The sequence below is a fragment of the Bartonella sp. MM73XJBT genome (assembly GCF_028618465.1).
Lineage (GTDB): Bacteria > Pseudomonadota > Alphaproteobacteria > Rhizobiales > Rhizobiaceae > Bartonella.
In genome coordinates this window covers 1-57,671 of sequence record NZ_JAQISY010000002.1, presented here as the reverse complement: position 1 = coordinate 57,671, position 57,671 = coordinate 1, and the positions used below count along the sequence as shown (strand labels likewise).

50 protein-coding genes and 4 tRNA genes (1 of these 54 running past the window's edge) are annotated in these 57,671 nt (G+C 37.3%); 22 read left to right on the top strand and 32 right to left on the bottom strand.

Annotated features, from left to right (window positions below; all coding sequences use genetic code 11):
- From PVV69_RS01005 to PVV69_RS00980, 6 genes are all read right to left on the bottom strand, one after another.
- On the bottom strand, positions 1 to 402 hold the 5' end (the start) of the coding sequence (locus PVV69_RS01005) for a phosphatidate cytidylyltransferase (protein ID WP_273756113.1). It extends 414 nt beyond the left edge of the window; only the first 402 of its 816 coding nucleotides appear in the window; the start codon lies at positions 400 to 402; its stop codon lies off the left edge, out of view.
- A 708-nt stretch (positions 403 to 1,110) separates the two neighbouring features.
- Positions 1,111 to 1,671, bottom strand: coding sequence for a ribosome recycling factor (gene frr, locus PVV69_RS01000; protein WP_273756112.1), 561 nt, complete (start codon positions 1,669 to 1,671; stop codon positions 1,111 to 1,113).
- A gap of 37 nt (positions 1,672 to 1,708) precedes the next feature.
- Complete coding sequence (gene pyrH / locus PVV69_RS00995; RefSeq protein ID WP_273756111.1) at positions 1,709 to 2,428, bottom strand: UMP kinase; 720 nt, start codon at positions 2,426 to 2,428, stop codon at positions 1,709 to 1,711.
- 149 nt (positions 2,429 to 2,577) lie between these two features.
- Positions 2,578 to 3,501 carry a translation elongation factor Ts gene (tsf, locus tag PVV69_RS00990; RefSeq protein WP_273756110.1) on the bottom strand — a complete coding sequence of 308 codons (924 nt, stop codon included), beginning with the start codon at positions 3,499 to 3,501 and terminating at the stop codon, positions 2,578 to 2,580.
- A 107-nt stretch (positions 3,502 to 3,608) separates the two neighbouring features.
- Positions 3,609 to 4,382, bottom strand: a complete 774-nt coding sequence (rpsB, locus tag PVV69_RS00985) for a 30S ribosomal protein S2 (protein ID WP_273756109.1) — start codon at positions 4,380 to 4,382, stop codon at positions 3,609 to 3,611.
- A 158-nt stretch (positions 4,383 to 4,540) separates the two neighbouring features.
- The gene (locus PVV69_RS00980; RefSeq protein WP_273720327.1) at positions 4,541 to 5,365 is read right to left on the bottom strand and encodes a cell envelope integrity EipB family protein; all 825 of its coding nucleotides are present in this window, start codon (positions 5,363 to 5,365) and stop codon (positions 4,541 to 4,543) included.
- A gap of 145 nt (positions 5,366 to 5,510) precedes the next feature.
- Here PVV69_RS00980 and PVV69_RS00975 point away from each other — a divergent pair, with 145 nt between their 5' ends.
- Together PVV69_RS00975 and PVV69_RS00970 are read left to right on the top strand one after the other, a co-directional pair.
- On the top strand, positions 5,511 to 5,972 hold the full coding sequence (locus PVV69_RS00975; RefSeq protein ID WP_273756108.1) for a RidA family protein: 462 nt from the start codon (positions 5,511 to 5,513) through the stop codon (positions 5,970 to 5,972).
- 140 nt (positions 5,973 to 6,112) lie between these two features.
- Positions 6,113 to 6,535 carry an HIT family protein gene (locus PVV69_RS00970; RefSeq protein ID WP_273756107.1) on the top strand — a complete coding sequence of 141 codons (423 nt, stop codon included), beginning with the start codon at positions 6,113 to 6,115 and terminating at the stop codon, positions 6,533 to 6,535.
- 7 nt (positions 6,536 to 6,542) lie between these two features.
- Here the strand turns inward: PVV69_RS00970 and clpA are convergent, their stop codons facing one another.
- Positions 6,543 to 8,894 carry an ATP-dependent Clp protease ATP-binding subunit ClpA gene (gene clpA / locus PVV69_RS00965; RefSeq protein WP_273756106.1) on the bottom strand — a complete coding sequence of 784 codons (2,352 nt, stop codon included), beginning with the start codon at positions 8,892 to 8,894 and terminating at the stop codon, positions 6,543 to 6,545.
- A gap of 6 nt (positions 8,895 to 8,900) precedes the next feature.
- A complete protein-coding gene (gene clpS, locus PVV69_RS00960) occupies positions 8,901 to 9,272 on the bottom strand; it encodes an ATP-dependent Clp protease adapter ClpS (RefSeq protein WP_273756105.1) in 372 nt (123 codons plus the stop codon).
- A 243-nt stretch (positions 9,273 to 9,515) separates the two neighbouring features.
- On the opposite strand from clpS, the gene PVV69_RS00955 reads away from it, so the two are divergent.
- Together PVV69_RS00955 and PVV69_RS00950 are read left to right on the top strand one after the other, a co-directional pair.
- The gene (locus PVV69_RS00955; RefSeq protein ID WP_273756104.1) at positions 9,516 to 10,862 is read left to right on the top strand and encodes a D-alanyl-D-alanine carboxypeptidase; all 1,347 of its coding nucleotides are present in this window, start codon (positions 9,516 to 9,518) and stop codon (positions 10,860 to 10,862) included.
- A gap of 32 nt (positions 10,863 to 10,894) precedes the next feature.
- Positions 10,895 to 11,176: a hypothetical protein gene (locus tag PVV69_RS00950; protein ID WP_273720316.1), complete on the top strand. Its 282-nt coding sequence runs from the start codon at positions 10,895 to 10,897 to the stop codon at positions 11,174 to 11,176.
- A gap of 892 nt (positions 11,177 to 12,068) precedes the next feature.
- Here PVV69_RS00950 and PVV69_RS00945 read toward each other — a convergent pair.
- From PVV69_RS00945 to folE, 6 genes are all read right to left on the bottom strand, one after another.
- Complete coding sequence (locus PVV69_RS00945; RefSeq protein WP_273756103.1) at positions 12,069 to 13,466, bottom strand: L-serine ammonia-lyase; 1,398 nt, start codon at positions 13,464 to 13,466, stop codon at positions 12,069 to 12,071.
- Positions 13,467 to 14,343: 877 nt separating this feature from the next.
- The gene (locus PVV69_RS00940; protein WP_273720724.1) at positions 14,344 to 15,024 is read right to left on the bottom strand and encodes a nitroreductase; all 681 of its coding nucleotides are present in this window, start codon (positions 15,022 to 15,024) and stop codon (positions 14,344 to 14,346) included.
- A 352-nt stretch (positions 15,025 to 15,376) separates the two neighbouring features.
- Entirely contained in the window at positions 15,377 to 15,895 is a 519-nt protein-coding gene (locus tag PVV69_RS00935; protein ID WP_273720723.1) for a hypothetical protein, read from the bottom strand.
- Positions 15,896 to 16,004: 109 nt separating this feature from the next.
- Entirely contained in the window at positions 16,005 to 17,216 is a 1,212-nt protein-coding gene (locus tag PVV69_RS00930) for an alpha/beta hydrolase (protein WP_273756177.1), read from the bottom strand.
- Positions 17,217 to 17,843: 627 nt separating this feature from the next.
- Positions 17,844 to 17,928, bottom strand: a tRNA-Leu gene (locus PVV69_RS00925).
- Between the two features lie 135 nt (positions 17,929 to 18,063).
- Complete coding sequence (gene folE / locus PVV69_RS00920; protein ID WP_273756102.1) at positions 18,064 to 18,687, bottom strand: GTP cyclohydrolase I FolE; 624 nt, start codon at positions 18,685 to 18,687, stop codon at positions 18,064 to 18,066.
- 125 nt (positions 18,688 to 18,812) lie between these two features.
- Here folE and PVV69_RS00915 point away from each other — a divergent pair, with 125 nt between their 5' ends.
- The 3 genes from PVV69_RS00915 (at position 18,813) to thrS (ending at position 21,690) form a co-directional block, all read left to right on the top strand.
- Positions 18,813 to 19,241, top strand: coding sequence for an iron-sulfur cluster assembly scaffold protein (locus PVV69_RS00915; protein WP_273756101.1), 429 nt, complete (start codon positions 18,813 to 18,815; stop codon positions 19,239 to 19,241).
- The gene (yidD, locus tag PVV69_RS00910) at positions 19,242 to 19,595 is read left to right on the top strand and encodes a membrane protein insertion efficiency factor YidD (RefSeq protein WP_273756100.1); all 354 of its coding nucleotides are present in this window, start codon (positions 19,242 to 19,244) and stop codon (positions 19,593 to 19,595) included. It abuts the gene before it with no gap.
- A 118-nt stretch (positions 19,596 to 19,713) separates the two neighbouring features.
- Positions 19,714 to 21,690, top strand: coding sequence for a threonine--tRNA ligase (gene thrS, locus PVV69_RS00905; RefSeq protein WP_273756099.1), 1,977 nt, complete (start codon positions 19,714 to 19,716; stop codon positions 21,688 to 21,690).
- Positions 21,691 to 21,736: 46 nt separating this feature from the next.
- Here thrS and PVV69_RS00900 read toward each other — a convergent pair whose 3' ends face one another.
- The 5 genes from PVV69_RS00900 to PVV69_RS00880 all read right to left on the bottom strand — a co-directional run bounded on the left by PVV69_RS00900 (position 21,737) and on the right by PVV69_RS00880 (position 25,624).
- Entirely contained in the window at positions 21,737 to 22,240 is a 504-nt protein-coding gene (locus PVV69_RS00900; RefSeq protein WP_273720718.1) for a MerR family transcriptional regulator, read from the bottom strand.
- Between the two features lie 206 nt (positions 22,241 to 22,446).
- Positions 22,447 to 22,767: an integration host factor subunit alpha gene (locus tag PVV69_RS00895; protein ID WP_273756098.1), complete on the bottom strand. Its 321-nt coding sequence runs from the start codon at positions 22,765 to 22,767 to the stop codon at positions 22,447 to 22,449.
- 78 nt (positions 22,768 to 22,845) lie between these two features.
- Positions 22,846 to 23,820, bottom strand: a complete 975-nt coding sequence (locus tag PVV69_RS00890; RefSeq protein ID WP_273756097.1) for a beta-ketoacyl-ACP synthase III — start codon at positions 23,818 to 23,820, stop codon at positions 22,846 to 22,848.
- A 36-nt stretch (positions 23,821 to 23,856) separates the two neighbouring features.
- Positions 23,857 to 24,939 (bottom strand): phosphate acyltransferase PlsX, encoded by a 1,083-nt coding sequence (gene plsX, locus PVV69_RS00885; RefSeq protein WP_273756096.1) that lies wholly within the window; start codon positions 24,937 to 24,939, stop codon positions 23,857 to 23,859.
- 127 nt (positions 24,940 to 25,066) lie between these two features.
- A complete protein-coding gene (locus PVV69_RS00880) occupies positions 25,067 to 25,624 on the bottom strand; it encodes a DUF177 domain-containing protein (protein ID WP_273756095.1) in 558 nt (185 codons plus the stop codon).
- Between the two features lie 218 nt (positions 25,625 to 25,842).
- On the opposite strand from PVV69_RS00880, the gene PVV69_RS00875 reads away from it, so the two are divergent.
- On the top strand, positions 25,843 to 26,322 hold the full coding sequence (locus PVV69_RS00875; RefSeq protein ID WP_273720728.1) for an outer membrane protein assembly factor BamE: 480 nt from the start codon (positions 25,843 to 25,845) through the stop codon (positions 26,320 to 26,322).
- Between the two features lie 52 nt (positions 26,323 to 26,374).
- Here PVV69_RS00875 and nusB read toward each other — a convergent pair whose 3' ends face one another.
- From nusB to glyA, 6 genes are read right to left on the bottom strand one after another with little or no spacing between them, the layout of a single operon-like run.
- Positions 26,375 to 26,845: a transcription antitermination factor NusB gene (gene nusB / locus PVV69_RS00870; RefSeq protein WP_273720713.1), complete on the bottom strand. Its 471-nt coding sequence runs from the start codon at positions 26,843 to 26,845 to the stop codon at positions 26,375 to 26,377.
- Positions 26,846 to 26,847: 2 nt separating this feature from the next.
- Positions 26,848 to 27,306 carry a 6,7-dimethyl-8-ribityllumazine synthase gene (locus PVV69_RS00865; protein WP_273756094.1) on the bottom strand — a complete coding sequence of 153 codons (459 nt, stop codon included), beginning with the start codon at positions 27,304 to 27,306 and terminating at the stop codon, positions 26,848 to 26,850.
- Positions 27,307 to 27,362: 56 nt separating this feature from the next.
- A complete protein-coding gene (locus PVV69_RS00860) occupies positions 27,363 to 27,998 on the bottom strand; it encodes a riboflavin synthase (RefSeq protein ID WP_273756093.1) in 636 nt (211 codons plus the stop codon).
- Positions 27,980 to 29,107, bottom strand: a complete 1,128-nt coding sequence (ribD, locus tag PVV69_RS00855; protein ID WP_273756092.1) for a bifunctional diaminohydroxyphosphoribosylaminopyrimidine deaminase/5-amino-6-(5-phosphoribosylamino)uracil reductase RibD — start codon at positions 29,105 to 29,107, stop codon at positions 27,980 to 27,982. The genes PVV69_RS00860 and ribD overlap by 19 nt, the downstream gene beginning before the upstream one ends.
- A complete protein-coding gene (gene nrdR / locus PVV69_RS00850; RefSeq protein WP_273720709.1) occupies positions 29,100 to 29,582 on the bottom strand; it encodes a transcriptional regulator NrdR in 483 nt (160 codons plus the stop codon). Before nrdR ends, ribD begins: the two co-directional genes overlap by 8 nt.
- A gap of 13 nt (positions 29,583 to 29,595) precedes the next feature.
- Positions 29,596 to 30,909, bottom strand: a complete 1,314-nt coding sequence (glyA, locus tag PVV69_RS00845; RefSeq protein WP_273756091.1) for a serine hydroxymethyltransferase — start codon at positions 30,907 to 30,909, stop codon at positions 29,596 to 29,598.
- Positions 30,910 to 31,228: 319 nt separating this feature from the next.
- On the opposite strand from glyA, the gene argC reads away from it, so the two are divergent.
- Positions 31,229 to 32,164 carry an N-acetyl-gamma-glutamyl-phosphate reductase gene (argC, locus tag PVV69_RS00840; RefSeq protein ID WP_273720707.1) on the top strand — a complete coding sequence of 312 codons (936 nt, stop codon included), beginning with the start codon at positions 31,229 to 31,231 and terminating at the stop codon, positions 32,162 to 32,164.
- A 20-nt stretch (positions 32,165 to 32,184) separates the two neighbouring features.
- Here argC and PVV69_RS00835 read toward each other — a convergent pair whose 3' ends face one another.
- The 4 genes from PVV69_RS00835 to hfq form a co-directional block, all read right to left on the bottom strand.
- Positions 32,185 to 33,276 carry a COX15/CtaA family protein gene (locus PVV69_RS00835; protein WP_273756090.1) on the bottom strand — a complete coding sequence of 364 codons (1,092 nt, stop codon included), beginning with the start codon at positions 33,274 to 33,276 and terminating at the stop codon, positions 32,185 to 32,187.
- Positions 33,277 to 33,395: 119 nt separating this feature from the next.
- Positions 33,396 to 35,171 (bottom strand): hypothetical protein, encoded by a 1,776-nt coding sequence (locus tag PVV69_RS00830; protein WP_273756089.1) that lies wholly within the window; start codon positions 35,169 to 35,171, stop codon positions 33,396 to 33,398.
- Between the two features lie 141 nt (positions 35,172 to 35,312).
- On the bottom strand, positions 35,313 to 36,656 hold the full coding sequence (hflX, locus tag PVV69_RS00825) for a GTPase HflX (RefSeq protein WP_273756088.1): 1,344 nt from the start codon (positions 36,654 to 36,656) through the stop codon (positions 35,313 to 35,315).
- A gap of 61 nt (positions 36,657 to 36,717) precedes the next feature.
- On the bottom strand, positions 36,718 to 36,957 hold the full coding sequence (hfq, locus tag PVV69_RS00820) for an RNA chaperone Hfq (RefSeq protein WP_040296383.1): 240 nt from the start codon (positions 36,955 to 36,957) through the stop codon (positions 36,718 to 36,720).
- 706 nt (positions 36,958 to 37,663) lie between these two features.
- Between hfq and PVV69_RS00815 the strand changes: the two genes are divergently transcribed.
- The 8 genes from PVV69_RS00815 (at position 37,664) to mazG (ending at position 51,026) form a co-directional block, all read left to right on the top strand.
- Positions 37,664 to 42,226, top strand: coding sequence for a hypothetical protein (locus tag PVV69_RS00815; protein WP_273756087.1), 4,563 nt, complete (start codon positions 37,664 to 37,666; stop codon positions 42,224 to 42,226).
- A gap of 633 nt (positions 42,227 to 42,859) precedes the next feature.
- Positions 42,860 to 45,178 (top strand): NADP-dependent malic enzyme, encoded by a 2,319-nt coding sequence (locus tag PVV69_RS00810; protein WP_273756086.1) that lies wholly within the window; start codon positions 42,860 to 42,862, stop codon positions 45,176 to 45,178.
- 202 nt (positions 45,179 to 45,380) lie between these two features.
- The gene (locus tag PVV69_RS00805) at positions 45,381 to 45,665 is read left to right on the top strand and encodes an acyl carrier protein (RefSeq protein ID WP_273720701.1); all 285 of its coding nucleotides are present in this window, start codon (positions 45,381 to 45,383) and stop codon (positions 45,663 to 45,665) included.
- 10 nt (positions 45,666 to 45,675) lie between these two features.
- The gene (locus PVV69_RS00800; RefSeq protein ID WP_273756085.1) at positions 45,676 to 46,851 is read left to right on the top strand and encodes a beta-ketoacyl-ACP synthase; all 1,176 of its coding nucleotides are present in this window, start codon (positions 45,676 to 45,678) and stop codon (positions 46,849 to 46,851) included.
- Between the two features lie 14 nt (positions 46,852 to 46,865).
- On the top strand, positions 46,866 to 48,140 hold the full coding sequence (locus PVV69_RS00795; RefSeq protein ID WP_273756084.1) for a beta-ketoacyl-ACP synthase: 1,275 nt from the start codon (positions 46,866 to 46,868) through the stop codon (positions 48,138 to 48,140).
- Between the two features lie 68 nt (positions 48,141 to 48,208).
- Positions 48,209 to 49,237: a zinc-binding dehydrogenase gene (locus PVV69_RS00790; protein ID WP_273756083.1), complete on the top strand. Its 1,029-nt coding sequence runs from the start codon at positions 48,209 to 48,211 to the stop codon at positions 49,235 to 49,237.
- Between the two features lie 6 nt (positions 49,238 to 49,243).
- The gene (locus PVV69_RS00785) at positions 49,244 to 50,173 is read left to right on the top strand and encodes a lipid A biosynthesis lauroyl acyltransferase (RefSeq protein ID WP_273756176.1); all 930 of its coding nucleotides are present in this window, start codon (positions 49,244 to 49,246) and stop codon (positions 50,171 to 50,173) included.
- 31 nt (positions 50,174 to 50,204) lie between these two features.
- Entirely contained in the window at positions 50,205 to 51,026 is an 822-nt protein-coding gene (gene mazG, locus PVV69_RS00780; RefSeq protein ID WP_273756082.1) for a nucleoside triphosphate pyrophosphohydrolase, read from the top strand.
- Positions 51,027 to 51,092: 66 nt separating this feature from the next.
- Here the strand turns inward: mazG and PVV69_RS00775 are convergent, their stop codons facing one another.
- Positions 51,093 to 51,470 (bottom strand): iron-sulfur cluster assembly accessory protein, encoded by a 378-nt coding sequence (locus tag PVV69_RS00775; RefSeq protein ID WP_273756081.1) that lies wholly within the window; start codon positions 51,468 to 51,470, stop codon positions 51,093 to 51,095.
- Between the two features lie 644 nt (positions 51,471 to 52,114).
- Here PVV69_RS00775 and PVV69_RS00770 point away from each other — a divergent pair.
- A tRNA-Pro gene (locus PVV69_RS00770) sits at positions 52,115 to 52,191 on the top strand.
- 532 nt (positions 52,192 to 52,723) lie between these two features.
- Here the strand turns inward: PVV69_RS00770 and PVV69_RS00765 are convergent.
- Positions 52,724 to 53,182, bottom strand: coding sequence for an Hsp20 family protein (locus tag PVV69_RS00765; protein ID WP_273756080.1), 459 nt, complete (start codon positions 53,180 to 53,182; stop codon positions 52,724 to 52,726).
- Between the two features lie 283 nt (positions 53,183 to 53,465).
- Here PVV69_RS00765 and PVV69_RS00760 point away from each other — a divergent pair, with 283 nt between their 5' ends.
- The 4 genes from PVV69_RS00760 (at position 53,466) to PVV69_RS00745 (ending at position 56,035) form a co-directional block, all read left to right on the top strand.
- Entirely contained in the window at positions 53,466 to 54,383 is a 918-nt protein-coding gene (locus tag PVV69_RS00760; protein WP_273756079.1) for a serine aminopeptidase domain-containing protein, read from the top strand.
- Between the two features lie 662 nt (positions 54,384 to 55,045).
- Positions 55,046 to 55,408 (top strand): cell cycle two-component system response regulator CpdR, encoded by a 363-nt coding sequence (cpdR, locus tag PVV69_RS00755; RefSeq protein ID WP_004858948.1) that lies wholly within the window; start codon positions 55,046 to 55,048, stop codon positions 55,406 to 55,408.
- Between the two features lie 97 nt (positions 55,409 to 55,505).
- Positions 55,506 to 55,580, top strand: a tRNA-Val gene (locus PVV69_RS00750).
- Positions 55,581 to 55,945: 365 nt separating this feature from the next.
- A tRNA-Ser gene (locus PVV69_RS00745) sits at positions 55,946 to 56,035 on the top strand.
- A gap of 555 nt (positions 56,036 to 56,590) precedes the next feature.
- Here the strand turns inward: PVV69_RS00745 and PVV69_RS00740 are convergent.
- A complete protein-coding gene (locus PVV69_RS00740; RefSeq protein ID WP_273756175.1) occupies positions 56,591 to 57,580 on the bottom strand; it encodes a phage late control D family protein in 990 nt (329 codons plus the stop codon).
- Positions 57,581 to 57,671: the final 91 nt, after the last annotated feature.

The following is a 57,671-nucleotide window of genomic DNA, read 5'->3' as shown; positions in this document are numbered from 1 at the left end:
AAACAAAAAGATAACAACCTGAAAACCTAACGTTTCATATCCTCGTAAAAAGGATAAAGCCACAACTGGAAAAGATGCATATAAAAAACCAAAAAAAACCCAACCACTCTTTTCTATGGGCCCAATAGCTAACACTGTTGCCAAAACTATCAAAAGACAAAAAATGAATAAAGCTGATACACCCGAAAGTAAAAAAAAGCCAAAAACCAAATAAAAAATACTTGCTAATATTTTTTGTGAGCCCCGCCATTTCTCTCTAGTGATACTAATCCATTCATAAAGAATAAAACTACCGATAACCCATACAAACAAAAAAAATAAAGTTCCTCCAAACCACGTTAAAGATAAAGCAATAATACCAAAAACAAAAGCAGTCAGAATACGATAAATAAGATTAGACAAAACAACATCCAAATAATAAAAAAGACAAATTTAAAAATTGGCATATGCAAGAAACTTTACTACACAGCATGTCTATATTCATACCTTTGCATTTTTTCTACAATTTATCATAAACGACCCAATATACCAAGATGGCACTTTAAGAGCAATAATCAGTGAAAATAGGCAAAAAAGTAAGTCTCAAGATCAATCTTTAAAATATATTTTCAAAAATGACAATCAACCTTTAGAATAAGAATCCGCTGCTATGTATGTCAATTTTAGTAGAGGTCTGCTATTTTTTTGCATAAAAGCATTTTTCTAACAAATTACACGTCATCTAAAAACAAATCGCTTAAAACAACGATTGCGCCAATACTATCGTATCTCTCATAATAAAAAGCAATAATCAACGCATTACCCTTTGTGCTACCTCTTTTCCAAAGGCTTCTATAGAAGATCTGCCACCCCAATCATGAAAACACTTTCATCAGACAATGTAATAAAAATCTTTATTACATTGTCTTATTCAAGATAAGTGTATCAGCAGAAAACTTCATGCAACGCACAAATAAAGAATTTTAAATATCTACCACTTCAAAGCAATCTTATCTTTACAGTATATAATTGCGCTTCCCTGTGCTGCTATCAACGACATACAAGCTTCTCTTTTCTTACCTATCAAAAGATATTACACGACAGTAAAGAGATAGTTTTTTTTAAGTCGCCTTAAACGTGCATAATTTCAGTTTCTTTCACAGATAAAATTTTATCAATATCAGCAATCGTCTCATCTGTAAGTTTCTGAACTTTATCAGACAAGCCATGGGCTTCATCTTGACCAATTTCACCTTCTTTTTCTAGTTTTTTTAAATTATCCATACCATCTCGGCGCACATGACGGGTAGCAACACGAGCTTGTTCTGCATATTGATGTGCAATTTTTACAAGTTCTTTACGACGCTCTTCATTTAATTCAGGTAAAGGAATACGTAAATTCGTACCGTCAGTGATGGGATTTAAACCAAGTCCAGAATCACGAATAGCACGTTCCACAGCTCCTACCATCGTTTTATCCCACACAGAGACGGAAAGCATCCGCGGTTCTGGAACAGAAATATTTGCAACTTGATTTATATGTACAACAGAACCATAAGCTTCAACTGTTAACGGCTCTAATAAACTGGTAGAGGCGCGTCCAGTCCGCAAACCACCTAATTCATGTTTAAAAGCGGAAATAGCGCCATCCATGCGGCGTTTCAGATCGTCCATAATCGATGCAACATTCATATCTCTGTCTCCTTCAATTATGCTTTGAAGCTTACTCTTATTCTGATACTATTGTAAACCGTCCCGTTCCATTTAATACCTTAGCTAAACCACCTTTTTCATGAATAGAATACACAATAATTGGTACATTATTCTCGCGTGCTAAAGTAACGGCCGTTGTATCCATAACAGATAACCCCCATTGTAGAATTTCAACATGTGTCAATTGATCAAAACGCTTAGCTGTAGGATCTATTTTGGGATCTGCAGAATAAATACCATCTACTTGTGTCCCTTTTAAAAGAACATCTGCACCAATTTCTGCAGCGCGTAAAGTCGCAGCAGAATCAGTGGTAAAAAATGGATTACCCGTACCACCAGCAAAAATAACAACCTTCCCTTGATTCATATAACCTATCGCTTTACGTTGTGAAAAACTTTCACAAATTTGCGGCATGGCAATTGCAGACAACACAACCGTTTCAATCCCTAATTTTGTCAATGATGTTCGCAATGCTAAAGAATTAATAGCAGTTGCAAGCATTCCCATGTGATCACCCGTCACACGATCCCCCCCATGTGAAGCAACAGCAACTCCACGGAAAATGTTTCCCCCACCTATAACAATAGCAACTTCTACCTCCATCGCCCGCACTTCAGCAATATCAGAGGCAATACGATCTGCAACGGAAACATCAATTCCAAAGCTCTGCCCCCCCATAAGGGCTTCACCAGAAACCTTTAAAAGGATACGCTTATATTTTGGTGTTAATATCATTGATAATCTCCCCAAAAGCACATTTATTTTGCTTTCGACATATTAAGGGCACCACATTATTCCGTGACGCCCTCTCCATAATCATATTTTTATATCAGTGTTTATAATCGATACTATAATTTAAAACCTCTAATACGCATTTTAAAGAGCTAACCCTTTGCAGCTGCTGCAACTTCTGCAGCAAAATCAGTCTCCTCTTTTTCTACCCCCTCTCCTAGTGCAAAACGAACAAAGCCTGTTATTTTTGCTGGCGCACCAATTGATTTTTCAGCATCCTTTAAAGCGGCTTCAACAGTCATATCAGGATTCATAACAAAAGCCTGATAAAGTAAAACAACCTCTTCAAAAAACTTACGCATACGTCCTTCCACCATTTTCTCAATGATATTTTCAGGTTTTCCAGATTGACGCGCTTGATCTGAAAAAATCGCTTTTTCACGCTCAATAGCGCTAGCATCAACATCTTCAGCTGTTAGCGCCAATGGATTAGTTGCAGCAATATGCATTGCAACTTGCCGACCAAAAGCTGCAGCAGCCTCCTTATTCCCTGTAGTCTCAATAGCAACCAAAACACCAAGCTTACCAAGACCATCAGCGACACTATTATGTATATAAGTAGCAACAACACCATTCTCAACAGAGAGTTTAGCAGAGCGCCGAAATGTCATATTCTCGCCAATGGTACCAATCGCATCTTTAATTGTAGTCTCCACATTCTTATCAGAACCAGGGTAAAGAGACGCAGAAACAGAATCAACACCACCCTGGACACCTAAAGCAGCGGTTGCTACATTGCGCACTATGTCTTGGAAGACATCGTTACGCGCTACAAAATCTGTTTCAGAATTAATTTCAACCAAAACTGCACTTGAATCTTTTGATGCAATTCCAATTAATCCCTCAGCAGCCGTACGACCAGCTTTTTTATCTGCTTTGGCTATCCCCTTTTTACGAAGCCAATCAACAGCAGCTTCCATATCACCATTGGTCTCTGCCAATGCTGTCTTACAGTCCATCATACCAGCGCCTGATAATTCCCGAAGTTCTTTCACTTGTGCAGCAGTAATGCTCATGTCTTCCTCTTTATTCTGTAATGATGAAAGCGCGCTAAAAGAAAATTCTACGCACGCTTATAACCTTTTCTTTAGAAAACAACCATCTCAAACGGGCGTTTTAAATACTACTCGGAAACTGGAACCTCATTCTCCAAAACGGATTCCACAGGCGTATCAGCTTGAGCTCCCAAATCAATACCCATTGCCCCTTGTTGACGTGCAATACCATCAAGAGCTGCACGAGCAAAAAGATCGCAATAAAGAGAAATTGCACGCGACGCATCATCATTACCCGGAATCGGATAGGTAACGTTATCAGGATCGCAGTTGGTATCAATAATAGCAATAACTGGGATGCCTAAACGTTTCGCTTCTTGGAGCGCGATATTCTCTTTATTCGTATCGATAACAAATATAAGATCCGGAACAGATCCCATATCCTTAATACCACCAAGTGCACGATTAAGTTTTTCACGATCTCGTTCAAGATTTAAACGTTCTTTTTTGGTAAACCCCTGTGCTTCAGAAGCGAGAATTTTATCCAGCTTACGCAAACGGTGTATCGAATGGGAAATCGTTTTCCAGTTTGTGAGCATGCCACCAAGCCAACGCGCATTAACATAATATTGTGCCGAACGATTCGCAGCATCAGCAATAATCTCAGATGCCTGTCTTTTAGTGCCAACAAAAAGAATGCGGCCACCACGCGCAACGGTATCTGAAACAAGTTTAAGTGCTTGATGCAAAAGAGGAACAGTCTGAGCAAGATCAATAATATGAATATTATTACGCTGACCGTAAATATAGGGAGTCATCTTTGGGTTCCAGCGATGTGTCTGGTGACCAAAGTGAACACCTGCTTCCAAAAGCTGGTGCATAGTAAAATCTGGTAGTGCCATAATTTATCCTTTCCGGTTTAACCTCCGCGGAAAAAGTAGGTGAACCCTACTACCGGCGGACGCTTACTCTTCTTTCTAGTAAACACCCAAACTCCGCGTGTGGAATAATGTAAACATACTAATATTTGATTCTTTTTCAAGCTATTTTCTACAACTCTTTAATTTTCACATTGATTAAAATCCTTTCCAGTCTCAAGGAATTCAAGACTGTTCAACTTAGCACGCACCGCAAAAGTCCCATAATCGATACGAAGATCATGCATAACACCATTTTCATATAAGAGAAAACTGGTACGATAGACTGGCAAACCATCTTTTTTCTCCATATCATCAAAATAAGAAATTGTAACAGGCCAAGACTCCTCTTCATCCAATTTTCCCATTTTTTTTGTTTCAGCATCAGAGTGCGGCAGCGTCTTTTCTCCAATAACAATACTTTCTTTAATCACTTTGTCTGCTTTATCTGTTCCATCAAATACAGTAACATTATAAAAATGGCGTCCTGTTTTTGCATTACGTATAATATTCTTTAGTTGCATAATTGGAAACTCAGCAACTGCAAGTTTATATTCTTTTTCCTTTGGCTTTTTTAGTTTCACCATAATGCCATCTTGAATCCGCTCAGCTACTCCTTCGGTGCGATGTACAATCTCTTGTCCGACTTGATCTGTAACATTAAAATGAAATGTACGACTATCACCCGTTTCATAACTCGTCGTTTGTTGATCCGTTAAACGCACTGGCATATCTTCCATATGGGTACGGCTGATAAAACGAAAACGTGTGGTATAGCCCTGACATGCTGAACCCGTTAGCTCGTAAACCATTCGCCCCGTCATCCCCGAAATTGTCATTTCATGAGAAACACTATCAAGCTGAAAATCATAAATCGCTCGGTGAGGTGCAATAAAAATAGACTCTTCAGCTCTCGCAGTACATAAAAAAACAACATATAAAATTATTATAAATAACGATCTGATCATTCCCAACTTCCAATTCTATCCCCGTTGCATAACATCATACAATAAGGCAAAAAAGGCTCGCTTCTTAATTAACCACACATTTCCTTAAATCAAAAAATAGTTTATGCAATGGATATATTCGTTAGAAAGCTATGGAGTTAAAATTATGACCAATGCCATTGAAATCTACCTTAACGAACGAGGAATGACTCTTCCTCAAGCAGCACAACCCATTGCCAATTACGTAACCACCTCACAAAGCGGTAACCAACTTTTTATTTCTGGACAACTCCCTCTTGTTGATGGAAAACCAATAGCAATCGGTAAAGTTGGTACAACCGTTAATGCCGAACAAGCAACAAAAGCAGCCGAAGTTTGTGCACTCAACATTCTTGCACAAATCAAGGCAGCTCTCGGTGATTTAACGAAAATAAAACGCGTGATAAAAATCACCGTTTTTGTTGCTGTAGATCCTTATTTTACTGATATTCCTCTTATCGCCAATGGAGCTTCTGATTTACTTGTCAATATTCTTGGTGAATCTGGAAAGCATGTCCGTTCTGCTATAGGTGTTGCCTCTCTTCCTATGAATGTTCCCGTAGAAGTTGAAGCTATCATAGAAGTCTAAATCTTCATTCATGTTAACGTATCTCCATAAAAGACAAACTTAAATGCAAAATTTTTCTTTTTTAATACTCTACCAGCCTTCGCTTTCTTTAGTTTTGAAATTAAAGTGCCAAATAAAAACGGGTAAAAGGAGCTATTGATATGAAACAAGCTTATGACAATAACAACATTTTTGCTAAACTGATTCGCAATGAAATCCCTTCTGTTCGTGTCTATGAAGATGAAGATGTCATTGCATTTATGGATATCATGCCACAAGCACCAGGTCATACCCTCGTTATTCCCCGAAAAGGCTCTAGAAACTTACTGGATGCGGACACTGAAACATTGTTTCCAGTTATTAAAGCCGTGCAAAAAATTGCCAATGCTGTCAAAAAAGCTTTTCAAGCAGATGGTATAACAGTCATGCAATTTAATGAAGCGGCGAGTAAACAAACTGTTTATCATCTCCATTTCCACGTTATACCACGTATGGAAGGAATAGAGCTTACCCCTCATAATAACGTTATCACGCCTACAGAAATACTTGAAGAGAACGCAAAAAAAATTCGTTCTGCTCTTTAAAGCATTCTCAAGTTGTTGAACTTTTTTTCTTCAGACGCTTTTTAGTAAAATCTGTTGTTTTATTGTTCTTTGCAGCAACAGACAGATGAGAAGAGGAAATTTGTAACTGCAACCTCTCTTTTTCGCCGTTTATTTTTTGTGTCGATACGCGAACCATGCCACCATTGCGCAACTTTCCAAATAAAATTTCGTCAGCCAATGGCTTCTTAATATGTTCTTGAATAACACGGCTCAACGGGCGTGCGCCCATCTGAGAATCGTATCCTTTATTGGCAAGCCAAATCATTGCAGAAGGACTTAACTCAAAACAAACACCCCGCTCAGCTAATTGTGCTTCAAGTTGAAAAATAAATTTTTGCACAATCTGATTGATAATAAACTGAGATAAAGGAGCAAACGGAATAATGGCATCTAGCCGGTTACGAAATTCCGGTGTAAAAAGTCGATTAATTGCTTCAATATCATCCCCATCGCGATGCACTTTTCCAAATCCGATCACTGATTTTGCCATATCTGATGCACCGGCATTGGTCGTCATAATTAAAATGATATTACGAAAATCAATTTTTTTGCCATTATGATCTGTTAATTTACCATAATCCATGACTTGCAATAAAATATTAAACAACTCTGGATGCGCTTTTTCAATTTCATCCAGCAATAAAACGGCATGAGGATTTTGATCAACAGCATCTGTAAGAAGTCCTCCTTGATCAAATCCTATATAACCTGGAGGAGCACCGATTAAACGTGCTACAGTATGCCGTTCCATATATTCTGACATATCAAAACGCAACAGCTCAACGCCTAAAGAAGATGCAAGTTGTTTTGCAACCTCAGTTTTTCCTACCCCCGTTGGTCCAGAAAACAAATAATTTCCTATTGGTTTATCTGGTTCACGTAATCCTGCCCGTGCTAATTTAATTGATGACACTAATGCGGAAATTGCTGGGTCCTGCCCATAAACAACTTGTTTAATTGCTCTTTCAAGCTTACTGAGTACCTTCTGATCATCACGAGAAAGTGCTTTTGGTGGAATCCGTGCCATAGTGGCAACAGTCGCTTCAATTTCTTTAACGCCTATACTCTTTTTTCGTTGTTTTTTTGGCAAAAGCTTTTGTGCTGCCCCGCTTTCATCAATAACATCGATTGCTTTATCAGGTAGTCGGCGCTCAATCATATAACGTGAAGATAATTCTACCGAGGCCTTCATTGCCTGATCCGTATATTTGATCTGATGAAAATCTTCGAAATAAGGCTTTAGACCTTGCAAAATCTTAATTGCATCCGCAATAGAAGGTTCGTTAACATCAATCTTCTGAAAACGGCGCTCTAAAGCACGGTCCTGCTCAAAAATTTTGCGATATTCTCTGTAAGTCGTTGAACCAATACAGCGAATAATTCCAGAAGATAATGCAGGCTTTAAAAGATTTGCCGCATCCATATTTCCGCCTAATGTAGACCCTGCTCCAACTAAGGTATGGATTTCGTCAATAAATAAAATAGCATCTGAATATTGCTCAAATTCTTTAATAACTTTCTTTAAGCGTTCTTCAAAATCGCCACGATAGCGGGTACCAGCAACAAGCCCTCCCATATCAAGGGAAAATATTGTTGTATTTAATAAAACCTCAGGAACTTGTTCATCAACAATGCGTTTTGCCAGTCCTTCAATTATAGCAGTTTTTCCAACCCCAGGATCACCAACTAAAAGGGGGTTGTTTTTTGATCTTCTACATAAAATCTGAATCATGCGTGAGATTTCCATCTCACGACCAATTAATAAATCAATTTTTCCATTACGTGCCTTACAATTAAGATCAATACAATAATTTGCCAGTGCACTTGTGACCTTTTCATCACTGTCTGAAATTTGCTGATCTAATTGCTCCTCAAGCCCTTCAAGTAACATGGATAATCCTTCATCTCGTGTGATACCATGTGAAATGAAACGCACGGCATCATAGCGTGTCATTCCCATCTCTTGAAGGAAATAAGCCGCATGGCTTTCACGTTCAGAAAAAATTGCAACAAGAACATTTGCACCCGATACTTCATCTTTTCCAGCTGATTGAGCATGAATCACGGCACGCTGAATAACGCGCTGGAAAAATGTTGTTGGCTTTGTGTCTTCATCTGCTTTAATCTGTACATCCAATTCTGACTGGATATAGTTAGTTAAGCGCTCTCGCAATTCTTCTACATCTACCTGACAGGCCTGAATGACTGAATTTGCATCGACATCATCGAGTAGAGCAAGCAGAAGATGCTCTAATGTTGCATATTCATGCCGCGCTTGCGTAGCAATTGTTAATGCGCGATGCAAAACTTCTTCAAGACTTGATGTAAAAGATGGCATAATCCCTTACCTCCATTCCATTACACATTGTAATGGGTGCTCATTTTGACGGGCACACTCCCTAACTTGTACTATCTTCATTTCAGCAACTTCATAACTATAAATTCCACATTCGCCTACCCCATTCTGATGAACATTTAACATAATACGCGTTGCTTCTTTGAAATTTTTTTGAAAAAAAAATTCTAAAATAAAAACAACAAAATTCATAGGGGTATAATCATCATTAAGTAAGAACACATGATATAACTTAGGTTTTTGGAGTTTTGTTCTCATCTTTGGCAAGATAATAGCATCCTGTCTGTTTTCGTCCCAATTCTTGCCTTTTTCATTCTGTATAATACGCGCTATAGAGTTCATTATCAGCTTTTGTGCCATTATTGTTTCCTATGGAGCATAGTTTTTTAATTTTAAGTTTTTTCATAACTATTGTAATACTTGTTTGTGTAAAGAAGCAAACTTTCCTTTGTTATTATAAGATTTAAGTCAAATATGAAAATTCCCAAAATATTTTCTGTAAATAAATTAGTAATACCATTCATCTAAATTGCATCAAAAAGCTGCAAAAAGGGGCTTTACAAATTTTTTTAGCGTAAATAATGGAGAAATAGGATACTGCAAGTGTATATTAACTGCCAAAAAGTTGCCTGGTGCTATAAAAAAATAGCAATTGCTTTTATTATTTTAGCCTTTTCTTACTCTTGGGCATTAGCTACTCCTCAAGAAGCTTATCCTGATAAATATGCTGCTATCGTTATAGATGCGAATACAGGAAAAACCTTATTTCAAGCCAATTCAACGCTAAAGCGTTACCCTGCTTCTTTAACAAAAATAATGACATTGTACATGCTTTTTGAAGCTATGCATATGCGTCGTGTGACGCCCAATACACCAATCCCCATCTCAGCTTACGCAGCAACGCGCCCACCAACAAAAATCGGCTTTAAAGCAGGTCAAACAATTTCTGCCGAAGAAGCAGCAAAAGCTCTTATTACAAAATCAGCAAATGATGTTGCCACTGCCATTGCCGAATATCTCGGTGGCAGTGAAAAAAAATTCGCTCGGATGATGACAGCTAAAGCCAAAAAACTAGGTATGACTCATACGAATTTTACAAATGCTTCAGGACTCCCAGATGTGCGCAATTATTCCACGGCACGAGATATGGCAACCCTATCACTAGCCCTACGCAAACATTTTCCACAACAGTATAAATTGTTCAAAACAAAAAGTTTTACTTTCCGTGGGCATACCATTAATAGCCACAATAGGCTCGTTAAAACAATGAAAGGTGTTGATGGAATTAAGACAGGATACACACAAATGTCAGGTTCTAATTTAGCATCTTCGATGCACCTTGAAGGGCGCTCTATCGTTGCTGTCGTTATGGGGGGTAAATCTTCTATCGCACGTGATAAACACATGGCCAGCTTATTAAACCAATATTTGCCACAAGCCAGCAAGATGAAAAATAACGGACATTTGATGGCTTCTGTACACTATAACTTGCCCTCTGGTGCTAATATTCCTATTCCCTCCATTAAAGCAGAACCAACCAATCTCGATGACGAAATTTCTACGATGTTGACTGCGTTTGCTGAACAACCTAAAAATTCCAATACGGCAATAGCCGCAGTAAACCAAGCGATTATACCAACTCCTAATCCTCAGAAAATGATATCCGTTGAGACTAAAATTATTACAGCTTCTTTATCCCAAAATGCTGGATGGGCTGTACAAATTGGTTCACTTCCAAGTCAAGAACAAGCACAAACTCTGCTTCAAAAAGCAAAAAACATAGCCTATTCCGCTCTAAAAACGACATCTTCACATATGCAACTGTTTGAAAAAAGCGGACGTCGTTATTATCGTGCACGGTTTGTAGGATTTCAATCAAAAAAAGCAGCATTCGATGCTTGTTCTACATTAAAGAAAGCAAATTTTAACTGCTACACTGTAGCTTACTAAAAGTTTTTGGATTCCGCGTTAAGGATAGTATCATGAAACATAATGCTCTTGCTTCACCCAATAAAAAAGAAAAATTATTGAAGCAATCATCCTTCCTCTCATTACGCTCTCTTCACAATGCAGTAACAAGACTCACTGCTTTAAAATATACTCCAGCAACATTAGACACACAGTCTCTTGTCAATCTTCTCATTTGCCAAACAATGCGCAACCGTCGTCTTACAATGCCTCCTGTACGTATTCATTTACGTGTTGCAAGCCAAACTGGTAATGTACCTATTAAAATTCATTTGGGTACAACAAAAACTCCATAGGTAATTTTTCAAAAATTATTTTCTTGATAATAATATCTGTGCGTTGCCTAAAAAGCCTGGAGTTTATACGCTGTTCCTACAAACTGTAAAACGTTGCGCTCACAAATTCCTGCCCAACGCTTGTACTTAGCTTTTCAATAAGATTATTTTTATAAAGCCAATAGAAAGTACCCAATACTTGATTTAATTATTCTTGATACTTTTTTATGAGAAAGAAGTTATCCTATTGGGAGCTCTGTTTTATACATTGATTAGGGTAACAACATAACAGAAAATGTTATAGAAAATCTTTTAATTTATCTCCTAAACGCATATTTTTTCAAAATACAAAATAACTGTAGAATATAACTCTTTATATGCCTCTTTACCATTTTTACCGTTATCCATAGATCGTATAACGCAAGAATAGCGCTATTCTCTCATACCTCTTCACACCTCTTGTACTCTAGCAATTTTTTATATACATGTCATATTACCTTTCGTACTACAATCAAATAAATATCTCTGACCATTAAGAATAGTGAATGAAAAATATATTTGCATATTAAGTTGTTTAATATAATAGCATGAAAGTGATAATTTAATAATGCAAAATTAGTTTATGAGTTCTTATACAATACATCTTTATAAAAATAATTTATCGTTTTATAATCTACATGGGAGCTCCGAATACAAAAACTCTCTTATTTCAAACCTATCTAGACCGAATTAATAAAAAACATTTTAGAAAAACTCATACACCTCCTTATTAACCGTCTTAATATAAAAACAGTTGGCAAACTATGGAAGCTAACAAATATAAAGGGGGTATCAACTTGTACCGTCATAAGCGAACACTCTATAAAGAGTTCACAAGACCCAATATCCCCAAGATTTAATCTCCATTGTGCACTTAACAAGATATTGCATTGACTGCAAGTCCAGCTTTACTCGTTTCCTTATAACGTTCACTCATGTCATGACCTGTCTGGCGCATTGTTTCTATACAAGCATCAAGAGAAACAAAATGTTCCCCATTACCATGTAAAGCAAGAGAAGAAGCTGTCACAGCTTTAACAGCCCCCATTGCGTTGCGCTCAATACAAGGAACCTGTACAAGACCTGCAACGGGATCACAGGTCATTCCCAAATGATGTTCAAGTGCAATTTCGGCTGCATTTTCAATTTGAGCTGGCGTTCCCCCCAATGCCGCTGTTAATCCTGCTGCTGCCATTGAAGATGCCGTACCAACTTCCCCTTGACATCCCACTTCTGCACCAGAAATAGAAGCATTATGCTTGATGACACCACCAATAGCTGCTGCAGTCAATAAAAAATTATGTATTCCTTCTCGATCTGAATCGTCATAAAATTGAAGGTAATAACGCAAAACTGCAGGGACAACACCAGCTGCCCCATTCGTCGGTGCTGTAACAACACGACCACCAGCTGCATTTTCCTCATTCACTGCTATGGCATATACCGAAAGCCAATCATTTGCCCAAAGTGGGTCATTGCGATTTTTCTTTCGATTTTCCAAAAGTGTTTCGTGCAACTTTTTAGCACGTCTTAGAACATGCAATCCACCTGGCAACTCACCTTCTTGTGAAAGACCTCTATCAATACAATTTGTCATAGCTGAAAAAATGTCATCAAGCCCACTATTAAGAGTAGAACGCTCCATCCTCGTCTCTTCGTTTATACGCTTCATTTCAGCAATTGAAAATCCTGATTTTTCTGCCATTGATAACATTTTACAGGCAGAATCAAAAGGATATGGCACTTCAGATATTTCCGATTGCATATTACCATTTAAATGGCTTAACTCGTCCTCAGTTACGACAAAACCACCACCGATAGAATAATAAATCTGCTGCAAGAGAACATTTCCATGAGCATCAAGCCCTTCAAAGGCAAGACCATTAGTATGTCCAGGGAGAACTTTTGTGCGTTCAAAAATAAGATCTTCTTGCCAATTAAACTGATAAACAGGATGCCCTTCTGGCCGCACCTCTTTTTCACGTGTAACCTTTTCTAACAGATTTTCCATAGAATCAGGATCAACAGTTGAAGCTTTTTCTCCCAAAAGCCCTAAGATAATAGCTCTATCTGTAGCATGACCAATTCCTGTAAAAGCCAAAGAACCATAAAGACAAACACGTATACGAGAAACTGCAGCATCAAATGGTCGAGAAAGACTTCGCACAAGAATCTCTTGCAAAAACATATTAGCCGCTGTCATTGGCCCCATCGTATGTGAACTGGAAGGGCCAATACCAATTTTAAAAAGCTCAAAAACAGATAAAAACACACCCCACCCCCCAAACTACATAGAGTTTAAATTATGCCTTTTATCGCATTTGTCCTATTTAAAATCAAATTGCGAGATAAACTAAAAAAATGACAGCAACAAATATGAATGTTGCTCTTCTTGCTACAACCCAACACTTACTTTCTAAAGCGTTTTCCATAGATACCCCTTAAAATAGACAATGATTTTACAACAATCATTCTCTTAATGTTTCAAGCGTAGTAAAATAAGTGTTAAGATGCAATATGAAAATTACATAAGAATGAGAACTTCCCACTAAAATATTTTTATAATGCTGAAGTTTTTTAAAATTTACGCGTACTTACATTAAAAATAATTTCTATGAAGAAAGTTATATAATAAATTGATTTATAACAATAATTCATCATTTTGTCTATTAAATAAGATGCTCGAAAATTGTACGATTCTCTCATTTCAAATCTTTTATATATTGTATCAATGAAAATCATTTGCTTGCACCTCAAAAGCAGAGTTAGCGTGTAGTAAAAAGAAATAAAACGCCCCTTATGAACGCTTTAAATGCAAGAGCTATAGGACTACATCGGAAGCTAGCAAAAAATATGGATAAGACTAGCTTACTGCTTCATAAGCGTAAAGATAATGGTGTTTAAGAGATTTACCATGATACCATTTACAAACAGCAACCATAAGATAGTCCCCGTGTACATTGAAAAAATGTCTCTTTAAAAAACGCAATGAATTTGCAACACAATGGCGTTTTGTTTTACATGAGAAACAAAAGCAGGAAGCAATACGTCATCTCCATTACCAAAAAGACATGGCTTTAGATACTTTTGAAAGCCGTAAAAAAGCTAAAAATTATTTTTCATCTTTATCACTTTATCTTCTCTTCCAACTAAACAAAACGTACAAAGTTCTCGATTGGTTCGCGTTCAGTCTCAAAATTATTTTCTGGAGCACTCGTATCACGATAGCCAAGTGCCATACCACAGATAATATGCCGCTCAGGAGGAACAGATAAAAATGTACGAATTTGTTTATGATAATCAGCAAAAGCAGCTTGAGGACAAGTATCTAATCCAAATCCACGTGCCGCTAACATAAGAGTCTGCATAAACATACCCAAATCAAGCCAGCTTCCCATTTCCATATCATGATCCATTGTAAATAAAAGTCCTACAGGTGCCCCAAAAAATGAAAAATTACGCGCTTTTTGGTGAAGCATTTTTTCCTGCTCACCTTTTTGAATTCCAAGGCTCTTATAAAGATCCAAGCCAATTTTTCGACGCCTTGAAAGATAAGGTTCACGCCATTGACGTGGATAATAGTGATATTCACGCTCTCCTTCTATCCCGGAAAGTACCAAGCGTGAAAGTTCTTCTCCTAACTTCTGTAATACTTCCCCTGTAAGAACAATGACTTGCCATGGCTGAAGATTCGTTCCAGATGGTGCACGTGCCGCCAATTTTAAAATTTCTTCAATTGTTTCCTGAAAAACTGGTTGGTTAGTAAAAGCGCGAATCGATTTCCGTGATAGAATGGATTGAAAGATATCAATAGGAGAACTATCTGTCATTGTTTTTACTTTCTCTGGAAATAGCACGCTCTTTTATTGCCACAACTTACACTGTAATGAGCATTTTAAATGTAAAGGATATCTAAATAAAAGTAAGAGAAGAAAATTTTTCAATACACTTAACGCGTTCTTTTTTGCCTATTTTTCTCATAATTGGACTCTTCTAAGCCCTTTTGAAAAAAACATTCAAGGTGCTAGCAAACGATCCAATGAATTTATGACTAAAGGAATCAGAAAATTTTATTATAAAAAATTTAGAGTAAGAATCGGCTATTTTTCTTAAAAGAGCTATGCTTTTTTGATTGGATTGTTTTCTATAAACTTAAAAACATGTTATATTGACATGTTTTGTTCAAAAAATCTTTTTTTCTGAGCTTGAATATTCTTTCTCAAAAAGATGAGGGCTTTCAACAATGAGTTTTTTTCGTGCTTTTTGTAACTGCTGAATCACTTCATCAATTTTTGATGGAGAACAAAACGATTCTTGGCTATTTAATAAATGCTGCTTTTCCTGCCCCTCATAAAAACATTGCATTTGAGATTGCAACATTCTCATCTCTTGAAAGAAAAGGCGTCCAGTTTCCTTGAAACCACTATTAAGCGCAAAAAGCTGATCAGAAATTGATAGCAAAATTTGTTTTAAAAAGCGCTCATTTTCTTGGCGTTTTCGATATTCTAAAATGAGAGCATGGCTTATCTCATCCAACTGTTTTTTTGTGGAATCAATTTGACGTAATAAATTTGGTTTTTCCCCCATATGACCTTCTCTCACCTTCAAAAGCATGGCATGAATATCTAATAACTTCACTGCGGAATGAGATAAATAATCAACGAGTGTAGGCGTATTAACATAGCGCTTTCGTGCCACCATCACCACGCACCTCATGACTAGTGTTTACATTCATCCCGCTATTCATTTTTTATTTTATAAAACCATTCTAAAGAAAGTGCTAAAAAACTTATTCGCAATTCATTTATCTTTAGCGCCTCCCCATTCTTTGCCCACCCATATGTGGAGTTAATGGAGATAATAAGCGTACAGGTGTATAAAAGATAAGATGTGTTGTTTTCTCCAATACACTACTACTATCAGCAAGAAGTGCTTGACTTGGTGACAACTCTGTACCCTGCATAATTGTTGAAGCCAAAGACCCTTCTCGAGAAAGCGCCATCAATGTCGGCGAAGACGCGAAAACATTGTGCGCTCCACCATCAACATGAGAAAAGTCAAGAACAGCTATACCATTTTTACGCAACATCTCAATATCTGAACCATCTCCTACACGATGATGACCACCAGTAAGACGCCCTGAAACAGCGAGTGCTTTATCCGCACGAGATACCAAAATAGCGGTTGGTTGAGGCAATTTTTTAATATCATTAAGCTGGCGTTCGAACACATCAATATCAATGTCTGGCGCTGCCATTAAAAAACTTGTAATACGACGAATAGGTTTATATTTTCCCTGTAATGCTAAAGTTCTAAACGCTTCCATGATAACGAAATTGCCCATAGAATGTGCAATAACAGAAATTTGATCTGCATTGGTTTCGCTAATGAGTGTTAAAAGCTCTATGAGTCCATCACGAGCAAAATTGGCGCTATCACGGTCATAGATATAAAGAGGGACTGATCCAGCAGAAGGCCACGAATAATGTACAGTGACAACATTTAAAGAATAATCATATGTAAACTGAGCAGTACGAAATGTACCATCCGCAAAATTGTTATTATAACCATGAATAAAAAGAAAAATTTCTCTTTTTCCTTTTGGCTTTTTTGCTAAAGCAGCATTTAATTGCTGTTTAAATTGTTCTTTGTTATCGTATTTTTGTAATGCCACTGCTGCAAAATACTTATCGTGTGTAGGTTTATAAGAATTTATTTCAACAAGCCCCTTCATATGTTTTTGAGGGATTCCTACGTCAACACGATTGTAGTGTACTTTATTTGACCGCTCTGATCCATAAGGTTGAGAATAGCTATTTTGCATCATACGACTTGTTGCAACATACACCGGAATAATAGCTTTGGGAGTAATTACTCTGCCTTCAACTTCTCGTTGTACTGCAACCATAGAGGGCGTTGCATGTACCCCATGCCAAAGCACAGCACGTGAATCGCTACATGCTGTTAATAAAGATATGCAAATAAAAAATGCTAAATACTTTAAAAATACTGCGTCTCTCACTAACACCACTCTGTCCTCTTTAAAAGATTTAACATTTCAAATTTTGCAGAAAAACACAAATTTTTTATCAATCTGAAATAAAACCATTACTAAGGATACACTAAAATGATACAAAAAGAAAACCCCACTACATTGCATGGTTTCACGTTGATAATACAGAGGTGCATTGATGGTTTATAAAGCTTTCCTCTATTTTAGCATAGCTTTTTGTGAAGATTATCTGTACATATTGGGTAATTTTGATGGAGAGAAGTTCTGCTTGTTCTGCTTCAACAGTCACACTGTCAAAATACACAAGAGTCCCCTTGTTAAATATTAAAAAAAAACTCACCCCCGACACAGACAACTTAAATGGTGCTATTATTATAAGTCATAGCCTAGTCCCATCAGTATTATTTGTCTTTAGGGCAAGTTTTTTACAGATAATGCAGATAATCTATCACGTGTTCTTGTTTTTTTAATTACCTTTTGAATCACCTTTCGAATTGCACTTTTGTGCGCATATCATTAGATATCAAAATCGTATAGAAAATATAAATAATGGAATAAAAAATCAATAAAAACAATTAGTTAGCAAGAAAACAAGATAAACGACGATACCTAATGATATTGTAGAAAATCTATAAGTGGTGCGGTCGAGAAGACTCGAACTTCCACGGGTTGCCCCACAGCGACCTCAACGCTGCGCGTCTACCAATTCCGCCACGACCGCACATGGTGAAGAAAAATATTTTAGTTTTCTGGCTTTAACAAATCACAAAGCAAGGTACAAGCCTATTTTCGCTTTCCCATAATTTATTTTACTCAAACAGTTTATAAGCCAATATAAATCATGAGAATGTAGGCTTTACTGTGATCTTTGCACCATCATCATAAAGTTCGCCTGTATAGCTTGATCATTTTCATAACAACCACGAAAACATGTTGTAATCGTTGTTGCCCCTTGCTTTTGAATTCCTCGCATGGCCATGCACATGTGCTCCGCCTCAATCAATACCGCAACACCATGAGGCTGCAGATGCAGCGCTAAAGCATCAGTTATTTGAGCTGTCATAGATTCTTGAGTCTGTAAACGACGAGAAAAAATATCTACAACACGCGCAATTTTTGAAAGTCCAACAACTTTTTTATCAGGAAGATAACCGATATGAGCTTTTCCAACAATTGGGATCATATGGTGCTCACAATGCGAATAAAAAGGGATGTTCTTCACGACTATTGCATCATTGTATCCTGAAACCTCTTCAAAAACGGTATCTAAAATTTCTTCAACCGATTTGCTATAACCCATAAAAAGTTCGCGATACGCTTTAGCTACACGTCTTGGAGTATCTAAAAGTCCTTCTCGATTTGGATTTTCTCCTATCCACAAGAGCAATGTACGAATCGCTTCTTCTACCTCTTCAAAGCTTGGACGCTTCTCTTCGGATAAAAATAGCTCTCTCGTACCTCTTTTAACAACATTATGCATTTAAAAACTCCAAGCTTGCCTTACACAAAACATTTGCTAACTATCTATTTCATTTTGTATAATCTCTATATAAGCGAATGAAAAGCTTAAACAATCACGACTCTCAAACATTTTGGTAATAGCGCATGATTGACAATATCTATAATGATGAAATACTTGAACATGCTGCACATATAAGTAGAATTGGGCGTCTTTACAATCCGGATGCAACGTCAAAAAAGTGTACACGCCTTTGCGGTTCAACAATCACTGTAGACTTAAAAGTAGCAAATGATATCGTTACCGATTTTGCCCACGAAGTGCATGCATGTGTGTTAGGACAAGCTTCAGCTTCGCTTTTAGCATCTCATATCATAGGACAAACAACGCAAAATCTGAAAATGTTACATCAAATTATTTGTCAGATGTTAACCCAAGATGGTCCTCCTCCACAAGCTCCCTTTGAAGCCTTTTCTTGTTTACAGCCTCTTAAAGACTATAAAGTACGTCATGCCTCAACAATGCTTCCCTTTGATGCTATTGTGGATTGTATTAAACAAATTGAAGAAAAATAAATGCTTAAATCACAGCCTCAACAAAAAAGGAAACAAAAGCGAAATTATACGGGCCCTTGGAAGAAAACACCGGGGCGATTATTGGGTATTTTCTTGATACGTTTCTATCAAATAACACTTTCCAGTCTCATAGGAAATCAGTGTCGTCACGCACCAACCTGTTCAGAATATACGTATGAAGCAATCGCACGCCATGGGCTATGGGTTGGTGCGTGGATGGGGCTTTTTCGTATTATACGTTGTGGTCCATTTGGAACCCATGGATTTGATCCAGTCCCTACCTCTCTTGAAAGTCCTTATTGTTTTTATAAACCTTGGCGTTACTGGAAAATTTATAAAAAACACAATAAATAATTCTTTTCTTTTTTTATACGTATTGATAAAAAATAGGCTATAGATTTTAATAAATGATAACTATTTTTTTACAAAACCATCCGCAATCGTTAGCGGAATTGGCTTAAAGGGGTATTTTATGTCTTGCTCTGTTTCTCTTTCTTTTCCTGATGGTTCAAAACGTAATTATCCCGCCAAAATGACAGGTCTAGAATTGGCAGAATCCATTTCTAAATCACTTGCAAAAAAAGCAGTCGCCTATAGCCTTAATGGCATCACTCGAGATCTATCGGATTCACTAGAACAAACTGGTCAAATAGAAATTATTACTCGAGAAGATCCCCGTGCTCTTGAACTCATACGTCATGATTGTGCACATGTTTTAGCTGAAGCAGTACAAGAGCTTTTTCCTGAAACACAAGTGACTATTGGTCCTGTTATTGAAAATGGTTTTTATTATGATTTTGCACGCCAACAACCTTTTACATTGGAGGATCTCACCGTTATTGAAAAGAAAATGCGTGAAATTATCCAACGGAATAAACCTTTTAGAAAAGAAATTTGGTCTCGTGAAAAAGCGCACGAGATTTTTTCTGAAAAAGGCGAACTCTATAAAGTTGAGCTTATCGATAGCATTCCCGCAAATCAAGATTTAAAAATCTATTATCAAGGTGATTGGTTTGATCTTTGCCGTGGACCACACATGCAATCTACCGGACAAATTGGCAATGCCTTCAAATTGATGAAAGTTGCAGGTGCTTATTGGCGTGGAGATGCCAATAACCCAATGCTAACAAGAATTTATGGCACGGCATTTGCCAACGAAAATGACTTAAAAGCCTACCTCCACATGCTAGAAGAAGCTGAAAAACGCGATCATCGCCGCTTGGGACGTGAAATGGACTTATTTCATTTTCAAGAAGAAGGACCAGGCATGATTTTTTGGCACAAAAAAGGCTGGAAAATGTTCCAGAATTTGATCAACTATATGCGAAGACGTCTTGATGATCATCAATATGCTGAAGTTAATGCACCACAAGTTCTCGATAGATCACTTTGGGAAATATCTGGTCATTGGGGATGGTATAAAGAAAATATGTTCAAAGTGATTCCAGCCGCTGAGGATTGGGATAATGAATATATTTACGCTCTCAAACCAATGAATTGTCCTGGTCACGTACAAATTTTTAAACATGGTTTAAAGTCTTACCGCGATTTGCCTATCAGACTGGCTGAATTTGGTGTTGTTCATCGTTATGAACCTTCTGGCTCTCTCCATGGACTTATGCGTGTACGCAGCTTTACACAAGATGATGCGCATATTTTTTGTACAGATGAGCAACTCGCTGAGGAATGCCTGAGTATTAATGATTTAATTTTATCAACTTATGCTGATTTTGGTTTTAAAGAAATCAGCCTTAAGCTTTCTACACGCCCCGAAAAACGGGTTGGTTCTGACGCATTGTGGGATCATGCGGAGAGTATCATGAAATCCGTTCTTCAAACAATTGAAACAAAATTTGCGGGACAAATCAAAACAAGCATCTTACCAGGCGAAGGTGCATTTTACGGTCCAAAATTTGAATATACATTAAAGGACGCTATCGGTCGTGAATGGCAATGTGGCACAACACAAATAGACTTTAATCTTCCTGAACGTTTTGGAGCATTTTATATTGATAAAGATTCAGAAAAGCATCAACCTGTTATGATTCATCGTGCTATTTTTGGCTCAATGGAACGTTTTCTTGGTATATTAATCGAAAATTTTGCTGGACATATACCTCTGTGGCTTGCACCTGAACAAGTCGTTGTGGCAACAATTACATCAGAAGCAAATGAATATGCACAAAAAATAACAGCAAAACTTAAAGCTGTTGGACTTTCTGCAACATCAGACCTTCGTAATGAAAAAATTAACTATAAAATACGTGAACATTCTTTACAAAAAGTTCCTGTGATTTTGGTTTGTGGAAAACGCGAATCTGAAATGAATAGCGTCAACATGCGTCGCTTAGGAAGTACAGAACAAACTCTTTTATCTATAGAAGAAGCGATGAAGCAACTCACAGATGAAGCAACACCACCAGACTTGCGCCGTTTAATAAACGCCTAAACAACACTAGAATATAGAAAAAAATTATAAAGAGAGAGAAGCGTTGTTATCGTGCTCTATCAAGCACGCGTTTGCATTCAATCAACTCAAACAGTGTTTCTTGCAATAACGCTTTATCAGTCTTATCTTTATATGCATTAACAGAACCTATCGATGCTTCGCCTTCATTCTTCATAAAACTTAAAAGCCCAAAAGCAGACTTTTTAGGCTTATTGTTGACAGTTTCAAAAGCTTGTCCCGCATGTTTTTTTTCTATTACAATACTCATAGCATCAAGATTTCCATTACCAAATGCAGTAACAAAAGCAACACCATTTTCCTTTAAAAGGCGCTGTACACCTTTTATCGTATAACCCTGATCATAGAGTAACTGTTTAATACCATTGAGCAAATCAACATCAGCTGGACGGTAATACCGCCTTCCCCCGCCACGTTTCATTGGTTTAATCTGCCTAAAACGTGTTTCCCAGAATCTTAACACATGCTGAGGAAGCTCCAACAACTCAGCCACTTCGCTAATTGTGCGAAAAGCATCGGAGCTCTTATCCATTTTGCAACACCTTATCTAAAATATTACGAATGATTTCACGAAAGACTCAATCAATTCTTAATCTCTCAACAAGATTAGTCAAAAATAGGACCACACTTGATGACATTTAAACTAAAAAACCTTTTTAAAACAAAAATGCAACACACGATTTTATACAGTTTTTTTAACAAATATTAAATATTGTAATAGCATTTAGTTATGCGATATCATTTTTTGCTTGGTTGTCTTGCGCGGTGCGAATCAAGAATTCTTTGTTTAAGTACATTTGCGGCCTTAAATGTCACCACACGTCGCGGAGAGATAGGAGCTTCAATACCAGTTTTGGGATTGCGTCCAACGCGCTCATTTTTACTGCGAACTTGAAAGGTTGCAAAAGAAGATAATTTAACTGCCTCACCTCTTACCAATGAATTGCAAATTTCATCTAGAACCAATTCAACCAAAGCTGCTGATTCAGTGTGTGACAAGCCCACCCTTCTACAAACTACGCTCGCTAAATCTGCACGCGTTACTGTCTTACTTGTCATTATAACCACCTATTTCAAATATTAAAAATTAAAAAGTGACTTATACGTTTTATTCAAATATGGTCAAGCGACTATAATCTACCAACGAATAAGAATTGCTCCCCATGTAAACCCACCTCCCATAGCTTCTAACATGATGAGATCTCCTTTTTTAATTCTTCCATCATCAACCGCTGTTTTTAAAGCCAGTGGCACCGATGCTGCGGATGTATTACCGTGTTGATCAACAGTAATCACCACTTTATCTATGGCAATTCCCAATTTTTTAGCTGATGCTTCAATAATACGCTTATTGGCTTGATGAGGTACAAACCAATCTAATTGTGAAGCATCCACACCAGCCGCCGCAAAACAGTCATCAACTACATCCGTTATCATACCAACTGCATATTTAAAAACTTCTCGTCCTTCCATGCGCAAATAACCTGTTGTTTGTGTTGTTGAAGGACCACCGTCAACATACAGCTTATCCATATACGCACCATCAGAGCGTAATCTCGTAGACAATATGCCATGATCAAAAGCACTCCCCTCCTCACATTTGTATGCTTCCAAAATAGCAGCACCTGCACCATCACCGAATAAAACACATGTCGTGCGATCTTTCCAATCTAAAATTCGAGAAAATGTGTCAGATCCGATAACTAAAATTCTTTTGGCAGCACCACAGCGTAAATAAGCATCTCCTGTTGTTAAAGCAAAAATAAAACCGGAGCAAACAGCTTGAATATCAAAAGCAAATCCATGGCGCATTCCCAAGGCATGCTGAATTTCAACAGCCGAAGCAGGAAAGGTACGATTCGGGGTTGAAGTCGCTAAAATAATACAATCAATGTCTTTTATTGTTAAACCAGCATTAAGAAGTGCTGCTTGCGCAGCTTCAACTCCTAAAGAAACAGTTGTTTCATTTTCATTGGCAAGATAACGTTGGCGTATTCCCGTACGCTGAACAATCCATGCATCTGATGTTTCAACAAATTTTGCAATCTCATCATTTGATAAGCTGTCTTGAGGCAAGGCACTTCCTACACCACGCACAATGGATCGAATCATTCGTCCCTAACCTTTTCTTGATACTTTCTAATTGTATTATAAAAGCTTATCATAATCCCCCCCATTCATTATCGCTTCATTTTCTTGATCAAAAAGTGTTTCTTTATTTTCATGGAACCATCGTAAATCAGCAGTTATTTTTTTCAACAGTTCATTATGGACCATTTCATAACCAACACGGATAGCAGATGCAAAACCGTTAGCATTAGCGCTACCATGACTTTTTATGACAACTCCATTCAAACCTAAAAGCACACCACCATTCACCCTATCAGGGTCCATTTTATTCTTCAGTGTACGAAAAGCACCCCGCGATAAAAAATAACCAAGAGATGCTAAAAGAGAACTCCGCAGTGCGGAATTTAAGATCTCTGCTATTTGTCGCGCAGTCCCCTCTGCCGTTTTCAAAGCAATATTACCAGAAAATCCTTCTGTTACAACAACATCTACTGTTCCCTTTCCAATATCATTGCCTTCAACAAATCCTTTATACTCTAACCCCTCTAATTGCACATCACGCAATATCATTCCAGCTTTTTTAATTTCATGAAGACCTTTTACCTCTTCAACCCCCACATTTAAAAGCCCAACGGTTGGTTTTTCGGTATGATATAGAGCACGAAACATACCAGCTCCCATAACTGCCAAATCAACCAACTGGCTAGCAGATGCACCAATTGTAGCACCAATATCTAAAACGATACTCTCACTACGCAGCGTTGGCCAAATACCCGCAATCCCTGGACGTTCAGCTTCCGCCATCATTTTTAAACAAAAATAAGACATTGCCATGAGTGCGCCAGTATTGCCAGCAGAAATACAAGCATCAGCTTCGCCATTTTTTACCGCTTCAATTGCATACCACATTGATGATTTACCACGTCCATTGCGAAGTGCTTGACTTGGTTTCTCATCCATACGTGTATAGCTTTCTGTAGGACAGAACTGTGACACAGAGGTTAAACAAGGGTATTTTTTTAAAACTGGCTCAACAACTTCTTCTACGCCATAAAATAGAAAATAAACATCTGGCAAATGTTTTTGCACAATTGCTGCTCCTGCAATAGTTGCTTCCGGACCATAATCACCGCCCATGACATCCACAGAAATTCTAATCACGCTTGCATATCCTACATCTCATTTACGCATTTCAAATGCCTATCACAATTTTTTACTATTGGAACAACAAAAAAACATAGCCTGCGAAAATAGCTTCGCAATAAATAACTTTTTTATATTTTTACAATCATTTCCAACTTTTCAAAACAGAAAATGGTGATAATTTTTGTTCAGATTTTTCTCCATTTTCAATTATACGCATCTTGACTCCCTCTTTGCGGGGATAATGATTAATAGACAACTCAAAAAATTCCTCCATGATAGCACCAATATCAATTTTATCGCCATAAAACACTTCTGGCGTATCTTGTCCCTCCGCATCTAAAAACAATTCCCCTGTATCTTCCAAGATTTTAGGTTTCAACAAATTTGAATCTTCCGGAACAAAAACAACCTCAATATTTTCATGGAGAATATTCTCTAGTGGCTCTAAAGTGACAACACATAATTGTATGATACGTGCCTGCAATAGACCTTTTATACGTACCCCGCGTTTTTTCCACGGAAAAATATGGAATTTTCCCTCACAAGATTTTACTTCAACGAGAGCATGATTTTTAGCTAAATGCGCACATTCTCGTTGGTTTGCACAAATATGAACCCTTATACCTTTTGCAGGTAGAGAGCGTACTGATACTGGATAAGCCAACGCAAATGTCATTTGAGGAATATTTTGCACATTCATTGACAACTCCCGAATAGGAAAAATATATTGCGCTTTTATTGAGCCAAAACACATTTCATTCATTTTTTTCTTTTCTAAAGAAACTCTGTATGGCATAATTTGCCTTATAACAGGGAAACTCAATGTAGGCTATGGCAGATGAAGCTAAAATAAGAAAAAACTTGAGGTTGCCTTCTTGTAATATGTCTAAATGTAAAAGGGAGATACCATTGTTTCAAATGCCCCAGAGAGTAGACTTGATCAAACGTAAATTATGGATTGGTCTGTCAATAGCAAGCATGGTAGCAATTGCGGGTTGTAGTATTCTTGATTCCTCAGGGACAAGCCAAATATATCAAGAAGGTTACGTTCTTGATAAAAATGCTCTTAACTCTATTGCCATTGGATCAAGCCAAGAGCAAGTTTTGCTCACGCTAGGAACACCATCACTAAAAACAAAATATGACAATGAGGTCTTTTATTATATCTCACAAACACGCTACCGTGGGATGCAATTTATGAAAACAAAAATTATTGATCGTAAAGTTTTGGCCATTTACTTCAACAAAAATAATCAGGTTACTAAGGTAGCCAATTATGGTCTAAAAGACGGTCAAGTTTTTGATTTTATTACACAAACTACACCAACAGCGACAAAAGAGCAGCCTTTTTTAATTCAAATTATAAAAGGCCCAGCAAATTTACCTGTTCATAATTAAGTTATAACAATCTGTATACAACCCTGATAAAATCAGGGTTGTAGCATATTTTTTAAGTGCGGACTTTTTTTGCCATGCTGTCAAGAACTGCATTGACAAGTTTTGGCTCATCGCCTTCAAAAAATGCCTTTGCTATATCTACATATTCGTCCATAACAACAGCAACAGGTACGTCTTGGCGATTAATCAACTCCCACAACCCCGCACGTAAAATTGCGCGTAATATAGAATCAAGACGTGAAAGTGACCACTCTGCAGAAAGCTGCTGATGAAGCATAGGGTCAAGCTGCTTTTGATTCTTTACAACACCAGTAATAATAGCCAAAAACCATTGAAAATCAGCATCAAGATACTGATCTCCATCAATATCTTTTCCTAGACGATAAGCCTCATATTCAGCAGCAGTTTCCATTACACCAGAACCGACTATATCCATTTGATAAAGTGCTTGAACGGCAGCAAGCCTTGCTGCTCCACGTTTATTCGCTAAACGGGGAGAATCTCCTCTTTTCTTCTCAGACATATTTACTGATTATCTCCAAATCTCTTTTTTAGAGCGATCATACATAAAGCAGCTTGAGCAGCAAAACCACCTTTATTTTTTTCATCCTGCCTCGCACGCGCCCATGCTTGTTCTTCATTCTCAACAGTCAAAATACCATTTCCAATAGCCAACAGTTTATGAACAGTTAAATCCATCAAAGCGCGGCAAGAATCATTAGCAACAATTTCAAAATGATATGTTTCACCCCGAATAATACAACCAAGTGCCACATAACCATCGTAAAATACCTTATTACTTTTTTCCGCAAAAGCTATTGCACTTGGTATTTCTAATGCTCCTGGAACCGTTACAATATCATAGCTTGCTTCAGCTCTTTGCAAAGCATTCACTGCACCTCTCAAAAGTGCATCAGAAATCCCCTTATAAAAACGCGCTTCAACAATTAAGAGGTGCGATTTTTTATGGAGTTCTTTTATCATAACCAAATTCTACCAGAAAAATGAATCAATGCGCATAAGATTATAAAGTCTAAAAACTATAAGTAACTTTTAGCTTGTTTATCTTTCATTTTAAAATCAGAGAATTTTGCAGCATAACGAGCAAACTGATCAATTTCTAAGTTGACCTGATCTCCAACTTTAGCTTGTCCCCAAGTGGTCATTTCAAGCGTATGACGAATAATAAGAACATCAAAAAGACAATCCTCGATACAATTAACAGTCAACGAGGTTCCATTAAGTGCAATAGATCCCTTATTTACAATAAAGGGCGTAAACCGTGTTGGAACTTTTAAGAAAAAACGAACTGCATCTCCTTCATTTTTCTGATCAATAATGAGAGCGAGTCCATCAATATGCCCCAAAACCAAATGTCCCCCCATTTCATCACCCAATTTGAGTGAACGTTCTAGATTAATACAAGTTCCTTTTGTCCATCCTGCAAGATTCGTCAAACGCAACGCTTCTTCCCATGCCTCCACAGCAAACCAACTGATATGAGCGTGTTTTGATCCTCTCTCAACAATTGTTAGACAAATTCCTGAACAAGCAATTGATGCACCAATTTTTAAGCTTTCTAGATCATAGTGTGTAGAAATCTTTAAACGCAAACCCTGCTTTAAAGATTGCACATCTTCAATACAACCGATGTCCGTTATAATCCCTGTGAACATAATGTTTTACGTCTCCATTTATAAAAACGGTCATTTCCAAACATTCTTGTCTCAACTTCATGAAACTGCGAGAGATAATTTCCAAAATGAGGCGCTTCAATACGGTTTTGTCCTAAAATAATGGGTGCATAAAAGCATATTACATGATCCACACAACCAGCATTTAAAAACTTTTCCCCTGTCTTTACCCCCCCCTCAAGTAAAACACTATGAATTCCACGCTGATACAGGAGCTGTAAAATCGCAAGGGGTTGCATGCAACCATTTTTTATTTCTACCGAATACACCAATACACCTGATTTCTCTAGTGCAGTTTTTTTGCTTTCCTTGGCAAGATTCATATCACAAATAATCCATGTAGGAATTCTTTTTGCCGTTTGCACAACTTTTGCATCAAGGGGGACAGATAAATCTGTATCCAAAATAATACGTATGGGCGAACGCATCTCCATCCCTGGCAAACGACAATTCAATTGTGGATCATCTGCTAATATAGTACCAATACCAACAAGAATAGCATTATTTTGAGCACGCAGAATATGCGTATGTGTGTGAGAAATCATTCCACTAATTTTGATTCTCCCCTGCCCTCTTTTTCCCACCCCATTATCAGCAGAAATTGCCATTTTCAGAGTAACAGCACAACGTTGCATCTTCCTTATACACCAATGTGTGCACAATGCTTCAAAAGCCTCTTCAGCCAAAACACCTTCAACAACCTCAATACCAGCCGTACGTAAAAGAGCAATACCACGACCATCAACGCGCTTATCTAAGTCAGTAAGAGCAATAACAACCCTAGAAACCCCTGAATCAATAAGCGCATTTACACATGGCGAAGTTTTTCCATAATGCGAACAAGGCTCCAAAGTAACATAAACAGTAGCTCCACGTGCTAAAGAACCTGCCATACGCAAAGCCTGCACTTCAGCATGAGGCCTTCCTTCTATAGCTGTTACACCATAACCAACAATATATGCTCCTGCATCATTATCGTTTTGCACAATCAATGTACCAACCGAAGGATTCTCACCAGTAAGACCGACATGACGCTCTGCCAAACGGATAGCTGCCGCCATAAACCGCTCATCTTGCACTTTTTTATTCATCAAAACAAAATTCTGTATCCGTTACACTCTTTGATAACTCGTCTATAACATCGTGAAAATCACTTGCATTACGAAAATCCCGATAGACAGAAGCAAAGCGGATATAGGCAATATCATCAATTCTTTTCAATGCTTCCATCACAAGATGCCCAATTTTTTCCGAAGCGATTTCTGGTTCCCCCAAACTCTCGAGTTGACGTACAATACCAGAAATCGCTCGTTCAATATGATCAGGATCAATATTCCGTTTCCGTACAGCTATATCAACTGATCGCATTAACTTATCACGATCAAATGGTTCACATCGTCCACTTTTTTTAGAAACTAAGAGCTCACGCAGCTGAACGCGTTCAAAAGTTGTAAAACGACCGCCACAAACGGAACACACACGCCGACGACGAATAACTGCGCCTTCTTCAGCTGGACGCGAATCTTTGACTTGTGTATCCTCATATTGGCAGTAAGGACAGCGCATCTGTTGTGTATCCTTAACAAGTGCTAAGATAAGAGTAAAGAGGAAATTGATTCGTTATATCTTTCACCTTTTCCCTAACAGCCATTTCAATGACACTATTATCTTCATCGCTTTTTGCTATCCCAAGACCATCAAGAACTTCTGAAATCAGGTTACCAACTTGAATAAATTCTTTTTCTGCAAAACCACGCGTTGTCGCAGCAGGTGATCCCAAACGAATTCCTGAAGTTATCGATGGTGTTTCAGGATCAAAAGGAATACCATTTTTATTACAAGTAATATGTGCTCGTCCTAAAGCCAATTCAGCACGTTTTCCTGTCACATTTTTAGAACGCAAATCAACCAATAATAAATGATTGTCCGTACCACCAGAAACAATATTAAAACCATTATTCTCTAATGTTTTTGCTAAAGTTTTAGCATTGGTAACAACATCAGCACTGTAACGCTTAAAAGAAGGCTGCAAAGCCTCCGCAAATGCAACAGCTTTAGCCGCAATCACATGCATTAAAGGACCACCTTGAAGACCAGGGAAAATCGCTGAATTAATTTTTTTGGCTAAAGCTTCATCATTTGTTAAGATCAAACCACCCCGAGGACCACGTAACGACTTATGTGTTGTCGTTGTTACAATATGTGCATAGGGAACAGGTGAAGGATGAACACCACCAGCAACCAGACCCGCAATATGTGACATATCAACGAGAAAATAAGCACCGATCTCATCTGCTATTTCACGGAACCGTTTCCAATCCCATAGACGAGGATAAGACGAACCACCTGCAATAATAAGCTTAGGCTTATGTTTTTTTGCAAGGCATTCAACTTCCTCCATATCAAGAATTTGATCTTCTTGACGCACGCCATAGGAAACAACATCAAACCATTTTCCAGACATATTGACAGATGAACCGTGTGTCAAATGACCACCAGCATTTAAATCCAATCCCATAAATGTATCACCAGGCTGGAGTAAAGCTAAAAAGACAGCTTGATTCATTTGGCTACCAGAATTAGGCTGGACATTTGCAAAAGCAGCACCAAAAAGCTGTTTTGCTCGTTCAATTGCTAAATCTTCAACAATATCAACAAACTGACATCCCCCATAATAGCGTTTTCTTGGATAACCTTCTGCATATTTATTTGTTAAAACTGACCCTTGTGCTTCAAGAACCGCCCTTGAAACAATATTCTCTGAAGCTATCAGCTCAATTTCATGTTGTTGACGCTCAAACTCCCCCCTAATTGCATCGAAGATTGCAGAATCGACAGTTTGTAAATTATCATTAAAAAAGCGCTTTTGTATGTCATTCTCTTGCTGAATCATAAAACACATTCCTAGCATTAAAAAATAAATTTACTAAACGATAACACAGCAGATTACGCAAACCAAATATTTTAAATAACTTTCACTCTAAAAGTGTGCAAACTTTATTTTATTCCTTTAATATATAAACGAAAAACATTTCCCTCACGAAAATAACACTACATGAATATTAAGCTTTTCCTCACACACACACTTACTGGTCGCATTGTTTTACAAGCAAAACGATTTATAAATTCAAGAAACGTAAGAATTTAGTTAGTAATCATTTATAATATAATACGCTAAATATGGCAGAAAAAATTCATTTCAGGCAAAGAGAATGGCAACAAAAGTTTTTATTGACGGTGAACATGGCACAACCGGATTACAAATACAAAAACGACTAGCGGAGCGTTCGGATTTTAAATTACTCTCTCTTGCGCATACAGATCGACATAATATTGATATTCGGCGTGACTGTCTTAATCAAACTGACATTGCTATTTTATGTCTTCCAGATAATACTGCACGTGAAACAGTTAACTGGCTTAAAAACAATAAAAAAATTAGAATCATTGATAGCTCAACAGCGCACCGTATTGCACCAGATTGGGTCTACGGTTTTCCTGAAATGACCGCGGGACAAAAAAAACGCATTCAAGCAGCACATTACGTGACCAATCCTGGATGTTACCCTACCGGTGCAATTAGCTTGATTCGACCACTGCGTGAAGCTGGCTTGTTAGATGCTTCTTACCCGATATCAATTAACGCAATATCCGGTTATACCGGTGGAGGAAAACAATTAATTGCACAAATGGAAAACCAATTTCAACAAAATGACGTTCGAGAAAATTATTTTATTTATGGTCTCAATCTTGAACACAAACATGTCCCTGAAATTAAACTCTATGGACAAATGAGCCAAACACCTATTTTTATACCAAGCGTTGGTCGTTTTCCGCAAGGAATGATTGTAAATATTCCACTCTACCGCCATTTACTTACAAAATCAGCCAGTTGTTCTGATCTACGAGAAATTTTTGAAAACCATTACGATGGGCAAAATGTTATAACAATCGCATCACAAGAAGAAACAGATGCTCTCACTAAACTCAATCCAGAATATTTAGCACATACAGACAAGATGAAACTGTTCGTGTTTGGCAATGAACGCGAAGGTATCTTCAATCTCTGTGCCCTCTTCGATAATTTAGGAAAAGGTGCAGCCGCAGCTGCTGTTCAAAATCTCGACTTAATGCTGTCAAGAATCTAGACTTTTCTCGATACATCGCTTTATTCAACAGTGCGATACGCTCCTTTTGTTGCACGCCAATGGGCAACTGAAAAACACAAAACTGCTAACGCAACGCTTTGATGGATAAGTCCTAAGCTTAGGGGCACTTCATGGAGCAAGGTAAGAATACCCAAAAATGCTTGAATAACAATCATAATACATACAAAAAATGCACGACGAGAATGTGTTGAATTTGGCACACTTTTCCGCAGATATAGAACATGAATAACGGCTGCAACAAATAAAAAATAAGCAAAAAAACGATGGACAAATTGAACTGTTAAGGGATTTTCGAAAAAATTGCGCCAAACAGGAGTATGTTGCAACAATCCATCAGGAATAATCTGACCATCCATAAGGGGCCACGTATTATAAACTTTTCCAGCATGGAGTCCTGCAACCAAAGCACCCAAGTAAATTTCGATCAAAATGAAAACAACAAGCCACCCCGCAAAATATTGTATCCTTTGACCTGCTGGTTTTTCTGAATATTCCACGAGCCCTCGTGATAAATAAGTAACAAAAATAATAACAAAACAAGCTGTTATAAGATGAAACGCTAAACGATATTGGCTCACGCTGGTCAAATTACTTTGGCCAATACCTGAAGCAACCATCCACCAACCAATGAATCCTTGAAATGCAATAAGAATAGGAACAATGGTAAGTTGAAGTAAGATCTTTTTTTCAATACGCTTGGTCGCCCAAAACCAAATTAAACCGAATAAAGCAACAAGGCCAACAAGACGCCCTAAAACGCGGTGTGCCCATTCCCACCAGAAAATCACCTTAAACGCATTTAACGTCATATCGCGATTAAGCAACTTATATTGTGCTATCTGTTGATATTTTAAAAACTCTTCTTGCCATTGTTCCTCACCAATGGGTGGAATGACACCGTGAATTGGCTTCCACTCAGTTATCGACAACCCTGATCCCGTTAAGCGGGTAGCTCCCCCCACTAAAACAATTGCCAAACAAAGTAATAAAATAGAATAAAGCCACAGGCGAATTTGTGTTCTATTTTTTTTCTGCAATGGTGTCAAAACGCTCTCATTCAAACTCTTTATGGTCATCTCTGATTGCCCCACGTCTCTCTCCAATTACAACTCATTAAAAAACTTAAACATAACAAATCACAACCCTTTTAAATTATGTACTACAACTTTAGTATAAAACAAGGGTAGCACGATAACATGCAATTCATATTCTATGATAGATATGAAGCAACCACACGGTAAACAGTCTTCGGAAACTGTCTCACCATTTTTCGTATCCAATCTTGTTCATTAAGAGTAATACTACAGATATAATAGTCTGTTAGCCTCGCAAATTGTTCAACTCCATATTGAGGTTCACTCTCCATCTCTAAAATAATAAAATCATAATCCTTTTTAAATTCTTGTAAGAGGTTCGGAATACCATCTAAAAAATCTTGTGCAGACACAGCACTCGTTAATCCTTGTGGAAGAATATCAATGCCCGTGTCATAATCACGATAAATCACATCCCGCAACTGAGCATTTCTTGTTAAAATATCGCTCAATCCTCTATGTGGACCAATGACTTTCTCTATTTGTTGACCAGAAATATCCACCAACAAAATGGTTTTGCGCTCTTTGATAAGATGAAGAGAAAGCTTTGCTGCTGTTCGTGCAGCTTCTGGTCCAATGATTGAAATAATCACCGAAGTGCGACGCTTCAAAAAATTTGATAATCCCTCTATTGTAACAAAAGATTCAAGTTCTTCTATTCTTTCAGATATGAAAACGCTCTCATCACTTTTAAAATCATTTTCTTTTACTTTATCTCTCCTTGTTGCAGAACATTGACGAAACAACAATGCCCCTCCCAAAAGAGTAATCAAACTTGTAAAGACACTGATAAGAACATTCTTCCCATAAAGATCCATAAAAGGAATTGTTGTTAACGTTGTTGGTACAACTACATGAATCTTTGTGTTGTGCAAAAGAGAAGAATCCTTATTCATCTCTTTGTTTTGCGCATCTACCACTGCTCTTATTTTATTTTCGAGCTCATTAAACATTTGATTCAAAGATTGGGATTGATCTTTTACAAAAAAGCTCATCCTTTTTTTTAGTTGTTTTTCGAATTCTGTTGCAAGAATCTCATCGGAGTGAAATTGGTGAACAATTTGCAAAATTTTATTTTCTAATTGCTGAGAAACCGCCTCTAATTCTGCAGTCATTGCTTTTATTTGAGGATGTGTCCAGCCTAATTGTGCAACCATATGCGCTCTTTGCGTTTCCAAAAGATCACGCTTAGCTTCCAATGCAGAAATCATTGAATTCCCTGCAATAAAGGATAAAGACAATAAAGACTGTCCATTCTCCTGCGCCATATTAATAGTAGAATTCAAACTCGTTAAATGAATACGCTTTAAAGTCGCTTCCATTAATTGCACAGAAAGATCATGAAGTTCTGTTTGTTTTATATTGTGATAAATGAAAGAATCAACAGATGAACGGAATCCATGCATTATGTCCAAAATTTTAGTCTTATCATAGTGTTGAGAAGTTTGTTGTTCTATTAACAATAATTTTTGTTGCTGTTGTATGATTGCTTTTGAAAATGCCGAAAACCAAATCTCTAATCCGTGTTGAGCAGCTTCAAGTGTTTCTGCTTCAAAAATAAGATCAAAGAAATTACCATTGCGCAACAAACGGATATTTTCACGAAAATCTTTCTTTTGAGAGCTCCCTAAAGAAAGACTCTGTAAGCGTGAATCCTTTAAAACTATGGGCTGTGACAGAAGAAAAGCGATAACATTATTTTGTTTATCAATTGGCAAAGGCTTCTCAATAGAATCCGATACTGAAAATGTTAAGGTTGCCCGATAAATCCGTGGCTGAACAAAATAATATACCCAAATCAAAGATGTACAGAGCACTGCTAATAACAAAACAACCAAAATGTTTTGCAATACTGTACGTACCAACAGTTTTCTATCGCACTTAAGAATCATCTTTCTTTCAACCAGCAAAATACTTCATGATTTTTATTTAAGAGAAAGTAGTAACTATCCTCTTAACTTGAATTCATATTATTTTGCGATAAGAAAACCATAAAATTTAAGAAAAAATATTCAAGAATATCTACAAAAACTTTAGTTCAGATTTTGTTTGATATAATCTAAGCGTTTTTTTGCTTCACAGGTAAGTACTGCTCTAATGGTAACAGAACCATCATCATGCCCTTCTTGCATAATCTCACCAGAATTTTCATAAAACCAATCAATAAGCGACATTTGATGAGGTCTTAAAAGACATTCAACCTTTTGCATTTCTCCAAAAATCCGCTTTTCAATTGCTGTCAATAATTGACCCAATCCATCGCCCATGAGCGCTGATACCATTACCGCAGGATTTAATCGTGTTTTTGCATTTGTTTGCAAGACATTTAATGCTTGTTCATCCAGGATATCAATTTTGTTCCAAACTTCTATGATACGTTCCGTATCATCAATATCAATACCAAGACTTGAAAGTACTCTCAAAACATCCTGAGCATGCACACGATGATCAAAATCAGACATATCTCTCACATGAAGAATGAGATCAGCTTCAACCACTTCTTCAAGGGTTGCTTTAAAAGCTGCAATCAAATGCGTTGGTAAGTTAGAAATAAAGCCTACCGTATCAGACAAAAGAATAGTTTGTCCATGGGGAAGAATAACTTTGCGCAAAGTGGGATCCAGCGTTGCAAACAACATATTCTTTGCCAAGACATCTGCACCACTTAAATGATTAAAAAGGGTTGATTTTCCTGTATTGGTATATCCAACTAAAGCAACAACAGGATGGGGTGTTTTTTTTCTTTTCGCTCTATGAAGCGCACGTGTTTTCATAACTGTTTCTAATTCGCGACGGATACGAACAATTTTCTCTTGCAAAAGACGCCTATCTTCTTCAATCTGCGTCTCACCAGGTCCCCCTAAAAAGCCACGGCCACCACGTTGCCTTTCCAAGTGTGTCCAACTACGCACCAGCCTGCTTTTTTGATAAGATAAATGCGCTAATTCAACTTGTAGAACACCTTCTTTTGTCCGCGCACGCTCTCCAAAAATTTCAAGAATGAGAGCCGTTCTATCAATAACTTTACAATGCCATAATTTTTCTAAATTACGCTGCTGCACGGGCGTTAAAGAATAATCTACAATCGCAAGTTCAATAGAATATTCACTTATATATTGGGCAAGCGCCTCTACTTTACCCTTTCCAAACAAAGTCGCTGGACGAAGTGTAACAATATTAACCGTCTCATGATAAACAACTTCCAACCTTATAGCACGCGCGAGCCCTAAAGCCTCCTTAAGCCGAGAAGATACTGAACATCCACTTGCGGTATTTTTACTTTCATTTTCTTGGCAAATCGGCACCAAAACAACAGCGCGGACTTGTTTTTCAATTCGCGAAGGAAATCCCCCAAATCTCTTATTTTCATTTATCATGACAATTCAAGCATTTTAGACATGGGAATGGGATAAGAGATTTCAAAGTGAAGTGACTTGTTTATTCAGGGTTTTCCCCCTCAAACATCTGCACGGATTGTCCGGGCATAATTGTAGAAATAGCATGCTTATAGACCAATTGCGCATGCCCATCTCGACGTAGAAGCACACAAAAATTATCAAACGAAGTTACAATACCCGTTAGCTTAACACCATTTACAAGAAAAATTGTAAGAGAAATTTTTTGCTTGCGTACCGTATTTAAAAATACATCTTGCAGGTGCTGTGATCGTTCTGCCATTATTCTTACACCTTTATCTCGAATTGCATCAGAATACCCATGTACGCATATCGACTGAAAAATATCGAATTGTCAACGCAGCAACTTCAAAAATTAGCAAAAGACACTTTTCCTATCAAGAAAAAACAGCCCTTTAAGGTAAGGAGCACAACAACCTATAAAAACATTAGAAAATACGCGATTTCCAAACGTTTACGTTTTTATACCGTGAAAAGATAAACTTTTAATTTTACATCTCGCAACATTACGCATACCCTATACTCTAAATTATGTGTATTTCAAAATAGTGCGTTTTTCTGATTAGAATCAACATAAATTATCAGAATGAGAGCATGACTCGTTAATTCTTATCAAAAAAAACAATAGGTACATATCACAAATGTACCTGCAACCGCAGACTTTTTTAACCATATTGTGTACAACGGTCATTATATTGCCACTAACACAAATACAACGAGTTTATAATTTTACTTATAAATTGAAAGTTGTAAACAGTATTTTATTTTTTAAAAATCAAATAATATGTTGTTTTTATTGATCTTTGTAATATTTTTGCACAAGTTAATGTACTGCGTTAACTTTAATCTTGATAAGTTTTTAAAAATTTTCTTGGAGCGTATTCCTTTCTAAATAATTAACAGCTAGTATACCGGAATATCTGAAGAAGGAAGTATCCTTTTTCGGTCTGTAAGAGTACGAGGCGAGTATGGCACGCAGAACCAAGTTACAAACATTTGAAATTGAAGTTGAAGAAGCTCTCTCAAAAGCTATGAACTTTGATTTTGCTAATGCGGAAATTGAAACAATATCATCCAATAATTCTGATAATGTCATTAATGTAGATGAGCTCATTCAAAAGATTGCGATGGCAGAAGAAGAAGTTTTCGCTGAAAATGGTACTTCGACTCTTCTCTCCAATATTCATGATAGTGCTGTTATTGATGAATCCGTTGTTGAACAGCTTTTTGCTTCCAAATCTGGATCTGAACTTTCAGGTGGAACGGTTCATAACAGATTATTATCCACACAACTTTTTCCTGCTAATGATGATATAACAACCCCTTTAAATTATGAATTATTAAAGCAGCGTTCTCCCTCTCGAATCTATTGGTGTACAACAGCACTTAGTGCTTTATGGGCAACAGGAGGTGCTGTTATTGCTCATAAGCTAGCTCCTGCTGGACTCAATTCCTTATCGAATATTACTACTTTTGTTACATCCCCAACAGGACTAGCTGTAGTAGCTGGAACAGTAATTCCTATTCTTATATCTTGGGGATTTGCTCAATTAACAAAACGCTCGAATGAATTGCATAATATTGCTCTTCTCATGACCAATGCTGCACAACGTCTCAGTGAACCACAGCATATCTCTGAAAAACAAGCTCTTGCTATAGGGCAGACCATTCGTGAAGAAGTTTCGGCTATGAACGAGGGGATTGAACGTACCCTTGGGCGTGCTGTTGAGCTTGAAGCGATCATACAAGGAGAAGTTCATAATCTGGAACAAGCTTATGCTGAAAATGAGTCGCGCATTCATACTCTCATCAAAGAATTGAGCAATGAACGCATAGCCATCTTAAATCATGCTGACCGAGTTCAGTCAACAATTAAGGGAACACAGGAGCAACTGAGTGATGAATTTGGCTTAGTTACCTCCAAGATTGTAACCAATGTTGAAAAGCTTGCGCAAACTCTTTCCCAGACTTTACAAAAACAAGGAGAAGATCTTGTTGAAAAACTTTCCTATGCCGGTGATGGGGTAACAAATCAACTCGTTGAAAAATTTAATCAAACCACAATGCAAATCCAGCAAAAAAACTCGGAGTTTTTTTACGAATTAGGGAAAAATTTTGATAGTTTCTCAGAACGTTTTGATAATAATGAAAAACAAATAGAGAAAACTTTTCATGAAACTGCTGCTAAAGCTGAAATGCATATTGCTAAAATTGCAACGCATATACAAGCAGCAACAGAGCAAACTCTCTACAGTGTTGATGAAAAATTTAAAGCACTCGATGAATCCATTATTAATCGCAATAATCAGTTTCTACAGAATTTTGATGACAAAGTTATACAGCTCGATGAGAAAGCATACAAACTCTCTGCTAAATTTGATAACGTAACTTCAGAAGCAATTGACGCTTTTGAAAATCGTTTAGCAAATGTTGATCTTTCTCTTAAAGAGCACAGCAATTCCATCATTGAATCCTTCATAGCGCGCAGTCAAGATCTAGAAGATAATGCTGAAAAACTTGGTCATTTCTTGGAATCACATGTCTTGCAAATTAATGCGAATCTTCAAGAAAGAACGGCTGATATTACTGAAGCCTTTACAAGTGGACGGGAAACTATTCTTTCTGCAATCGACAAAAGCAAAGATAAACTAAAAGAAGAAGTTCAACATATCGATAATGCTATTGTTGATATCATACAAGAGTGTTCACAAGACTTCAAATTGCAACTTTCTGATCAAAGATCTCTCATGGCAAACATGCTCGACAGTGAAAAGAATAAAATTGCCGATACATTAAGAACTCAAATTGATGCCCTAGCACAAAATACTTCAAGTCTTGAAAAGATTTTGATTGATAATGTTCAAATTGTTGATCATCAAGCAGAAAATCATGTTGCAAATATCGTCCAATGCACAGAAAAACTACAAAAAGTCATTGCTCAAAGCTGCAATACAACGAGAGATGCTTTAGAAGCACAAGCTAGAAATATTGATATACGTGCCGATGCGCTTCGTGATTCTTTGGCGATTAACAGTTTTTCTCTTAACGAAGTTCTTGCAGATCAAACACGTATACTTGAACAACGGATGGAAACCATTCATAATCTCATTGCCAAAAGTGACATACATGTTGATGCCGCATTAAAACAGCAAATAGGTCTCGTTGAAGATGCAATTGCTGCTAATAATAGAAACATTACCGAAACTGTTCAAGGACATATCAAAAATCTTGAAGGACATGCTGAAATTCTGAAGAATACTCTCTCTCAATCTAACGGAACATTCTTTGAAGCCCTTGAAACACGTATAGAAACCCTCGATGAGAGTTTGGAAAATCATACCCGCCAAATCTTTCAGCGTGCAACCAGCCTAGAAGAAGCATTTTCAGAAAAGCTTGGACAAGTATGTGAAACTATAGAGATGCAAACATCTATCCTTGAAAAGCGCTCTGATTCATTGCAAACATCTATGATCCTTAATAATGAACAAAGTCAAGCAATTCAACAAGCTCTCGAAACAAGTGTTGATAATATACGGATTACATTGGAAGATTCCGTTAACACAGTTGCAAGTAGTTTGCGTGATAAAGTTGTAGAAGCCTCCGATATTCTTTCTTCTACAAGTGAACAGATACTTTTATCTGTAGAGGACGTTACCACAAAAGCAGAAAATATTCTCTCAGAATCTGGTAACCGCATTGTATCAAACGTTAAACAAACAGTTTATGATACCAGTGAAAAAGTTTTATCCGTCCTGTCTGAGCAAACAGCTCATACGATTGAAGCCTTCACAACAGCCAGTCATAATGCGCAAGCATTGTTGAATGAAACCATTCACACTTCAACAACAGAAATTGAACAAGTCCTCAATGAGCGCTGCAATGTTCTTCATCACTCCATGCAAAATCTGAAAAATAATTTAGGATCGCAGCTTTCTGATGTAAGTGATCGTTTGGAAGACGCAAAAAATCAAACAGCTACCCAAATTTCAGAACATGTTGGAAAAATTACAGAACTAACAAGCAATTTAAATCAAGCAGCGCAAAATACAACGGAATCAATTGGTTGTTTGACACAGCATCTGAGTGAACAGCTCTCCCTTTCAACACAAGATGCTGAACAAAGGATCTATGCACACAATGAGTCTTTCGTGAATAGCTTGGCACAAACCAACACTGAAACACTTCAAACAGTAACTGCTCTGAAGGATGATCTTGTCAATAATGTCTCATCGATCGTTGCACAATTGAATCAATCAATTTACAGCTTCCACGAAAATAATAATGTTTTATTATCAGCAGTTCAAAATATTGATGGTCAATTTAATGCGGCTGCGAATCATTTTTTCCGCAATACAAACCAAGTGGCAGAGCAGTTATCAGCCTCAAATCAAGCGCTCCATAACAATGTTGAGGTTCTGCAAGGGCTTTCACAAAATACATTTGAACAGATTAGTCATATAACAAATCGTTTTGGGGAACATGCTAAAACACTTTCTGAAACGATTCATGTTCTCGAGCAGTCCGAAAATTCACTTGGTGCAACCCTTGAAGAAAAACACAACATGCTCTCTGCATTAAGCAATGCGCTTGTTGCGAAATCTAATGAAATCAATCAATTGATTGTACATTATGAAAACGTTCTCAACTTAGCATTAGAACGCACAGATAATAATGCGCGTCACTCTACCCATTCACTCCAACAATCACTCAATCAGCTTATTAATGAAGCTTCAGTACGTTTTTCAGGAGCAGCAAAAGATATACGTCGCTCCGCTGATGAAGTTCGTTTAGAACTTTCAAAAATTAATAATGATATTAATGAGAATGTTCAAAAGCTTCCAGAAAAGACAAAAGAAACAACACAAACAATTCGCACAGCTCTGAATGAACAAATTACAGCATTAAAAGATCTCGTAAACGTTATACAAAAGAATAATCAAAAAAATGCCAGTGAACAGATAATGTCGGCGCTTCCTTCATCGTCAACACTTAAGAAGAGTGAGAGTATTTCTTCTGAAGTGGTTAAAAAGATAGTGCCGCCTAAACCTGTTTTGCAACAAAACCAAAGTAAAAAGCGGCAAAATAAATGGGTATCGAATCTCTTAGAAAGAGCTTCACGTGAAGAAACTTGGTATGATGAGATGCATGATGATACCGTTTTTGCACCGGTACAAACAAAAACACGTTCTGCAAATGAGTCTCTTAATTCTTTAGCAGCCGGTATAGTACAAGCCATGAACCATAATGCTGTTGTTGAGCTATGGGATCATTATCGCCGTGGACAAAAAAACATAGTGACAGAACGCCTTTATACTTCAAATGGGAAAAAGATATTTGAAATGATTAAGAAAAAACATATGAGTGATATGGGTTTTAAACATTCAGTTAATCAATATATTATGGATTTTGAAAAGCTATTACATGATGTGTCGAGGAGTTCTGGTTCTTCCAACGCAATTCGGAAATACCTGATATCGGATACTGGAAAAGTCTATACTATGCTTGCTCATGCAAGTGGGCGCATTCAATAGCCAGCAATAGAAGTGGAAAAATGTTTTTCCACTTTTTCTTTTTCCGTTGTTGTGATTGTTCTCCGTCTTGTAACACATTTGTAACGTTGTGTACCAAAGGTTGAGTATATGATTGATATTAGATTACCTATAAATTTAAAGTAATTCCCCTATAAAAACAGCACAACACAATAGGATAAGCATAAGTCCTCCTACTTCTTTTATTACCCCTTTCATTACTTCACTTTTTTCGCAAGACAATAATCGTCTGTAAATCCTATCCTCACTTATAAAAACGTTAATAAAGCATATGTTTATGACAATCCAGCTCAATGAATAAACCACTCCCTTCTATTCTTTTCAAGCCAGCATTGCAAAAAAAATAACTGCTTGGTAATGTAACCGCACGTAATATTTTATTCGTTTTTTTAACTGACGAATTTCTGCGAATTTTGTTAAGGGGAGAAGATTTATTGTGCTGATATCAATGAAATTGTTTAATAAGCGCGAGCACAAAGAAATATCAAATTGATCGATCTGGGAAAATTTGTTCATGCATTTTTATATTCAAAAAAATTAGGATCTATCAGTGCAAGAAACTTATCGTAGATGGAACATCTCATATAAACATACACTAACTTGGATACCGCAAAAATGTCTAAAGAACGAAATAGTAACTTCAGTTCACAAAAAGCTGAACTTGACAGTGCCGCACTTTTTTATCACCAACATCCCAAACCTGGGAAATTGGAAATACAAGCAACAACACCTCTTGATAATCAGCGTGATCTAGCTCTTGCTTATTCTCCAGGGGTTGCAGCGCCATGTCTTGCAATTCATAAAGATCCCAATCTTGCTGCACAATATACTTCTCGTTCTAATTTAGTCGCTGTTATATCCAATGGAACGGCTGTTCTTGGATTGGGTAATATTGGTCCGCTCGCCTCAAAGCCCGTTATGGAAGGAAAAGCTGTTTTATTTAAAAAATTTGCCAATATTGACGTTTTTGATATTGAAATCGATGCTCCCACGATGGAACAAATGGTAGAGACAGTCTCTGCTTTAGAACCTACATTTGGTGGTATTAATCTTGAAGATATCAAAGCTCCGGAATGTTTTGAAATCGAAGAAAAGCTTCGCTCTCGAATGAATATTCCCGTTTTCCATGATGACCAACATGGAACTGCCATTATTGTTTCTGCGGCCGTATTAAATGCTTTAAATCTTTCAGGAAAAAAAATTGAAAATGCAAAAATAGTTTCTTCTGGTGCTGGTGCGGCAGCTTTAGCTTGCATTAATCTTTTGGTTCGTCTTGGAGCAAAAGTTGAAAATATTTGGCTTAGCGATTTAGAAGGAGTTGTTTATGAAGGTCGCAAGACACTCATGGATCGCTGGAAAGTCAATTATGCACAAAAAACAAATGCACGAACATTATCTGAAATAATTGATAATGCAGATATTTTTCTAGGCGTTTCAGCGGGAGGTGTTTTAAAACCTGAATATTTAAAAAAAATGGCTCCAAATCCACTCATTTTAGCACTTGCCAATCCAATACCAGAAATTATGCCAGAAGAAGCGCGTTCTATAAGGCCAGATGCAATGATCTGTACAGGGCGTTCTGATTATCCCAACCAAGTCAATAATGTTCTTTGTTTTCCCTATATTTTCCGTGGTGCATTAGATGTGAGTGCGACCGCAATTAATGAAGAAATGAAAATGGCCGCAGTTCACGCAATCGCAGCTCTTGCTCGTGAAGAGACTTCAGATATTGCAGCACGTGCATATTCAAAGAAACCACCCAGTTTTGGTCCAGACTATCTCATCCCCTCCCCCTTCGATCCGCGCTTAATACTACGCATTGCGCCTGCAGTTGCTAAAGCAGCAATGGAAACTGGCGTAGCGATTCGGCCTATTGAGAATATGGAAGCCTATTATGATACTCTCAATCGATTTGTATTTCGTTCTGGATTAACAATGAAACCTGTTTTTGCGGCAGCAAAAACAGCAAAACGTAAACGCGTCATTTATGCCAATGGTGAAGATGAGCGTGTACTTCGAGCCGCACAAATTGTGCTTGAAGAACAAACAGCAATTCCTCTTCTTATTGGCCGCCCTCGTGTTGTAGAGGCAAGATTAAAACGCTTTGGTCTAAGAATTCGCCCCGGCATAGATTTTGAACTTACAAATCCGGAAAATGACCCACGTTTTCGTGATTATGTTAATTTATTTCTTCGTTATACAGGAAGACGTGGCGTTTCACCTGAAGTTGCAAAAACAATTGTTAGAACATCAACAACAGCAATTGCAGCCCTTGCTGTAATGCGTGAAGAAGCTGATGCAATGATTTGCGGCTTAGAAGGGCGTTTTGAGCGTCATCTTGAACTCATTGAACAAGTTATTGGACTAGATGCCAATGTTCGTCATTTTTCTGCTGTGAGTTTACTTATTTCTCCACGTCGTACTCTTTTTCTAACGGATACTTACGTCAATGAAGATCCTTCTGCAGAAGAAATAGCAGAAATGACAGTATTAGCAGCACAAGAAATTGAAGCATTTGGTATAACACCAAAAGCAGCATTACTATCACACTCGAACTTTGGTTCAAAAAATACAGAAAGTGCGCACAAAATGCGTCGTGCAACCGAAATCCTTAGCAAATTATATCCCGATTTAGAAGCCGATGGAGAAATGCACGGCGACGCTGCACTTTCTAAAATTTTTCGTGATCGTGTTTTTCCTGATTCACGCCTTAAAGGAGAAGCTAATTTGCTTGTCTTTCCAACACTTGATGCCGCTAATATAACACTTAATCTTGTAAAAAATCTCACCAATGCACTTCATGTTGGCCCTATTTTGATAGGAGCCTCACGTCCTGCACATATCTTAACTCCTTCAGTAACTTCACGAGGAGTTGTCAATATGACAGCTCTTGCCGTTCTTGCTGCCAATAGAAAAAAAACGAGTGCAAGGTAAATGGAAATAACTAAACTCATAATAAAATTTAAAGTTTTTTAAACCTTGAAGTGTAAAATTTTATGCATTTGCAAATCTATTTGCCCTATGAAAAAGACAGCTATATTCTAAGATTAAGTCTTTTTTTAAAAGGGAAAAAAGGCTAGAAGAAGTGCGTTAAGTATCTTTTGAATTTATCAACTCTATAATAAGGAATTGTGCATTGTCCTCTACGTTTGACAAAGTTGCTGATATTATTGCAGAAATCAGTGAGATTGATCGCAGCATAATCACACCTGAAAGCCATACAATTGATGATTTGGGAATCGATAGCCTTGATTTTCTGGATATTGTTTTTGCTATCGATAAAGCTTTTGGAATTAAAGTCCCTCTAGAACAATGGACACAGGAAGTCAACGAAGGTGCTGTGGCAACAGAAGAATATTTTGTTCTTAAAAATCTTTGTGCAAAAATCGATGAACTCGTTGCCTTAAAAGAGACGGAGTAATGCTTTTACTATGCATCACCAAGCTGTATTTATCACCGGTATAGGACTTATAAGCTCTCTGGGTGAAGGAGTTGATCATCATTGGAAACTCTTGAATGATCCAACACACCCACCAAATCTTGATTATACAACTTTTTCTCCCTACCCTGTCCATACATTGCCTGAAATTGATTGGACTTTACAAATTCCCAAAAAAAGTGATCAACGGCAAATGGGCACATGGCAACGTCTTGGTACCTATGCGGCAGGCCTTGCTCTTGATGACGCGGGCATGAAAAATAATGAACAATTAACATCAACAATGGATATGATCGTCGCAGCAAGTGGAGGAGAGCGTGATATTGCCGTTGATACACAAATTCTCTCCCAAGCACGTACAACAGCTGATCATGCTTCTATGTTAAATTTGCTTCTTTCGACTGAACTTCGTCCAACTTTATTTTTAGCACAACTCTCAAATCTTTTGGCTGGAAATATTTCGATTGTTCATAAAGTAACGGGTTCTTCTCGTACTTTTATGGGAGAAGAAGGCAGTGGACTGTCTGCACTTCAAATCGCTGTTGCTCGTATTCGATCAGGACAAAGCACCCATGCACTGGTAGGAAGTTCTTATAATGCACAAAGTTATGATATGTTATTGGCCCATGAACTTGGAGGTCTCTTAACACAAAACGAGTGGGCACCGGTATGGGATCGTAGAAATTATCCTGGTGGCGGTGTTATAACAGGTTCTGGTGGCATCTTTCTCGTCCTTGAAAATGGTGAACAAGCAAGAAAGCGTAATGCACATGCTTATGCTGAAATTAGCCAGATCATCACGGATCAAACAGATAGAACAAAAATCTCACTTGAAGAAACAATTGTATCAATGTTAGAAACAATGGAAGCGAAATCTGCTTTCGCCATTTCCTCTGCCTCAGGATCTCATGAAGTAACCAAAGCAGAACAAAATGCTTTCGAGACTAGTGATATATTTTACCGTGGTATTACAACATTATTTGGTTATATGCGGGAAGCGCAATTGCTTTTAGCACTTGCACTTGCTGCAGTTGCTGTTGACAAAAGACGCAGTTTCCCGACATTAAGTACACATGAAAAGCCTTTTTTCAAAGAAGTACATGAAGCATTTGTTACAACCATTGGCATTAAAAGAGCTGAAGGCATAGTCCGCCTAACTGCTGCCTGAGGAGAATTTCTATAGTGAAATATAATGATTATTTTGGACGTCCACTTGTGGCAATAACTGGAGCAGGAATTATAACATCACTGGGACAAGGTAAGCAGGAAAATTGGCAAAAATTAACAAGCGGTATGAGCGGTATCCATAAAATAACACGTTTTCCTATTAAAGGATTAAATACCTATATTGCTGGAACAGTTGACTTTCTTAAAGAAAGTACGCTTGGTGCTTCAGCTCTTTCTGAAAGGCTTGCTGATCTTGCTGCAGAAGAAGCTTTAGAACAAGCAGACCTTGATAAAACAAATTTTAATGGACCATTATTTCTAGCTGCTCCCCCTGTTGAGCTTGACTGGACAGCACGCTTTGCTCTTGATCAAAAAGAGATATCTATTGAGGAACCTTCTTATGCACATCTTCTTAAAGTCTGCCGCCATAACCTCTATGAGACACTTTTCGAAGCCACACAATTTGGGGCAATTGCAGAAAAACTGCAAAAAAAATTTGGTACAAAAGGACTTCCTGTCACACTTTCTACTGCTTGCGCATCTGGTGCAACGGCAATTCAATTAGGTGTTGAAGCTATTCGAAGGGGAGAAACGAATCGTGCACTCACTATCGCTACAGATGGTTCAGTTTCAGCAGAATCCCTTATTCGTTTTTCATTATTATCTGCTCTTTCAACCCAGAATGATCCTGCAGAAAAAGCAGCAAAACCTTTCAGCCGTGACCGCGATGGTTTTGTTATGGCAGAAGGGGCAGGTGCTCTTGTTCTTGAATCTCTCGAAAGTGCACTAAATCGCAATGCGACAATTTTAGGGCTTCTAGCCGGCTGTGGAGAAACAGCCGATGATTTTCACCGTACACGTTCAAAACCCGATGCATCTCCAGCAATTGAAGCCGTTCGCAAAGCTTTAAATGATGCAAAAATAACCATCAATGAAATTGACTATATCAATGCGCATGGAACTTCAACACCCGAAAATGAAAAGATGGAATATCTTGCATTATCAACAGTCTTTGGAGATGGTTTGAAGCATATTCCAGTCTCTTCTAATAAATCAATGATTGGTCACACATTAACTGCAGCTGGCGCCATAGAGGCTATTTTTTCGCTTTTAACAATTCAATCAGGGATCCTTCCCCCTACAATCAATTATGATGATCCTGACCCTGCTATCCCTTTAGATGTTGTTCCCAATTATAGTCGTAAAGCTTGTGTCAATGCGGTTTTGTCAAACTCTTTTGGATTTGGCGGTCAAAATACCAGTCTTGTTATCACAGCCTATAAAGGATAATCTTTTCAACATTGATCAAACTTGATCATACTAATCTCATAGCCTTAATACATTAAAGAGGGATAATAATGCGTGCACTGCAACTCTTAAATGAGCGCCAGCTTGAACTCACCAATATTGCTCCACCACCACCTCCCCCTCCCGATGAAGTAACAGTCCGTATAAAAGCCGTTGCTCTTAATCATATTGATGTATGGGGCTGGCGTGGTATGGCTTTTGCTAAAAGAAAAATGCCACTCATAATTGGTGCAGAAGCTTCTGGTGAAGTGATTCAACTGGGAAGTAATGTTAAAAATTTGCAACTTGGACAGATTGTCTCAATTTATGGTGCACAAACCTGTGGAATATGCCAAGCTTGTCGTGAAGGACGTGATAATCTTTGCAGTCATGTAAAAGGCGTCTACGGTTTTCATCTTGATGGATTTGCTTGTGAACTTGTTAATTTGCCAGCACGCCTATTGGTTCCTGCTCCTGCAAAGTGTGATGCGCAGCAAGCAGCTGTTGCTCCCATTACTTTTGGCACTGTAGAACATATGCTTTTTGATAATGCAAAACTACAGGAAGGCGAAACAATTCTGATACAGGCTGGTGGTTCTGGTATTGGCTCAGCAGCCATTCAACTCGCCAAACAGAAAGGATGCACAGTTATCACGACTGTAGGTTCTGATGAAAAAATAACAAAAGCACAATCGCTTGGTGCAGATTATGTTATTAACTACCGTGAAGATCGTTTTGAAGGGGTTGTACGCAAATTAACCAAAAAACAAGGAGTTGATGTTGTTTTTGAACATGTGGGAGCCGATACATGGAGCGGTTCTCTGTTGTGTATGAAGCGAGGAGCACGCTTGGTAACTTGTGGTTCTACTTCTGGAGTTACAGCACCACTCAATCTTATGCATCTATTCCAGCAACAACTGAAAATATTCGGTTCATTTGGTTGTCGTATAGAAAATATGCAAAACGCCATGCAAAAAATGGCCCAAGGCATTGTACATCCTGTCATTGATACAATTGTTGGATTTGATGAAATTGATACAGCTTTAAAACGCATGGAGAGCCGTGATGTTTTTGGTAAAATTATTCTTAAAATCGATTAAGTTATGATGAAATTTTATATTAAAAAAATTATTTATCATATTAAAATAATAGCAAAAAAATTGTTTTATTTTTTATGGGGATATTTCCTTATTGGTTCTCTATCTCTTTTAAAATATTTTCCGGTCAACATTGGAGTTTCTTTCTTTTCTTGGCTGGCAAAAACATTTGGTCCCCTTCTACATCGTCATCAAATCGCTCTTGCAAATCTTAGAGCTGCGTATCCAGAAAAAACCGATGCAGAACTCCAAGCAATTGCAATGGAAATGTGGGAGAATATAGGATGTTTTTTGGCTGAATATATTTTTCTTGATAAAATTTTTGATTTTGATCCTCATGCAGACCAACCAGGTTTTATTGAAGTTAAAGGTATTGAAATATTTCAACGATTAAAAAATGAAAAAAAACCGCATATTTTTTTCACAGCACATACCGGAAATTTCGAACTCCTTCCTATATGCGCGCAAAGTTTTGATCTTAATGTGACAGTGTTATTTAGACCACCCAATAATCCCTATATTGCCAAACGGGTTCTTAAAGCTCGGAAAACGTCCATGGGGCATCTTGTTCCATCCAAAGCTGGTGCAGCTTGGGCATTAGCAGCCAAGTTAGCAGAGGGTAAAAACGTTGGTATGCTTGTTGATCAAAAATTTCGCCGTGGTATTTTAGGAACATTTTTTAATAGGCCACTTAAAACCAATCCTTTAATTATAAAACTTGCACGTCAATATAATTGTGATATTTATCCAGCGCGTTGTATCCGTCTTTCTGGAGGGCGTCACCGTTTAGAATTATATGAACGTGTAAAACTCCCGCTTGATGAAAAAAATGAAATTGATATAGCTGCTTCCACGCAAAAATTAAATGATATTGTTGAAAATTGGATACGTGAATATCCAGGACAATGGACGTGGTTACACAGACGTTGGGATGATTGATATATCCATAAGCCTTATAGGAGAGGCATAAATGATCGCCTCAAAAGATATTAATGATCTTATAGCAATTGTTACAGCATTACGAAATCGTGAGAGCGGATGTGTCTGGAATATAAAACAAACATTCGAATCTCTCATACCCTATATGCTTGAAGAAGTTTATGAGGTTATCGATGCCATTGAACGAAAAAACCGAACAGACCTTTGCGAAGAGCTTGGTGATCTTCTTTTACAGGTTGTCTATCATGCTACAATCGCTCAAGAAGAAGGAAGCTTTACTTTTGAAGATGTTGTTTACGCAATTACCAAAAAAATGATTCGCCGTCATCCACATGTTTTTGGTAATGCAGAACAAAGAAAACGGGGGGGTATAGCAGAAGAATGGGAACATATTAAAAAAATAGAATGGGCTGAACAGAAAAAAGGCAGCGAAGAAGCAAATATATCAGAGGATGTGACGAAAAGCATTCTTGCAAAAGTAAAAAAGATTCAACCAGCAGATCAAGAAGCGCTCGCCTTACAAAAAGAGGCTGCAAAAGTGGGCTTTGATTGGCATGAGAATCATAAGATTTTTGCAAAAATCGAAGAAGAACTCAATGAACTCAAAGAAGCAATCAGAGATGATAAAATATCAGATATAGAAGCAGAATTCGGTGATCTTTATTTTGTTCTGCTGAATCTTGCACACCACCTCAATATTGATTCACAACACGCATTAAAAAAAACAAATACAAAATTTCGCAATCGTTTTGCCTATATTGAAGAAAGCTTATCCATGCGATCTAAAACATTGGCTGAAACATCCTTGAATGAAATGGAAGATCTTTGGAATAAGGCGAAAATGGAGAGATAAAAAAAGATCAGATTTCACAAACCTACAAAATGATCGCTTGAATCCTTCGATGAAATCTTACAGTGCTCAATTGGTTTTATATGTTTCATTTAACTGATTTTGCAAAGCAGGACGGAGTTCTACCGATTCACCGCACCCACATGCTGAAACTTGATTAGGGTTTTTAAATATAAACCCAGAACGAAGTGTTGTCACTTCATAATCTACCTGCGTTCCTAATAAAAATAACACAGCATCATGTGCTATAAAAACACGAGCTCCATTTACTTCGACAACATCGGCATCTAATTTCTCTTCTTTTACAAGGGTAATGGTATATTCCATACCTGCACAACCACCTTTCTTGATGCCAATCAGAATACCCCGCGCATCTTTTGTATCCATAATCGCTTTAACACGACCTACTGCAGCTTCCGTTAAACTTATTACCGAAAAACGGCTCATTATTTACTCTTTTCTTGCTCAATAAAGCCATTTAAAATGTTTTATTTCCGATATTTTACTTATCTTGCTATATGAGAAATAAAACAACAATTTACCATTTAAATATTTTGATCTTTTCTCATCGGAATAAAAGCTTCATATTCAACAATTCGGATTTGTGATTATGCAATCTGAGATTTCTATTTTATAATCCTTAATATCTCATACAAAATGCTTATTTTATAAAATCAAAAATAAAGAAAAAATTCTTCAGTGTCACGCATTTACCATTGCATTTATAAAAATGGTTGTCTTTATTTAAAATTCCTGATGAACAAACAAAAGCCTTAAAAAGCTATCATCCTTTCTACCATCTCTATGAAGTCCTAAAAAATGAATATGTTATATGCATAGGGAAATTTACCTTATATCTCCACAAAAGGCGTAAAATAATTCACTATATATGTATATATAACAACCATAAAATCAATGAAACTAAAAACTGAACAACTTAATGATCTATTTTCATGAACAAAAGACTATTGAAATACAAAATTTCGCTTTACGAATGTAAGTTTTTTTAAGAGCAAGAGTATTTTAGATTTTATTTTCTTCACTTTTCTCTTGCCTTTAAAGAGACAGTCGTTTAGTCGTTTTACACAATTCGGAGCGTAGCGCAGCTTGGTAGCGCACTTGACTGGGGGTCAAGGGGTCGTGGGTTCAAATCCCGCCGCTCCGACCATTTTTTGAGAAACTTTCAAGTCAATACAGAGTGGGTTTATTTGTGGCGTATCATCTCGTTTGGCATATTTTGATAGCTAATTTATAGCAATTTCATTTTTTCAAAGATTTCCCTCACTTTTTTAGCAGATCTTGGTTTTACCACTTTATCCTTTTTTCGATTTTTAGATATTAAACCCTGCTTAAAAAATTCTCACTTTATGGTGAAAAATAATTATGAAAACAATAAATTATCACTTTTCTCTAATAAATTTTTCTTCTCTCATTTAAACACCGTGAGCTATCTACAAATACAGCATATGCCTCTTTTGTGGATTAAATTACTCTTTCATTATGCAGAGATGAAGTTTAAAAATCTACTCTCTTTCCTCAATTTACAGTGATATATAATAGGAGGCTTATCCTAAATTGAGGAAAAAGTCTTTCTTTTAATAAAGAACATTAAAAACGCGAGACGAAAGCCTCGCGTTACTTTGTTATTTGAAGGAATTTATAATCATTTAGCTTTCTCAGCTAAATACACTTTAGGTCTACTAGGTGTTATCATTTTGCGTGACGGATGATGATGATGTCTGCACAGTTATTTTTTTAGGTTTTAGCTCAGCAGGCATTTCTCTTTTAAGCTGAATATGAAGAAGACCATCGCCAAGTTCTGCTCCGATAACTTTAACATGATCCGCCAAATGAAAACGCCGCTCAAAAGCACGTGAAGCAATACCTCGATAAAGGAACTCACGTTCTTTATCATCATCTTCAGGTTTTCTTTCACCCTTAATAATCAGCTGATTACAATGCGTTTCGATATCGATTTCATCTTGAGAAAAACCCGCAACAGCCATAGAAATTCTATAAGAATCTTCGGTTAAACGCTCAATATTATAGGGTGGATAGGAAGAGACATCATCAGGTTGTGTCCTAGAATCAAACCAGTTAAAAAGATGATCAAAACCTACTGTGGAACGATAAAATGGTGAAAAATCTACTTGACGCATAAACATTGCCCTCCTTTAGAGCGACTATAATTTATAAATTGGCTCACAAAGTTTCCAAATGGCCAACTTTCTCATGAACCCACAGTCCCATTATGGCGACTGCACTATTTATCTGGTAGTCGTTCTATAATATTTCAACGGTATTGTAATTTAAGTTTATAAAAATACATAAAAAGCAATATAATTGTTTGCCTAACTCATCTTCATCATTACATAAATATTCAAATCGTCTCGTTATCTCATTTTGTACTAAGTTACAAAAATACACTGCAAAGGATATCAATTGGAAACACCTCTTTATCCTACAAACTGGAATTCTACCCCTCCCAATATCTATCATAGCTACCTTAAAATAGCCACAAATCGCAAAATTCGTTTTGCTCTAACATATCCTGAAAGAGAAAAATCTAAGGGAACAGTCGTTATTCTCGAAAGCTATGCAAATACTTTAGAAGAATATTTTTTATTAATGAATGAACTGTCTAAACGTGATTTTCATACGGCAATATTTGATTGGTTTGGTCGAGAAAAATCACCACTTAATACAAGAAAACAAAAACGACATCATTATTTTGATATTAACAATGATATAAATGACTTAGATAAATTTCTTAAACAAATTGTATACCCTAACTGTCCACCACCTTACTATATGCTAACCTATGGTATAGGTGGTTTGATAGCACTAAGTGGATTGGATCTTCTTAACCCTCAGTTTAATAAAATGCTTTGCATTTCTCCCCTCTTTGCTCCTTTGGGTAACAAAACAAATGGCTTTCAACATAAATTAACACAATTTCTTTCTGATATAGGTCTTGGCTTTTTACCAGCTAAAGGTGGGAAAAAATTCAAACAAACAAAACAAAAAAATAGACAATTGGGGCACGCTCATAAAAAACCTTTCCCTTCTATCAATCCTCCAACATCCCAATGGATGGCATCAGTACTTAATGCAATTGATTCTATGAAAAAAAATATCCTTCATGAGCATTTAAAAATTCCAATACTGTTTATCCTCGCCAATCAAAACAATATTACCAACAACATTGAGGTGCGACAATTATGTCAACAGACACGTTTAACAGACAGTATCACCATTACAGGTGCTGAACTTGATACAATCATGTACGAAGAAAATTACAAAAAACAGTTTTGGGCTGCATTTGATACATTTATTTCCGCGGATATATCTATGAAATAACATTTCTTAATAAAAACATAATTTGATGTCAGAGGTCAGAATATGCTGATTTTCAATGTGAAAATATGAGCATGTTACGGAATTTTCTATAAGTCTTCATTTATACAATTTAAAGTTCAATATTTAAACTTTAAACATAAAAAACAAGCGATTATTTGAGATATAAAATTTAATAATTATGCAAAATTTTAAACTTACAAATAATAAAAACATTTAGTAAAATGTTTCATATAATATTGAGCTATTTTTCTAATATATCTCTCTATAAAGACTTCTAAAAAATAAATATAAAAATTCTACCTTATCGTATAACTACGCCACAAATTAATATAACACTTCTTTGAATTTACCATATATATTTATAGAGTGAATACTCACGTAAATCCCTGAAGTAAGCTATGATTAAGCATGAAAAAGGAGAACAAATTACAATTAATCGCGTTTAAGATATTTAGACACGACTTTTTTATTTCAATGCCACATACATTTCGAATTTAACCAACTCACAACCAATATACTATATTCTTGACAAGAATATAAGAATTAACCATTTTGCCATTCATTCCAATTATGAGCATTTTATCATCTTTTTTATAAATACTCTCTATTATATAATTGGTGTAGCAAAAAACTCTGACGAATGGAGCCATTGGAACATAATCATGAAACGAATCCTGCTTGCAGAAGATGATAACGATATGCGCCGCTTTCTAGCAAAAGCTTTAGAGCGTGCAGGCTACGAAGTCGCTGATTTCGATAATGGTGCTAGCGCATATGAACGTTTACAAGAAGAACCCTTTTCCCTTCTCCTTACTGATATTGTAATGCCAGAAATGGATGGAATTGAACTAGCACGACGTGCTACTGAAATTGATCCTGATTTACGCGTAATGTTTATTACAGGATTTGCAGCAGTTGCACTCAATTCAAATAGCGATGCTCCTCCTGATGCAAAAGTACTTTCTAAACCGTTTCATTTGCGTGAACTCGTGAATGAGGTTGAAAAAATACTGATCGCGGCTTAAAGGGTATTTTTCCAAATTATTCGTGTCTGATTAAATAGAAAATTAAATTAGACATTGACGTTTGTAATTCTATGTGGTGTATGCAACATCATTAAATGGGCGTGTAGCTCAGCGGGAGAGCACTACGTTGACATCGTAGGGGTCACAGGTTCAATCCCTGTCACGCCCACCATTTAATTTATAGTATATTGTAATTTATTGATTTTTCATATATTTCTTAGGATTAGGGATGCTTGAATAAAAGTGAAGGAATAGGATTTTCCAATATGGTTCTATAAAGCATATACTTTTTTGTTAACTTTTTCCAATAATTCCTTGAATCCTATGAAATTTCGCTATAAATATCATGTTGCTTGCTACTTCTTTTGAAAAGCGATCACACTAAGACGAGATTAGCAATTTAGCATAATTCTCAAAAAGAAGGGTATTCTAGAATTTATTTCTATTGGTATTCAAGCAATTCTATTAAAAACGTTTAGAAATTCATTTAAATGATTGACCTTTTGCAAGAACTTTGTAAAAAGACGTATTTGTTTTGGAGGGGTGGCCGAGCGGTTTAAGGCACCGGTCTTGAAAACCGGCGTGCAGGAGACTGTACCGTGGGTTCGAATCCCACCCCCTCCGCCACAGCACTTTTATCATGCTATAACTTATTGATTTTATAGGTGTTTTTTAAGGTGCGGGATAAGTAAATAAAGGTTAGGGAATAGGATTTTCAAACCTATCCCTGTAGCTTGCCAGCGTGTTTTGTATATTTTGACACCAGGTTTTGTACCAATTTATTTTCTTTTAAAGGGTTTTTAAGGTGTTTTCAAAGGGTCTTCAAAGACCTTTCAAAGGGTATTTAAAACCTCTTTCATGAATCTTTTTTCTTCCTCTAATAAATCGCAATTTGAGATGATGCGTTCTTGAACCGGAGTCGGATTATTTGAGACGCAGCATTTATAACCTCTTTTAGAATAAATTGAGTGATAATTTTTCTGTATTCTAAGCACATTATTAAAGAGAGAAATGTTTAAGCAATTCGGTCAACTTGATCCTATTGCTCTTTGAACAATTGGTGCAAGTTGCACCTATTCCTTACCTCCCCACCAAAGTGCGAACTTTTGATTTTGGTCTCAATACTTTTCAACGCCGATCAAAGGGTCAAGTTGACCCTTTGATTTTCTGTCACTCAGAGGTTTATTTTTCCCCTGCCTCTTTTCCCTTGTCTGGTGCTTCGAGTGTGATTTCTGTGGTGTAACCACTTTGCTTTTCATAGCGATGGGTAACGGTAGCGGCTTTCCATGGACCATTGATTTCTCCGCGGAACCCCTGCAACACTAGAAGCTGATCTGCCATGATTTCTGGGCGTCCCGCAAGGGTCAAAGAACCACTGCCCACAGCACGACACAGCCTGTCTGATTCTGATGCAGCAGCAGCTTGTGCTTCTTCTTTACAAGTGTAACAACCACGCAGACGGCGCACGGGACCGCTAAACCCTGTCTGATGCTTGACTTGGCATTGCTGCCCTTTTGAGCGATCAAAATAAGCAGCTTCAATAGTGCCATATTGCGTGCGTGGCTCGAGGGTAAATTCCCAGTTGGAACAGTCGTGTTTATAGATGTCGAGTGCTGGTAAGTTATCTCCGCTTAAAAACAAAAACTTATTGTCCTTGATCAAAAAACGTGCCTGCATGCGGTCAGCAAGGCGGGTTAAAAAATCAACAGCCGATTGATCGGTACGAATCACATAAGGCAAAGGTTTTTTAGTAAACTGAGGACTGACCTTTGCTTGATAGCCATGGCGTTTGGCGAGTGTCTCAACAATCTCACCCACAGTTTTGTGATCGAAATGCTCACTCACCTGTTCTTTGAGCTCTTTACGCATCGAGGCGCTTTTGCCACAAAGACGCAAGATTTCTCCATCACTGCCCCCACAACTCACAACCGACTCGACAACAAAACACCCCATAAAAGCACTGATGCTGTTCTCATAGCCAAAGATGACTTGCAGTGCACTGTTGCTTGATGGAACCTCTAAATCATTGCCACACTCATCAAACTCTGCTTCAAATGTATCGGCTTCATTACCGGCATGATCTGTGAGGGTTGCGGTTAAAAGACGCTGGTAAAAAACCTCATGAACAGGTTTGTCTCCCACCTTAACCACAATAAAAGGGTGTGTGCGCATTAATCCCATAGCCGCTTCACCATACTTTGGGGATGAGACAACACAAATTCTGGCAAAATGACCTTCAAGCCCCGCGGTAAAATTGGACCAT

Bases quoted from the DNA above. Each gene is read 5' to 3' on its own strand.
- thrS (WP_273756099.1), top strand. From the start codon at position 19,714: ATGTCTTGCTCTGTTTCTCTTTCTTTTCCTGATGGTTCAAAACGTAAT.
- PVV69_RS00975 (WP_273756108.1), top strand. From the start codon at position 5,511: ATGACCAATGCCATTGAAATCTACCTTAACGAACGAGGAATGACTCTT.
- PVV69_RS00775 (WP_273756081.1), bottom strand. From the start codon at position 51,470: ATGAGCCGTTTTTCGGTAATAAGTTTAACGGAAGCTGCAGTAGGTCGT.
- PVV69_RS00970 (WP_273756107.1), top strand. From the start codon at position 6,113: ATGAAACAAGCTTATGACAATAACAACATTTTTGCTAAACTGATTCGC.
- hflX (WP_273756088.1), bottom strand. From the start codon at position 36,656: ATGATAAATGAAAATAAGAGATTTGGGGGATTTCCTTCGCGAATTGAA.
- PVV69_RS00915 (WP_273756101.1), top strand. From the start codon at position 18,813: ATGATTGACAATATCTATAATGATGAAATACTTGAACATGCTGCACAT.
- PVV69_RS00900 (WP_273720718.1), bottom strand. From the start codon at position 22,240: ATGGATAAGAGCTCCGATGCTTTTCGCACAATTAGCGAAGTGGCTGAG.
- rpsB (WP_273756109.1), bottom strand. From the start codon at position 4,382: ATGGCACTACCAGATTTTACTATGCACCAGCTTTTGGAAGCAGGTGTT.
- PVV69_RS00940 (WP_273720724.1), bottom strand. From the start codon at position 15,024: ATGACAGATAGTTCTCCTATTGATATCTTTCAATCCATTCTATCACGG.
- tsf (WP_273756110.1), bottom strand. From the start codon at position 3,501: ATGAGCATTACTGCTGCACAAGTGAAAGAACTTCGGGAATTATCAGGC.
- PVV69_RS00890 (WP_273756097.1), bottom strand. From the start codon at position 23,820: ATGATTCGATCCATTGTGCGTGGTGTAGGAAGTGCCTTGCCTCAAGAC.
- nusB (WP_273720713.1), bottom strand. From the start codon at position 26,845: ATGTCTGAGAAGAAAAGAGGAGATTCTCCCCGTTTAGCGAATAAACGT.
- PVV69_RS00880 (WP_273756095.1), bottom strand. From the start codon at position 25,624: ATGAATGTGCAAAATATTCCTCAAATGACATTTGCGTTGGCTTATCCA.
- PVV69_RS00895 (WP_273756098.1), bottom strand. From the start codon at position 22,767: ATGACAAGTAAGACAGTAACGCGTGCAGATTTAGCGAGCGTAGTTTGT.
- nrdR (WP_273720709.1), bottom strand. From the start codon at position 29,582: ATGCGCTGTCCTTACTGCCAATATGAGGATACACAAGTCAAAGATTCG.
- PVV69_RS00765 (WP_273756080.1), bottom strand. From the start codon at position 53,182: ATGCGTCAAGTAGATTTTTCACCATTTTATCGTTCCACAGTAGGTTTT.
- PVV69_RS00740 (WP_273756175.1), bottom strand. From the start codon at position 57,580: ATGCGCACACACCCTTTTATTGTGGTTAAGGTGGGAGACAAACCTGTT.
- glyA (WP_273756091.1), bottom strand. From the start codon at position 30,909: ATGATTCAGCAAGAGAATGACATACAAAAGCGCTTTTTTAATGATAAT.
- PVV69_RS00815 (WP_273756087.1), top strand. From the start codon at position 37,664: ATGGCACGCAGAACCAAGTTACAAACATTTGAAATTGAAGTTGAAGAA.
- PVV69_RS00865 (WP_273756094.1), bottom strand. From the start codon at position 27,306: ATGATAAAAGAACTCCATAAAAAATCGCACCTCTTAATTGTTGAAGCG.
- hfq (WP_040296383.1), bottom strand. From the start codon at position 36,957: ATGGCAGAACGATCACAGCACCTGCAAGATGTATTTTTAAATACGGTA.
- frr (WP_273756112.1), bottom strand. From the start codon at position 1,671: ATGAATGTTGCATCGATTATGGACGATCTGAAACGCCGCATGGATGGC.
- yidD (WP_273756100.1), top strand. From the start codon at position 19,242: ATGCTTAAATCACAGCCTCAACAAAAAAGGAAACAAAAGCGAAATTAT.
- PVV69_RS00830 (WP_273756089.1), bottom strand. From the start codon at position 35,171: ATGATTCTTAAGTGCGATAGAAAACTGTTGGTACGTACAGTATTGCAA.
- PVV69_RS00935 (WP_273720723.1), bottom strand. From the start codon at position 15,895: ATGGTGGCACGAAAGCGCTATGTTAATACGCCTACACTCGTTGATTAT.
- pyrH (WP_273756111.1), bottom strand. From the start codon at position 2,428: ATGATATTAACACCAAAATATAAGCGTATCCTTTTAAAGGTTTCTGGT.
- argC (WP_273720707.1), top strand. From the start codon at position 31,229: ATGGCAACAAAAGTTTTTATTGACGGTGAACATGGCACAACCGGATTA.
- PVV69_RS00950 (WP_273720316.1), top strand. From the start codon at position 10,895: ATGAAACATAATGCTCTTGCTTCACCCAATAAAAAAGAAAAATTATTG.
- PVV69_RS00800 (WP_273756085.1), top strand. From the start codon at position 45,676: ATGCATCACCAAGCTGTATTTATCACCGGTATAGGACTTATAAGCTCT.
- mazG (WP_273756082.1), top strand. From the start codon at position 50,205: ATGATCGCCTCAAAAGATATTAATGATCTTATAGCAATTGTTACAGCA.
- PVV69_RS00810 (WP_273756086.1), top strand. From the start codon at position 42,860: ATGTCTAAAGAACGAAATAGTAACTTCAGTTCACAAAAAGCTGAACTT.
- PVV69_RS00785 (WP_273756176.1), top strand. From the start codon at position 49,244: ATGAAATTTTATATTAAAAAAATTATTTATCATATTAAAATAATAGCA.
- folE (WP_273756102.1), bottom strand. From the start codon at position 18,687: ATGCATAATGTTGTTAAAAGAGGTACGAGAGAGCTATTTTTATCCGAA.
- cpdR (WP_004858948.1), top strand. From the start codon at position 55,046: ATGAAACGAATCCTGCTTGCAGAAGATGATAACGATATGCGCCGCTTT.
- PVV69_RS00790 (WP_273756083.1), top strand. From the start codon at position 48,209: ATGCGTGCACTGCAACTCTTAAATGAGCGCCAGCTTGAACTCACCAAT.
- PVV69_RS00875 (WP_273720728.1), top strand. From the start codon at position 25,843: ATGCCCCAGAGAGTAGACTTGATCAAACGTAAATTATGGATTGGTCTG.
- clpS (WP_273756105.1), bottom strand. From the start codon at position 9,272: ATGGCACAAAAGCTGATAATGAACTCTATAGCGCGTATTATACAGAAT.
- PVV69_RS00860 (WP_273756093.1), bottom strand. From the start codon at position 27,998: ATGTTCACAGGGATTATAACGGACATCGGTTGTATTGAAGATGTGCAA.
- PVV69_RS00980 (WP_273720327.1), bottom strand. From the start codon at position 5,365: ATGATCAGATCGTTATTTATAATAATTTTATATGTTGTTTTTTTATGT.
- clpA (WP_273756106.1), bottom strand. From the start codon at position 8,894: ATGCCATCTTTTACATCAAGTCTTGAAGAAGTTTTGCATCGCGCATTA.
- ribD (WP_273756092.1), bottom strand. From the start codon at position 29,107: ATGAATAAAAAAGTGCAAGATGAGCGGTTTATGGCGGCAGCTATCCGT.